The sequence below is a fragment of the Haliscomenobacter sp. genome (genome assembly GCF_033763495.1).
Taxonomy (GTDB): Bacteria; Bacteroidota; Bacteroidia; order Chitinophagales; family Saprospiraceae; genus Haliscomenobacter.
Genome location: NZ_JANRKL010000105.1, coordinates 1 through 57,671 on the forward strand (window position 1 = coordinate 1; position 57,671 = coordinate 57,671).

Consider the following 57,671-nt stretch of genomic DNA (forward strand, 5'->3'; position numbering starts at 1 on the left):
GCCAGGCGTAAGCCCAATTGAGGTATACTTGACATTTCAACCCACAAGGTTTATCCACACCCGGTATTGCTACCGAGCCGCGTGTGCTCTTACCACACGTTTTCACCTTTTCCGCCCCGAAGGGAGGTAGTTTTTTTTCTGTGACCCTATCTGTCCACTGTTCCGAGCCGAAACTCAAAGCAGCAGCCCATCCGTTAGATGGTGTGGCGCTCTACGTTGTCCGGACTTTCCTCACGCTCATTTGCACGAGCCCGCGATAGAGTGGTTTGCGGCAAGGAGCAAAGATAGGAAGTGGAAAGTGAAAAGTGAAAAGTTAATAATGAGAAGAGATGAAAGATGAAAGAGGCTACCGCAGCGTTTTTGACTATGACTTTTGTCTAAGTTCCTGCGGTAGCCTCTTTCATCTTTCATCTTTCATCTTTCATCTTTCATGATCACTTTTCACTTACAATGATCGTGCTATCCCCAATTCCAGTCCCCGCAACTCCGCCAAACCTCTCAACCGACCGATTGCCGAATAACCGGGATTTGTCTTTTTATCCAGGTCGTCCAGCATCTGGTGGCCGTGATCGGGGCGGAAGGGAATTTGATCGGGGCGGCTTTGCTGAAGTTCCACCAATGCTTTCATGACACTGTACATATCCACGTCGCCATCGAGGTGGTCTGCTTCGTAGAAGTTGCCTACTGCATCGCGGCGTGTGCTGCGCAGGTGCACAAAATGAATGGCGTGGCCCAGGCGTTGGACCATTCCAGCCAGGTCATTGTCGGCACGAACACCGTAAGAACCCGTACAAAAACATAGGCCGTTGCTTGCAGAAGGTACACCCTCCACAATGCGCCGGGCATCGGCCTCGGTGCTGACCACCCGTGGCAAACCCAGGATGGGATAGGGTGGGTCATCAGGGTGAATGGTCAGTTTAACCCCAGCTTCCTCCGCTGCGGGCACAATCTGACGCAGGAATTCCTGTAAATTTTCTGCCAGTGAGGCTGCATCGATATCCCGATAAGTATCCAGAACTTGTTGAAATTCTTCCAAAGTATACCCCTCTTCAGCCCCTGGAAGCCCGGCAATGATGTTGCGTTGCAGTAGGTTTCGCTCCGCTTCACTCATTTGTTGGTAATACAATCCCGCATGGGCAATCTCTTCATCAGTGTAGTCCCGGTCAGCATTTGGGCGTTTAAGCATACAGAGTTCAAAAGCAGCAAAGGCCTTTTTTTCAAAACGCAGAGCTTTGGAGCCGTCTGGCAATGTATAAGCCAGGTCGGTGCGAGTCCAATCCAATACAGGCATAAAATTGTAACAAACGGTACGAATGCCACAAGCCCCCAGATTGCGCAAGGATTGGGCGTAATTGAAGTAATATTGGCGATAATTGCCACTGCGCTTTTTGATGTCCTCGTGTACAGGTACACTTTCTACTACACTCCAGCGCAAGCCCGCAGCTTCGATCTGGGCTTTGCGTTTTTCAATTTCTTCAATGCTCCACACCGTACCGTTGGGCACATGGTGCAATGCAGTGACGATGCCAGTAGCACCGGCTTGCCGGATGTCGCTTAGCGAAACCGGGTCATTAGGGCCGAACCAACGCCATGTTTGTTCTAAAAATCTCATTTGTTGAGCTTGGATTTGAGTTGTTCGAAGGCTTTGTTTTCGTTAAACCGGGAGGAGGACACACAAGTTTCTTGTTCAAATTCCAGGATCTCAACCAGAATTTGTGGATCGTAACCTTCTGCCCGGCAACGACGCTCAAAAGCGCTACTTTCTCGGGCAGACAAGGTGCCAGCAGCATAGGCTTTTAGTTCTTCCATATCTACCTCCTCCATGTTTTTCAAATTACGTAGGTAATATATGGAAAGACGGAAAAAAAATAAGTCTCCCTGATAAAGCACAGGGATTTAGCGCTTGAAAGATAGATTCTTCACCAACGGCACCTCGACTTCGCTCGGCAACCGTTCGTTGGTGAAGAATCCATCTTCCAAGGGCTAGATACCCATACACACAAATAGCCCTAGACCACCCAGGATGGCCAGAGCAAAAAGCAGAAAACTTTCGGTAGTACGTTTGCGTTGAGAAATTGCGGTGTGTTTCATAGTAAAAAATATTTTGGTGTGTGAAAAAACAAGTCCATTCGCACAAGGTGTTTACGCTTGGCGTTCAGGCATGTCGCTCCTGACAATGCACAGCATCAAAGGCATAGAATGACCAGGCTGAAAGCGCAGTACTGGCGCCTCAGCAGTCGAAAAAAACAGTTAAATGTTTTTGGGAATCAAGCGGTTAAAACAACTCAAAGCATAATAAAAAAACAATTAAGCGGTTGAACATAAAACAGTTAAAAGGTTAAAAACAAAAAATCAAGCGGTTGAACACAATAACAAAGCAGGGCTTCCTGGAAGCCAATGCAAAAAACAAATCTAATTTTGAAGATGAACAAAAAGTGATTAGGAATAGGTTTGTGGAGATGTTACGGAGATGAAGCGGACGTCCCTGGCATGAGTACCCCTTGTTAGATGAGTTCCCATCCAAAGATTGTCCTTGTCCTTGATGATGTAGAAGAGCCTGCAAAGTCTGCCAAGTAGGGCTTGACATCACAAATGTACTATTTTTATAATATTATAAAAATATTTAATCACTTATTTTTTCATGCATTAACTTGGCCGTACGCTGAGAAGCACCTGCATCGCCCATAAGTAGTTGTAATTCAGTGTATCCATTTTTTAAAACCTGCCTTTCTTCGGGCTGCAAAATTTTTCTCAGCTCATTTTGAAGCGCTTTTGAATTAAAATCATTTTGTATAAGTTCTTTTACCAGCGGTTTGTCTACGATCAAATTTACGAGAGAAATGTACTTGACACTAATCAAACGTTTGGCGATTTGATAGGACAAATTATTGCCCCGGTAACACACCACTTCGGGCACCTGAAACAAGGCAGTTTCGAGGGTGGCCGTTCCGGAAGTTACCAAAGCAGCCTCAGCTTGCGAGAGCAAGTCATAGGTTTGTTTTTGGACCAGTTTGACATTCATGGGGCGTTGTTTTTCGGCCAAAATCTGTTCATAAAAGGCTGCAGGCATTGAGGGGGCTCCTGCAATTACAAACTGGTATTGTGGAAAAAGTGGTGCCATCTCTAACATAACGCTTAGCATTCTTGAGATCTCCTGCTTGCGACTCCCTGGTAACAGGGCTATAATGGGGTTTTCCGTTAATCCATTCTTGCTGCGGAAATCTGGCGCAGCAGTATAGTTTTTAACCACATCCAACAAGGGGTGGCCAACAAAATCGACCTCACAATTGTATTTGGCATAAAATTCTTTTTCAAAAGGCAGGATCACGTACATGCGATCCACATTGGCTTTGATTTGATGAACCCGACTGGTATGCCAGGCCCAAATTTGGGGTGAGATGTAATAGAGGACTTTTATCCCCTGCAGTTTGGCCCATTTTGCTATGCGTAAATTAAAACCAGGATAATCAATCAGAATTAAAGCATCCGGTTGGTAGTCCAAAATATCCTGCTCACAAAAACGCAGGTTGCGCACAATGGTACGCAGGTTTTTCAGTACTTCCACAAAACCCATGAAGGCCAGATCGCGATAATGTTTGCGCAAGTCACCACCTGCTTCCTGCATGAGGTCACCACCCCAAATGCGGAAGTCCGCAGCCGGGTCTTCAATTTTGAGGGCTTTCATGAGGTTGGAACCGTGTAGGTCGCCAGAGGCTTCGCCTGCGATGAGGTAGTATTTCATAGATTTAGTTGAGAAAGGTTGAGGGAGGTTGAGGGAAGTTGAGGAAGGTTGAGGCTACCGCAGTGATTTTGACAAGGACATTGTCTAAGACACTGTGGCAACCTCAACCTCCCTCAACCATCTCAACCTTCCTCAACCTATTCCATCATTGTTTTCCCAAAATAAACCAGCCACAATACCCCCAAGGCAATCGTGGCAATGATGATTCCCCGCATGGCCTTAACGGCACGGCGGCTGTTAAAAAAATGGAAAGGCAACAAATTGCAACAGATGGCCAGCAGGTAAAGCGTGCGCGGTGCGATTACCGACTCTCCATCAGTAGTGTATTCTGGCAACCATTCATCCAGTCTTTCGGAAATCATGAGCAGGACAGCATAACCTACAAATGGGATCAAAAGCCCAAGCAAAGTACCCACCCAGATTTGATTGCGATCAATATTCATAGCCTATTTTATTTGAACAAAGCCTCCAGAGGAGTCAATTCCGCCAGGGCTTCATAGTTGGTCAAATCATGTTTGGAAGGAACCACTGAAATGTAACCGTTTTCCAGCGCCCAAATGTCAGTGTCTTCCGCATCATCTTCATTAACAAAACGGCCGGTGAGCCAATAGTACTTCTGCCCCCGGGGGTCGGTGGCTTCAACAAACTCCTCCACCCATTTTGAATCAGCCTGGCGACAGGTCTTCACCCCTTTGATTTCATTGGATGGCAAATCGGGTAAATTGACGTTCCATAAAGTCCCTTTGCTCATCCCATGTTCGAGTACATATTCCATCAGCCCCTTGACGTAAGGTGTAGTGGCTGAAAAATCGGCTCGAGGCGAATAATTCAGGAATGAAAAACCAATAGAGGGTACCCCTTCCAAAGAGGCTTCCATGGCAGCTGACATGGTACCTGAATAAATAATGTTGATAGAGGCGTTGGAACCATGGTTGATGCCAGATACACAAAGGTGCAATTCACGGTCTTTCAGCAAAACGTTTTTGGCCAGCTTAACACAGTCAACGGGAGTTCCCGAACATTCGTAAGCCTCCACCCCCTCAAACAAATCAACTTTGTATAAGCGAAGGGGATGTTCCAGGGTGATGGCGTGCCCCTGGCCGGATTGAGGGGAATCGGGAGCTACTACAATTACATCGCCAATTTGTTTGGCAATGTCAATCAAGGTTTTGATGCCCCGTGCGGCAATTCCATCGTCATTTGTGACCAGGATTAAGGGTTTTTTCATATCGGGTTGTGGATTCATCTTGGATACGCTTATTTTCGCAGGGTCAAAAATAAACCCAATTATAAATAGTAATGGGTTTTGACAAAAAATAAACCAAATGGGTGCCAACTTGTTCCCAATGTTGTTTTAAAATAGGGTATTATGGTTTTTGGTAAAAAAGGCGTTTTGCTGGTCAATTTGGGGACGCCAAACTCCCCTACTCGTGGTGATGTGTATGTGTATTTGAAAGAGTTTTTGACCGACCCTCGGGTCATCGACATCCCCTGGTTGCCCAGGCAATTGTTGGTCAAAGGCATCATTGCCCCTTTCCGCTCCGGGTCTTCGGCCAAATTGTACCAGGAATTGTGGACACCCGATGGCTCTCCCATCAAAATCTACGGCGAAAGAGTAGCTGCAGGTGTACAGGAGCTTTTGGGGGATGAATATGTAGTGGAGCTGGGTATGCGGTATCAAAATCCTTCTATTGAGTCCGCTTTGAAAAAACTGCTGGCCAAGCAGGTTTCGGAAATCACCGTTCTGGCCTTGTTTCCACAGTACGCCTCGGCTACGACTGGCTCTGTACACGACGAGGTGATGCGCTTGTTGCGCAAGGAGCAGGCCATCCCCTCCCTACGCTTCATCAACAGCTATTACGACCATGCGCCAATGATCGAAATTTTTGCCGACAATGCCCGGCAATTTGATCTCGACAGCTACGATCATATCCTTTTCAGTTATCACGGTCTGCCCCAACGTCAATTGCGCAAAGCCGATGCCTGCAACCATTGCCTGAAAAGTGCGGATTGTTGCGAAAGTATTTCCATTAAAAATCAGTTCTGCTATTCTGCTCAGTGTTATGGCACGACAAAAGCCATTGCCAGCCTGTTGAATTTGCCGTCCGAAAGATACACCACCTGCTTCCAAAGCCGCCTGGGTAAGGACCCCTGGGCGCAACCTTATACCAGTGAGATCATTGAAAAGCTGGCCCACGGCGGAGCCAAACGCCTACTGGTGTTCAGCGCAGCTTTTGTGGCCGACTGCCTGGAAACCATCATTGAAATTGGTACAGAGTATCAGGAAGAGTTTGAAAAAATGGGAGGAGAAAAAGTGGATTTGGTGCCGAGCTTGAATGATGATCCACGCTGGATAAAAGTAGTGGCCGATATGGTGAGAGGTTGAGAAAGTTGAAGGGTTTAGGAGTTGAGGCTACCGCAGATACTTAGACACGATCTCTTCAAAGTCGCTGCGGCAGCCTCAACTTCTCAACTCCCAAACTTCTCAATTTTATTCCTATCTTACTCCCACACCTAAAAAACCACTACCGCCATGAGCCTGTTGATCGCCTCCATTACTCCTGTGATGATTTTTATGTACCTGGTTTACCGCAAGGACAAACTCAGGGAGCCTCGATCACTGCTCTTAAAGTGTTTTTTTGGTGGTTTTTTGGCTTTAGTTTTGACCCTGATTATCACCGGGCCAATTGCACCAATTGCCGAAAGCATTGGTAGTCCATTCTGGAAAGCTTTTTATGACGCTTTTTGCCTTGCTGCCATCCCTGAAGAATTTTCCAAATTGCTCATCTTGTATTGGGTGATCTGGCGCAACAAACATTTCGATCAATATTACGACGGTATCTTGTATGCCATTTTTGTTTCACTCGGCTTTGCCCTGGTGGAAAACATCCTATACGTGCTGGATGGAGGGATGGGAGTCGCCATTGCCCGGGCCATTCTTGCCGTACCAGGCCACGGTTTTTTTGCGGTATTGATGGGCTATTATTTCGCTTTGGCCAAATTCCATAGGGGGGGGCAGAAAAATCGCTTACTTTTGGCTAGCCTGGGAATGCCGATTCTTTTTCATGGCTTGTACGATTTTGCATTGATGTACTCCGAAGCTGAGGAGCTGGATGAATTCCTTATCCTGGGTATCCTCATCTTTTTTACCCTGGTAGTGATTCAATTGTGGCGGCTTGGGTTCAAAAAAATCAAAGCCCACTTGAAGCGGGACCATTTGATCGCGGACGAAATGGTTTGACTTTATATGCCATTTTGGGGAGGGATTCGGTACTCATGATGCCTTTTTTGCACAAACATCCAAGTTTATATACCAAAATGGAAACATCTTTGACCGTTCTCCTACAAAACCCCTCCATTCGCTAGACCGATCTTCACATTTACAAAATACACTTAATTTTTTTTTGCATACCATTCGAATAGGTGTATTATTGCACTGCGAATAATGCCATATCATCCCATGAAAACGAAGACGACCTTTTTTTCTTTTTTGCTTTTTTTGCTTTTTTTGACCACAACAGCAAGTACGGCTCCCAATTACCCACACACTGAAAACGCTATCGATTGCGCTTGCGAGATTTACGTTCCGAATGTCTTCAGTCCAAATGGAGACACCAAGAACGATATCTTCAAAGCCATTCCAGGAACTTCCTGTTCCCTTTCTCAATTTACCCTCAAGGTTTTTGATCGATTTGGAGCGCTGGTTTTTGAAACAGCCTCCTCCGATGAAGGCTGGGACGGTTCTTACAAAGGCCAAAAAGCCCCTCAGGCAACGTATGTATATGTGGTACAGTATGAGTTGGCGGATGACAGCAAGAAACTACCCAAGGTGGTCTCGGGTTCCCTTGCACTGATCCGGTAAGATATTGCTTATACTGTCAATCTTTCTCCCTATCTTTGCGGGAACAAGTAATATCGTATATGTACGAAGAAAAAAATCCACGCTACTACGCCCTTTCAAGACCCGAGATGCAGGATTATGTTCCCAAATCTTGCCAACGCATCCTCGAATTTGGCTGCTCAAATGGAGATTTTGGTGCGCAAATCAAATCCAGGTTAGGCTGCATTTACGAAGGAATCGAACCATTTGAGTCAAGCGCAGCTGTAGCGAAAACCAAACTCGACAATGTCATGCTTATGTCTGCTGAAGACTATCTTATTCAGCCCAACTTTGGTCAAACGAAGTATGACGGAATAGTTTTTAACGATGTTTTGGAGCATTTGGTCGACCCTTACACCCTATTAAATAAACTGAAGGATGCCTTAACTCCCGAAGGAGTCATCATCGCCTCCATTCCAAATATTTTAAACTTTCCTGCCATTCGAAAACTATTGTTTACCAAAGATTTTGCGTATCAGGAAAGTGGCATTTTTGATAAGACCCATCTTCGTTTTTTTACAAAGAAAAGCATCATTCGGATGTTCAATGAAGCAGGCTATTCGATCCAAACCATTGAAGGAATCAATAGAAACTCCAGAGGTTTGTTGTTTAGGTCTTTAAATCTGTTGACGTTCAAGTACATCGATGAATTTAAATATACCCAGTTTGCGGTAGTAGCAAAAAAATCATAGACATTTTACAACAGTGTATTTTGCTTGCAATTCAATGAGTGCAGATGAGTGAAATCAAGCCAATAGCCTTTTATTTACCTCAATATCATCCCATACCAGAAAACGATTACTGGTGGGGTAAGGGTTTCACAGAATGGACCAATGTAACCAGTGCCAAACAACAGTTCAAGGGGCATTATCAACCTCATCTTCCAGCAGATTTAGGTTTTTATGATTTGCGTTTGGCCGAATCCCGTCAAGCTCAGGCCGACATGGCCAGAGCCTATGGCATTTACGGGTTTTGCTATTACCATTATTGGTTTCATGGAAAACAATTATTGGAACGCCCCTTCCAAGAGGTTCTAAAATCTGGCCAACCTGATTTCCCTTTCTGTTTGTGCTGGCCTAATGAGAGCTGGGGGCGAAGTTGGGATGGCAACTATAAAGACCTTTTAATCGAACAAACCTATAGCATCGAGGATCACTTGGCCCATATCCGCTGGCTAGCTGAGGCTTTTTCTGATCCAAGATACATTCGAGTAGATGGGAAACCACTTTTTTTGGTGTACCGAGCTAGTTATATACCAAACCTACAAAGTACCTTAGATCTATGGAGAACTGAAGCGCTTCGACTTGGTTTAGGCGAACTATTTTTGGCAAGAGTAGAAAGTGGGCTTTCGGAGAAGGGTACCAATCCAGTTGAGTTGGGATTTGATGCAGCTGTAGAATTTCAACCCAACTGGCAAGCATTGAATGATCTGTACGGTCCCTGGATCATAAAAAAACTACGGTCAACGCTAAGCAGTACGTTCTCCAGGAATAAATGTTTCGATTATCAAGAAGTGGTAAATAAAATGATCAGTTTGCCCAATCCTGACTACCTGCGTTTTCCATGCGTAACTCCTATGTGGGACAACTCCGCAAGGAAGAAGAAAGGTGGCGCCATAATCTTGACTGATTCCACCCCTGAAAAATTTGGACAGTGGCTTAATCTTGTGCTTCAAAGATTGCAGGGATCAGCGCTGCCTGAAAAATTCCTCTTTATTAACGCTTGGAATGAATGGGCAGAAGGATGCCACCTCGAGCCTTGTCAAAAATGGGGAAAACAGTATCTTGAAACTTTATCAAATGAATTGAGTTTGATAAAGTCGTAAAGAATTGCCCTTGTTTTGAGTTTAAATGCCAATTATGAATCTCAAATATCGCATCAAAAACCTTACACAAAGGCTACGTCAGTATCTTGCAAAATGGTTTCCTACTTATATGAAAAACCAATATTTTGCTCATACTAAAGCTTCCCTAATCGCTAAGCCTAAAAAAATTAACCATTTAGAAAACGAACTTTCTTTTTTAGCAGATTTACTTCCACAAAATGCCATCGTTTTAGATGTAGGAGCAAATCGGGGTGATTATGTATTTGTATTTGAATACAGCCAAAAGTGTAAAGAGATTCACGCTTTTGAGCCAATCCCTGAACTCAATCGGCAATTGCATAGTTTATTTCCCAAAGCAAAAATCCATGCGCTTGCCATTTCCGACAAGGTGGGCAAAAGTGTCTTCAAAATTCCTTATATTCAAGAAAGGTATTTTGACACAAGGGGAACCTTGGAGGATTTTGAAGAAGAAGGGCAAACTGGGACACGCGATATTGAGGTAAATATCACAACTTTGGATGGCTTTTGTGAATCGATACCCAACATAGATTTCATTAAAATAGACATTGAGGGGCATGAATTTTCAGCAATAAAAGGAGCAACTGCGACTTTACAACAAAAACGACCAGTATGTATGATAGAAATAGAACAAAGACATCATGCAAATATTCAAATCCAGGAGATTATTGCTTCTGTAGAAAAATACGAGTATCATTGTTGTTTTTTTGATGGGAAAAATAAAAAATTTATGGCCTTTTCAGCTTTTGATGTTGCCATTCATCAAAACCCTTCCAATTTTAATGACAAAAGTGGTTATGTAAACAATTTCATATTTATTCCTGAAGAAAAACGTGCACATTATGAGGCTGTATTTCGAGGAATTGAAAAAACCTATGCCGATTAACGTGCGTTTAAACTCAAAATACTATGAGTAATTCCATACCCGCTGAAGAAAAGGCAATATCAATCAGCGTTTTAATTGTGACTTATGGCAACCGTTGGCATTTTCTAAAACAAGTGTTGGAAAGTGTTTGTAATGAGCCCATCATCAATGGAATTATTCTCGTCAATAATGCAGTAGATTATGACTTGTCCCAAAAGCTAAAAGAATCTAGGCTTTGTTCAAACCTGGCGATTGAAACCATCAATTTACCAACAAATCAAGGTTCAGCAGGAGGAATAAAAATAGGCCTAGAACTTGCTTTAACATTGAACATTGACTTTTTATACATACTGGATGACGACAACATCATCACACCAAGCACTGTTGGAAACCTGCTCAATGCATATTACAATTTAGAATCTAAACTTTTGCCACTTGCTTTGTTCTCTTATAGGGAAGGTTCTTCGCCCTTTTTTAGGGACATTGCCAGAGGAATAAATCCAAAATACCTATACAATAAAAAAAACAATTTTGCGGGTTTTAGTTTGCAACACCTTTTAAGCAATAAATACCGGAAATGGTTTTTAGACCCAAAATTGGGCTCCAGTTTAATCCCCATAGTTAAGATACCCATTGCACCCTGGAGTGGGTTGCTCTTCCCCATAACAACCATCCAAAAAATGGGGCTTCCAATGGAAGAATACTACTTGTATGCAGATGATACAGAATATACCTACCGAATTACGAAAACAGGTGGGAGCATTTGGATGGTGACAGATAGTATAGTAAAAGATTTAGAAATTTCCTGGGGGTTTCAGCAGAGGAAAAACAAATTCATTCACATCCCAATCCTTGAAAATACTGGGTTTCGTGTTTATTATACTATACGTAATCTTGTTCATTTCTCCAAACATAATTTAGTGAATAATCAGTTCTTGTTTTTGCTTAATGGGGTGCTTTTTACCTGCTACCTTTTTTCCGCCGCACTTTTCCTGAGAAAACTAGGTGCTTTTGTCATTTATTGGAAAGCAATTCAGGATGGTCTTAAAGGAAATCTAGGGCCAAGGTTTGATGTAAAATGATCAGATGGGCTTCTGCTGTTTCAAAAAAGCAGTCAATTCTTGAGTAACCCTAGGCAGCAGTTTTTTTTTGGTAAAGTGAGATAAGCCCTCTATTTGAGCGTTTAAGTGCAAATTCAAGGTATTGGTGTTGACTAAGTTTATCAAGTGCTCTATCAATTCTGTTTCATTTTTATATTTCCAGGTCAATGCACTAAGTTTAGAGTCAACATTTAAGCCAGCAGGAATTAACAGAGGCTTTCCATAACGAATTGCGTCGGATTGTGCTCCTGAAATTTTGGTAAGCCCATAGTATTCTCTGTAAATAGCAAAAGTAGTGTTTAACTTTACTGGAGCCACTATTAAATGCGCCGAGTGCATTGCTGATTCAAAATCATTTTCCGACACGCGCTTATTGAAATTTACGATGGCAGTGGTATCATTTGATAAAGTTTCAAATAACTCAATCATTTTTCGCCCATAACTGTCCCGGGGTTTTCCAAGTAGTGTAATCCGCACCTTACGATTAAAAGCGTTTGCAGCCTGCGCCAGAGCGCGATAAAGCAAATGATAGTCTCGTTTGCGCTTATTGATTTCACCAGGAATCACAATGTGAAATGGCAAGTCAGGAGCATGAACTGAAGGATTTGTTAAATCTATTTTGCATAACTCTGCGGGTAAACGAGGACCAATCCGCCGCGCCTCAACCCATTTTTGGGCATAAGATTCTACGTCCCTTGTTAAAAAAGAGAAATAGTTAATCTTTTTCAAAAACTTGAACTGATAGTACCAATCCAATTGAAAAACCTGTCTTCTAACAAGATAAGAAAACGCCTTCCAGATAAAGTAAGGAGAAAATTCAATGTAAATATGTGAAAACGGTGCAAAGGAAGCATGAACATTGTGAATACGGAGTATAGTTGGCACTTGAAGTGAAAGGTCTCGAAAAGCAGCATATTGGTCTGCAACCGTATTAAAAACAACCAGGTCAAAACCATTTAGTTCTGGCGTCACTTTTTGAAAATACTTCCTCAAACTGACATCAGTTGGCAGCACCACGGATTTTATTTGTTTGGTTACCTCGCTGGATAGGGATTGGTAAACGTTCAGACTAATATAAAAGGTTACTTCAATATTGCTCTCTGAAAAAAGTTCTCCCAAACTATTGAGTAACTCAGCATGATAACTGAATTCAATAATGGCAATGCGGATCATTTTTGGCTTACGGTAGTTGATTTTGCATAATAATCTAGCGAAAATACTGAATGATCTTGAAAAAATTAGGCTTGGTTGAAAATTATACACCGCGTGGGATATGGGCAGTGTATAAAACCAAGCTTGGTAATCCAGCATTTTGTGTTGATCTTTGCATCAAAAAAATGGGGGTAATTAGCCGACAAGCTACAAAATTGACTATTGCTAACCTCTTTGGGTTGTTGTTGGGCGTCTTCAATACCCTTTTTATTTACCCCCTTGATAAGCATATTTATGGATTGGCAATGTTTGTCTTGTCGGTAGGGTTACTTCTGGATACATTCGCCTCCTTAGGATTAAATTCGCTCACCTTGCGGTTTTTTCCAAGGTTCAAAGATCCAACTCAAGCCAACCGTGGTTATTTAGCCTTTGCAATTATTTATTATGGGGTTGGCTGGCTGTTGTTCTTTATTTTCTTCAAGCTTTTTTCAAGCTCATTTCTTCAAATGTTATTGGCCAATTATCCAGACAATTCCAAGGATTTGAGTTTGTTCTTCCAATTCATACCATGGATAGTCGCTTTAACAAGCATCCAATCTTTTTTCACCATTTACCTTAGCCAATTCCAGAGGGTGGTTATCCCAGGTATTGTGGTTAATGTTGTACCCAAACTCTGGATTCCCGCCACCTTCCTGTTAACGTATCATGGCCTGATAAATGAACAAGGAATGGTGTATTGCACGATTGCCCTGCTTGCACTATCCGCTTTGACTTTGGTTGTTTACACCAGTATGCTTGGACAACTATCTTTTACACCTCAATGGAAGTTCTATGATCGGCCCCAACTTAAAGAAATGTTGCATTTTTCAGCATTTTCCATACTGGGAACAGTGGGCACTCAAATGGCACTACGGATCGACCAAACCATGATCGGCACCTTGCTTAGCACTGACGCGTTAGGATTGTATGCACTTGCTCAAACCATCGCTGTGGCCGTGGAGATGCCTGCAAAATCTGTGATTAACATAACGGGCCCCATTATTGGAGATCTGTTTAAAAAAGATGATTTTCATCAAATCAATGAGTTATTTAAAAAAAGTGCGTTAAACATGACCGCTACAGGAATTTTTTTATTCCTTGGGTTGGTACTGGTCGTTGATGATTTATTCGCCTTGAGCCATCACAAAGATGTACTGGTTCCAGTTCAAAAATTGGCTAGTGTATTGGTGATTGCTAAACTGTTTGATATGTTTACTGGACCAAACGACTTTATCATTGGATTATCAAAATATTACAAATTTAACTTAATTCTTATTTTTTTGCTCAGTATTGCCAATGTTGTTTTTAGTGTAACATTTATTCATATTTATGGTATTTACGGGCCTCCTCTAGCACTGGTATTTTTCTTGTTTACATTCAATGCTATTAAAACCTACTTTATTTGGAAAAAATTTAAAATGCTTCCCTTTTCCCGCAATTCAATTACCCTGATTGTACTGGGAGCAATAGCAGTGGGAATTCATTTTATTGTTCCTTCATTTAGAAACAATTGGCTCAATTTATTCCTGGGTTTGGGCATTTTGAGCATTACTTACATACTTCCAATTCTCTATCTTAAATTAACACCAGATCTGATTGGACTGGTACTTAATATTGTAAAACATCGAAAATTATATTAGTGTATTCCAACGAATAAGTAAAACTTACTCGTTGGAATACAGCAATAGATTTAGTTTGGACAAGGTACTTTAGCACCCGCATTACTTACGGTCATTCTCCAACAACCACTATCAGGAGATTTCATAATGACTCCACTTGATACATTTTGAATGTAAATATCGCCATTACTTATTTTTTCATTATCGCTTGTGGTTTCAAAACCAGCTTAATGCGGTTTTTATCGTCGAAGTAACGTTGCGCTGCGGCTTGTATTGCATTGGCAATGAGGCCTTCGATCAGTTCCAGGTACTTCTCCGTTTTTAAGCCATCCAAAGCAATCCCTTCCTTGTAGCGTTGGTGCAGTTGGGACAGCCAAAAACTGTTCTCCTGCTCACTTTTCTGGCGGTTTTCGCGCTGGGTGGTTTTTATTTTTTGCAAAAGTAGCTCATCCGGACCGTTTTTACAAAAGTCGGTAATCGCGGCCATCGCCTTTTGCATCAACTCTTCATCCCGTTCAGGCTCGGTGTTAAAGCCCAGGGTGATGCGATACACCGGGCGAGGATGGTATTCCACATTGCCATTGAAACTAAGGCTGTAGATGCCACTTTCCTGTTCGCGCAATACTTCGCGCAGCTTGATTTGCAAGGCGCTGACCATGCTGCTGAAACGATATCGCTCCTGGGCAGTGTTTTCAAAAGCCCCATGCCAGGTGTATTCCACCAGGGTCTTGGGGGCCAGGCCGCCGTGTGAAACGCTATCAATGTGACCCGGTTTGAGGTCCAGGTGTAAATCTTTCCAGCTCTCCTTTCGACCGGCAGCGGGGAGATTACCAAGATAACGTTGAGCCAGGTTTTTGAGTTGCTCCAGCTCAAAATCACCGACAAATACCAACAATAAATCACTGAGGTCGCCAAAACGCTCCTGGTGTATTTTTTTGAGGTTTTGACCGGTCAATTTTGGCAAATCTTCCAGTCGGTTGAGCCCCCGGCGGGGCGTAGTACCGTATTTCACCCTTTGTTTGAGGTCAGCAAACTGGTAATAGGGCGTACTGAGTATGTTTTTCAGCACATTTTCCTGCCGCTTGCGAAAAGAGCTTACACTATTGCTGTCAAAGCGGGGATGTACGGCGTACAAATAAACCAGTGCCAGCATGTCTTCCAGCTCTTTACTGCGGCAAGAGCCGCTAAAACCTTCCTCCAATTCGGCCACGTAAGGTGCCAGACTTATACTTTTCCCCGTTAGTTTCTCCTGATAATGGACAAAGTCAAATTTGCCGATGCCTCCTTGCTGTAACGCCTCCGCAAAGTAGGCAGCATTGATGTAAAGGGAATCGGGCACCCAGGAATTGCCGCCCGGACTGGAGGAAATCATCAAAACCTGGTCCTTGCGGAAAGTAGTGGGTTTGGCTACAATCCGAATCCCATTGCCCAAACGAAACTCGGTGACCCCAAAATCTGGCAGCGTTTTTTCACTTTCAATGGCTTGTGGTGTTAAAACTTCATCCACCCAAGGCTGATCCGCAATGGTCGAGTTGTGGGTGGTATCCAGCATTTGAGGTGCACTGGTTTCGATGGAATCCAGGAGTTGCCAAACCCGGTCCAGGCTGGGTAATTTGGTCCGATTTTTTTCTGGTCCCGTTAACACCAAAACCCGGGCATTTTTATTGTCAGGTGCCGATTGAATCACTTTGGCTAGATCATCCAAGGCGATTTTTTCCATTAACTCCACGGTTATTTGGTAGCGTTGGCGAGGGCTCGGAAATGGAATGTCGTAGATGAATGCCTCGCTAAGTTGGTTGGCCCAAGCAGAAGAAGCGGTGGTTTCTTCGGCGTTGGCTTGTTGCAGCAGGGAATTGAGGAATTCCTGCTTTTGCCGGGCCAGTTCACCGGGCGCAAAGTTCTGCTGTTTCACTTTTTGCACTTCCTGCCACAACAGGGTGATTGCCGTACTGAGTTTGGCTTCGGAAGTGAAGGTGGAAAGGGAAAACATCGGATTTTGCCCCCAATCATTCCCGAACCCCAATCCTGCAAAGGTAAAAGGGGGATCGGCTTGTTGTTGCAAACGAATCAGGCGACGATTGAGCATGCTGTTGTAAAGGCTGCGGCTCAAAAACTCGCGCATTTCAGAATAGGTACGCGGTGCAACAGCCCCGGGCTTTTTCGCTTTTTGGCGGATGTACAAAAAAGCCTGACAAAAAGCGGCTTCAGGATCGGTGCAGACTTTTGCCCTCCGTTGGGCATTGATGGTATTGGAATAGGTGCGCGGTTTGGGGCCTTTCACATTTGGTATCCGCCCAAATCGGCGAATGATTTCTTTTTCCAGGGCAAGGATGTCGATATCTCCAACCGCCACAATGGCCATCAAATCGGGGCGGTACCATTTTTGGTAATACTGCTTCAGAGTGGCTACCGAGGCGTGTTTGATGATGGCCGTATCCCCAATCGGCAGCCTTTGCAGGCGTCGGGAGCCGCGGTACAACAGGGGCAAATACTGGTCCTCCAAACGTTGATTCGGTCCCTGCCGATTGCGCCATTCCGCCAACACTACGCCCCTTTCTTTTTCTACTTCTTTGGGGTCAAAACTGATGCCAGTGGCCCAATCTTCGAGTACCAATAAACCTTTGTGCAAGTGGGCACTGTCTTTCCGCACCTGTAACTGATAAACGGTCTCGCCAAAACTGGTATAGGCATTGAGATCGGCTCCAAAACGAACACCGGATGATTCCAGATAATTGACCAATTCATTTTTAGGAAAATGGCGGGTACCATTAAAAGCCATGTGCTCCACAAAATGGGCCAGGCCAAGTTGTTTGTTGGTTTCCTGCAAAGAGCCTGCTTTGATGGCGAGGCGTAGTTCTGCGTAACCTAGGGGCTTGTGGTTGGCTTTGAGGTAATATCGAAGGCCATTGGGCAGCTGGCCAGTGCGGACGCTGGGGTCATTGGGGAGGGAGGATGGCATTTGAGCGGCCAATTTAACCCAACTCAATGCGCAAATCATCGAGAACAAAAAGGTTTTGACGTGCTGGTAAGCTAAACACTTCCTCATATAAAGGCTCCAAAGGGTGAAATGATTACCGCCAAAAATAGCAAAGAATCTAAAAAGCAATAGGATGTGGTCCGTATTCCGGCCTTCTTGTCGTTTTGTACACAATAAGAATTGATAGAACTTAGAGTAAGCACCAAGCTGCAAAATGAACAAGCGGCTAAAATTAGGGACCTCACTCCCCCACATACATCTTCTGATACTGCTTCGGGCTTTGCCCTTTCATGGCTTTGAATTGGCTATTAAAATTGGAGACCGTATTGAACCCACTCTCATAACTCACCTGGGCAATCGACATTTTGCCCGCCAATAAAAGTTTGCAGGCGTGGCCAATGCGGATTTCCCGCACAAAGTCTGAAAAAGTTTTGTTGGTACGGGTTTTAAAGTAGCGGCAAAAGGCGGCTTCGCTCATGTTGGCCAGGGTGGCTACCTCAGATAAGCTGATTTTTTCCTTGTAGTGTTTGAGCACATATTCATGAACTTGCCTCATGCGCTCCGTTTCAGAAATTTTATGGGTATTTTCGTAATTGACGCTGGCAATAAACTGATAATCCGTACAAGTGGATAGTTTTTGTAAAATCGACAACAATTTAAGGATGCCCTCAAAACCATTTAAGGCGTTTAATTCCATTAAGTCTTCTACCAGGGTTGCTTTCAGGTCATAGCTATGGGTTAAGTCCAGGCCCCTTTCACTGGAAGCAAATAGGTTTTTGATGGCATACATTTCCGGTTTTTCGAAGAAATCTTTGCCCAGAAAATCTTCGGTAAAATACACCACAATGCCTTGTGTTTGCAGGCCTGAATCCCGCTCAAAATAAGCTCGGTCGCTTCGCCAGAGGTGTGGCATATTCGGAGCCAAAAAAACAGTATCCCCAGCTTCAAAGTGGCGAATGTCATCGCCGATCAACCGGGTGCCCGTTCCTTCTATGACCGTGAACAACTGATAATGGGGGTGAAAATGCCAATTGGGATCGAAATAAGGCTCTTTCAGGTTCCGTGTGATGTAGGACTGATTGAGGCTTTCGAGCGACTTCTTGAGCAATGGTTTCATGCCTTACTTCCTGAATATTAACAGAAATTCTATCCTGTTTACCTAAAAATATCAAAATACAGTCAAAAATAGTAAAAACACGCCTATTTTAAATTGTCCTTTACAACTAGCTTTGTACAAACGCAGATCGCATGCAAATCGGAATGAATCTTTTGCTCTGGGGTACCGACATCACCCCGGCGCTCTTCCCGGTACTTGATGAAATCAAATCCCTGGGTTTTGCTGGGGTGGAAGTCCCTATTTTTAATTTAAACCCTGATGACTGGCAGGTTTGGCGGCAAAAACTGGACGATCTGGGCTTGCAACGCCTCGCGGTGGCCATCAATGGTCCCGACGCCAACCCACTCAGTGCCGACGCATCCATGCGCGCCCACGTACTCGAAAACAACAAAAAAGCATTGGATTGTGCCGCAGTGATCGGCGCAAAACTACTCATGGGTCCGATTCACTCAGCTCTGGGGGTGTTCACGGGCCAACCCGCTACCGTAGAAGAATGGCAACGGGGCGTAGCACACATTCGCGCCCTGGCTGAATACGCAGCAACCAAGGGCATCACCTTGGGCATTGAATACCTGAATCGCTTTGAAACCTACCTTTTTACTTGCACCGATGATATGCTGCGCTTTGTAGACGAGGTTGATCACCCGAACTGCAAGATCATGTTCGACACCTTTCACGCCAACATCGAAGAAAAGGACATCCCCGCTGCCTTACAAAAATGTGGCGATCGGCTGGTTCACGTACAACTTTCCGAAAACGACCGGAGCACCATTGGCAAAGGCCATGTTGATTTTGCAAAAATCATAGCAGCCTTAAAATCGATAGATTATCAGGGCATGCTGAGCATTGAAGCCTTCAGCATGAAATTGGCAGCAGCGAATATCTGGCGCCCCATGTTTGAATCTGAATCCCAACTGATGCAAGACAGCATCAACTACCTTAAAAAATTACTCTAAATACGAATGGCTTTATGTTTACTAAACTTTGAAAGTTTAGTAAACGTAAAGCCAAATTCATATCCTATAACACCTGCACAGCATGAAAAAAATAAACATTGCCATCGTTGGCCTAGGCTTTGGGGCTGAATTCATCCCCATTTACCAGCGCCACCCGCACGCCAATATGTATGCGATTTGCCAGCGCAACGAAACCAATTTGCACAAAATTGGCGACGCATTCAACATCGAAAAACGCTACTCCGATTATGATGAATTGCTCAAAGACCCCAACATTGATGCAGTCCACATCAACTCCCCTATTCCCAACCACGCGGAGCAGACACTGAAAGCCCTGAAAGCAGGCAAACACGTGGCCTGTACTGTGCCCATGGCTACCTCCGTGGAGGAGTGCATGGAGATTGTCAAATTGAGCAAAGCAACAGGTAAAAAATACATGATGATGGAAACGGTGGTGTACAGCCGCGAGTTTTTATTCGTCAAGGAATTGTACGAAAAAGGTGAACTGGGCAAGGTGCAGTTCCTCAAAGCCTCCCACCAGCAAGACATGGATGGATGGCCCGATTATTGGCCTGGCCTACCGCCCATGCATTATGCTACCCACTGCGTGGGCCCGGTGGCGGGTTTGTTGAAATTGGAAGCGGAATATGTTTCCTGCTTTGGTTCGGGTACCATTCGGGAGGAATTGGCAAAAATCCACAACTCCCCTTTTGCCGTGGAATCCGCCCACATCAAGTTTAAGGACAGCGACTTGAGTGCCTACGTATACCGCTCTTTGTTCGATCTGGCCCGCCAGTACCGCGAAAGTTTTGAGGTGTATGGCACCAAAAAATCCTTTGAATGGCCACTCATTGAAGGAGAAGATGCAGTGATTCACACCGCCAAAAAAGAAGAACATGAAATCCCGGAGCGCATAAAAATACCCGATTTTGCCCATTTGTTGCCCGAAGACATCCAGCGTTTTACTACTCAAGGCGTGTACGATGTAGCCGAAAACACCCACCTGAGTTTTACCCAAGGCGCAGGCCACGGCGGCTCACACCCGCATCTGGCGCATGAGTTTTTGATGGCTTTGGTTGAAGACCGCGATCCGTTCCCCAATGCTTGGGAATCCGCCAACTGGACGTCCGTGGGAATTCTTGCCCATGAATCGGCGATGCAAGGAGGGAAGATTTTGGCTTTGCCTGATTTTAAAAATGCGGCTGAATAAGCACAAATTAGACACAACATGAAAAAGTTACTTATTCTTTCCCTACTCCTTTGTGCCTTCAGCGCCTCTGCCCAAAAAGCACGCCGCCTGGAAGTACTCTTCCTTGGCGACAATGGGCACCACCGCCCGATCGAACGGGTGCCGTCGATCATGGCAGCTTTGGGCGACAAAGGAGTCAATTTCACCTACACTGACCAATTGTCCGACCTGAACCTGGCCAACCTCAATAAGTACGATGCCTTGATGATTTACGCCAATTGGGACAGCATTTCTCCCGCAGTTGAAAAAGACTTATTGGCCTATGTGGCAGCAGGAAAAGGCATTTTACCCATCCATTGCGCCTCCTATTGTTTTCGCAACTCAAGTGAATACGTCAAAATGGTGGGCGGGCAGTTTTGGCGGCATCGGATGGACACCATTCAAACCACCACAGTGCAACCAGAGCACTTTATCATGCAGGGTTTAAAACCATTCAAAGCCTTTGACGAAACCTATTTGCACAGCAAGTTACAGCCCGACAACAATGTCCTGGCCGTACGTGAAATCAAAGCAGATCAATTTAAAGATAAACCCGATACCAAAACCGAGCCTTATACCTGGACCCGTAGCTACGGCAAAGGGCGCGTTTTTTACACCGCCTATGGTCACGATGAAAACACCTGGCAAAATGAAGGTTTTCACGCCCTGATCCTGCGTGGCATTCTTTGGGCAGTCGACGACGAAGCCAGAAAAGCTCACGCGGCTTTGAAGCCCGAAGCTTTTGTGTATCGGGAAGCCAAATTGCCCAACTACGAAAAGCGCCCCGGCATTCAGTACCGCCAGGATCCCCTGTCACCCGAAGAAAGTATGAAGCACATTCAAGTGCCCGTTGAGTTCAACCTGGAGCTTTTTGCCTCCGAACCCAATGTGATGCACCCCATCGCCATTTCCTGGGATGAACGCGGCCGGATGTATGTGTTGATTACCAAGGATTATCCCAATGAGCGGAAACCCGGTGGGGGCAGCGACTACATCCTCATTTGCGAAGACACGAATAAAGACGGCAAAGCCGATAAGTTCACCCGTTTTGCCGAAGGACTGAGTATCCCCACGGGTATGGTATTCAGCAATGGTGGCCTCGTCGTTTCCCAGGCACCCGATATGTTGTTTTTGAAAGATACCGATGGCGATGATAAGGCCGATGTGCGCCAGGTGCTCTTTACGGGTTTTGGCACCTTTGATACCCACGCGGGACCTTCCAATTTGCACTATGGCTTTGACAACTGGCTCTGGGGCAGTGTGGGTTATTCCGGCTTCAAGGGTCTGGTAGGCAGCAGCAGCGATACCATCCGCTTTAGCCAGGGTTTTTTCCGCTTCAAACCAGACGGTAGCAAGTTGGAATACGTGACCAGGACTTCGAATAACACCTGGGGACTTGGTTTTAATGAAACTGGTGATGTGTTTGGCTCAACGGCCAACAATGCCCACGGCTGGTACATGGCCATTCCAAACCAGTTTTATACTTCCACCAATGGGATCGACAATGGCAGTACGAGCATCGATACCCACAAGGACATGAAAACCATCACCCCCAAAGTACGCCAGGTGGATGTATTTGGAGGCTTTACCGCCGCCGCCGGACACAATGTGTACACTGCCAGGGCTTTCCCGAAAAAATACTGGAACAACATCGCCTTTGTTGCCGAACCCACTGGGCATGTTTTACACCAGAATGTATTGACCAAAAGTGGCACCAATTTCAGCGATACGGAGGGCTTTAACCTGATGGCCGGGGCTGATGAATGGTTTTCACCCGTTTTTGCCGAGGTTGGGCCCGATGGCGCCGTGTGGGTGGCCGACTGGTACAGTTTCATCATTCAGCACAATCCTCGGCCTGATGGCTTCGTAATGGGCTCGGGTAATGCTTATGAAACCGATTTGCGGGATTATACCCACGGGCGGATTTACCGGGTGAGTTACAAAGAAGCAGCTGCTTATCAAGCCTTAACACTGTCCAAAGATAAGCCTCAAGAACTACTGGCAGCCCTGAAAAACACCAACCTATTCTGGCGCAGCCATGCCCAACGGCTATTGGTGGAAAGAAACCAAAAGGACGTTGTACCCGGACTATTGGCCTTGATCCGCGACAAGTCGGTGGATGAAATTGGCATCAATGCCCCGGCCATTCATGCGCTTTGGACTTTGCAGGGATTAAACGCCCTCGAAGGCGAAGCCTTGAACGTTGTTTTTGAGGCATTAAAACACCCTTGCCCCGGAGTACGAAAAACTGCGGTGCAAATTTTACCCCGAACTAAAGAAAACATTGATGCACTGCTGAAGAACAAAACACTTGGAGACCAGGAACCCTTGGTCGTACTTCAGACTCTTTTGGCCATCAGCGAAATACCCCTGAATGGGCAAGTAGAATCGCTTATTTTACAAGCGATCGAAAGCTCAAAAGACCTGAATGACCGTTGGTTGCCTGACGCTTACGCGGGCATTCTGGCCAAAAATCCTGGAATGCTGAAAAAGGTATTCACAAAACTCCAGGAAAAAGCTGCAGCAAAGACCAATACCATGAACAATGCAGCGGGGCATCACGATCATACTGCAATGATGGGCAAAACGGAGCCCAAAACTCAACCTTCGGCCACACCGACCCAAGCCGATTTGGTCGTAAGCAACATCATCGTTGAACCAAGCAATCCCATGCCTCGGGAGCGGGTTACCATCTCCATTGAAGTACGCAATGAAGGTGGAGTGGCCGTCCCCAAAGGTGTTGTTGTGCCGCTCAATATCCGGTTTGCGGGAAAAAAACAGCTGATCGATATGGTCAGCCTGACTCACACCGAGGGCATAAAACCAGGGGAAACCGTAACCATCACCAAAGTGAGCAATGGTCCCTGGACCGGGAACATTGTAGTTGCTGGCGAGCAAGCCGGTGAGTATACCTTCACTGTAGCCGTAGATAAGGCAAATACAATTATAGAGGGCAATGAAACGAACAATGTTTTGGCCAAAAAAATCAACGTTGCTTTGTCCCAAAGTATGGAGCAATACGTATTGGTTAAAGCTATTCGGAGTAATACCCCAATGGCTTCAATTTCAGCGATTGTGGATCATTTGAAAAATGCCCAAAAACTCGATGCAGAAGGTTTTGCGGCTATTCTGAAGGGGATCAGTGAAGGTTGGGATTACCGGAAAAAAGTAAGCGTAAGCGCAAGCGCCGCCGACAAAACCTATTTAAACACCTTATTGTCGACGAGCACGGGAGCAAACAAAGACCGCTTAACCCGCCTGATGCAGGCCTGGGACATCCTGAAAAAGCAGGAAGAAAATGATCCCTCGGTGCAAACGGTGAGAATTAAAGCCATTCGGGAAATGTTGCAATTTGACCTCAAAACCTTTACGGTTAAAGCAGGTAAAACGGTCGAAATTGTATTCGAAAACCCCGATGCCATGCAGCACAACCTGGTCATTGGCAAGCCCAAATCGCTGGAAAAAATTGGCAAAGCAGCGGATAAAATGATTACCGATCCAGATGGAGCAACCAAAAATTATGTGCCCGATGTAGCCGATGTGTTGTTTTCGACGGCCCTGGTCAATCCAGATCAAACGGTTCGACTGCGCTTCACTGCACCAGCAAAAGCCGGGGATTACCCTTACGTGTGTACTTTCCCCGGGCATTGGCGGATCATGAATGGGGTGATGAAGGTGGAGTGATAATTGATTTAATTTGGCTATCAAGCAATTGATGAAATTTAGTCTTAAATAAATTTGTTGTTTTTGGGATTCTTCTGAGTCAAGAGTTCAGAGTACATGAGATTAGAGTTTAGAAGTGGCTGCCGCAGCGACTTAGGCATTGGCTAGGTTCAAGTCGCTGCGGTAGCCACTTCTAAACTCTAATTTCATGTATTCTTTACTCTTCATTCAAAAAAGATTTATGCCAGAACCAATAGGCAATACTTTAATTTCATGATGGAAACGCTCCTGCCCCTGACATAGGGTTGTCACTCTCCCCACTTAACTTTGCCCTACACCAACACCGCAGCCATGCCCGAAAAGGAAATAGAAACATTTTGCCCGTGCAGTCGCCAGGAGTGGCGGCAATGGTTACAAGAAAACCACCAGTCCAAACAGTCCATTTGGTTGATTTATTACAAAAAGAAAACGAACATTCCTTCCATCATCTGGAGTGAGGCCGTAGATGAAGCCCTTTGCTTTGGCTGGATCGACAGCACGGCCAAGCCCATTGACGAGGAAAAGTACATGCAATTCTTCACCCGCAGAAAACCCAAAAGTGTTTGGTCGAAAATCAATAAGGACAAGGTTAATCGCCTGATTGAGGAAGATTTGATGATGCCCTCAGGTTATGCCAGTATTGAGATTGCCCAAAAAAATGGTTCCTGGAGTATTTTGGATGAGGTGGAAGCATTGATCATACCGCCCGATTTGGAAAAGGCATTTGCAGCTCAGCCTGGCTCAAAGGAGGCGTTTTTGAGTTTGAGTAAATCTGCTCAAAAAGCCTGGTTGCATAGGTTGGTCATGGCCAAACAGGCTCCGACAAGGGAGAAAAGGATTGGGGAGCTTGTGGCAGGGGTGATAAAGGGAAAATCTTAGGTTTGACTTTTGCATCACATTTAATGTGCTTCAATTTCTCTCCTTTACAAAAACTTAAACTCAACATCCATTCCACACCCTCTCGATTTAACCCCAGAAGACCGGACAGACTGGCAAGCACAACTAAACAAACGTAAACTAAAACCGCTATTAGAGCAATTGAATCGCTGATCTCGATACTTTGTCCTTCCTGCGGTATGGCACCATTGGTTCGCCTGGCAATAAACAAGGCGATCCGTATACTGAAAACGACGAACGTTTGATTCCTTTTGGCGAAGTGCCTCCGGTGGTGTATTCTGAAGTGGTGGGGGAAGTGGATTATTTTAGAAAGTAAGGGAAGTAGAAAATACTTATTAAAACCAGAATTCCTTCAAACAACACCAAATGTTATTTGTTTAGCTATAGGGTTCAAAGCGTGTAATTAAAGTACTACCTGACAGAGCATTACTTTTTATAAAGCGAATATTCAACTAAATTACCCATCAAATGATTTGCCCAAACTGTGAGACGGAAGCTCTAGGTAATTATTGTGGCAATTGTGGCCATCAAATGTTTTTAGGGCTTTGTTCCCACTGCCAGAATAAAGTATTCGGTAATTTTTGTGCCAACTGTGGCACTTTATTCAATGAAGACCAAAAGTCCATCCAAAATACAAGGGTACTAATCCAGGTTCCCAAAGTCCGGGCATTTATCAATCAATGCCTTTTTGATTCGGGAAGGGGCCAGTCCGCAAAAAAATTCTTCGATTTAATGGATTTGTCTTTTGCCATGATCAAAGATTTCGAGTTAAAAGATTTAAAGGAAATTCTCCAATTACACCATCAGGAATTAACCATGGTAGCGGAAAGAGCTCCGGAAAAAACCCTGGACCTCCCCTTTGAAGAAGTTATTTTAAAACTAATTGGCACTTTAGCTAGTTGTGGGTATCCGCTTGACCTAGCACAAGGTGCCAATGATGGCCTGGCGGTTATTTCTGTTGTTCCATTTGAACTTTCAACATGGGGAGGCCACCTTCTGATTGGTATAGAAATAATAAAGAGAAAAAAAACTAGGGTGATTGTCAATGCCAGAATCAAAGGTAAGGCCTATGAAGCGGGTCAAAGCAAAGCATTAGCCCAAAAAGTACTTTCAAACATAGAATCAACTGATTTAGGCAATTTACTCGAAGAGCTTAAGCAATAACGCAATGCTTCAGCATCCTCCAACCAGCCGGCCGCTCTCTTTCCCTTCCAATTGCCTTTTTTCTCAAAAGATGATTGGCTCTAACTAGGGCATGCCTGCACTTGGTTTTGGCGTGCGAAAATAATTAGAACCAATCTAACCCATCTTTTTGTTTATTTTATTTTCCCACCCGTTCTTCATGCCCATCCGCGTGGATCGCAAACCTGCCGGTATCCCGCGAATGTACATGATCCGCACTTGGCCAGGGCCAACCGCCAAACTCCGTGCGTTGGTAATCACTCACGGCCTGGTGCAATTCTGCCTGGGTATTCATCACGAAGGGGCCATATTGGGCTACAGGTTCGTTGATGGGGCGACCTTGGAGCAGCAGGAATTCTGACTCAATACTTCCATTTTCAAGTAGAATCTCCGCATCTGAACGTACCTCAATGGCGTTTTTTAGCCCCACTTTTTGGCCATCCATTTGTAAGGTATCCCCTTTGAAAAAATAGAGCGATCGATTCAGCCCCGCACTGGCTGCTGGCAAAGTGTATTGGGCACCGGGCTCGAGTTTGAGGGTCCAGATGGCCACTTCATTGCCCGCATCAGCAGCCCAGGAATGAGGCGGAGGCGCAGGAGCTTGCACGTCTGCCAAGATGCCCGCCACAACCCGCAGCCAAGTCTTTTTGCCTTGCTCATCCATGTGCTCCACTTGGGGAATGGTATGCGACCAGAGCATGCCAAAATGAGGCTCTACCAATTTGTGTTTGGCTGGCAAGTTGAGCCAGATTTGGAAGAGTTCAAAGGGGTTGTCCTGGTCTTCTTTCAGCAGTGGGAACATCTCGGAATGCTGGACACCACGGCCTGCGGTCATCCACTGCACGTCACCATTGCCAAAACGAGCGGTAGCGCCTAGCGAATCAGAATGGTCTACAAAACCTTTGCGCACGATGGTCACCGTTTCAAAGCCTCGATGGGGGTGGGCTGGAAAGCCCGGCACAGTGCGGCCATGGTACATGCGCCAGCCGTCTTTGATGGTAAAATCATTGCCGAGGTTGCGGCCACTGAGGGAGGTGGCTGGCCCCATTTGGGCGTTGCCATGGGGGTAAAAATCTTCGTGGTGCACGCAGAAGAGGAAGGGATCGCGGGTTTCCCAGGGAAAGCCGAGGGGACGGATGCGGAGGATGTTGGACATGGTGTGCTGTGTTTTGGTGGTATTTTATACAAATTTGGGGGGATAAATGTTCTGTCCCAATTACTGCCTTTTCTGATTTCCGGAAAGCGCTTATCTTCACCCATCACAACAAAAAAAATCAACCATGCGTATAAGCTCATTAGTCCTGGCTTTTACTTTGCTCAGCGTTTATGAAGTAGTAGCCCAATCCCCCAGCATCCACCTCAACCAAATCGGCTTTTACCCCACCGCCCCCAAAATCGCCGTAATCGCCCCCAGCACTTCCAGCACCCGTTTTTTTGTACTCGATCAGGCTAAAGGAGATACGGTATTTCGAGGCCAACTCAGCGCCCCGCGCCCCAATCCCCTTTCCGGAAAGAGCAGTCAAATAGCTGATTTTTCAGGCCTACAAAAAACAGGTAAGTATCAATTTCATCTGGCCGATGGTACTCACTCCCCTACTTTTGTCATTGCAAAAACTGTCCATCAGGATATGGCAAAAAGCGTACTCAAAAGTTATTATTTCCAGCGCATGTCTACTGCTTTGCCTGCAGCTTATGCAGGTGCCTGGGCTCGTCCCTTTGGTCATCCCGATGATAAGGTTTTGGTGCACCCTTCGGCAGCATCGGCAGCCCGACCTGCCGAATTTGAGATCTCAGCCGCAGGTGGTTGGTACGATGCGGGTGACTACAACAAGTACGTGGTCAATTCGGGCATCACTACCTCCACTCTATTGTCCTTGTACGAAGATTTTCCGCAATACTGCCAAAAGCTCAACACCAATATCCCCGAAAGTCAAAACCAGCTCCCCGATTTGCTGGACGAAATCCTCTGGAACCTGCGCTGGATGCTAAAAATGCAAGATCCCAACGACGGTGGAGTTTACCACAAGTTGACCAACCCCAGTTTTGACCCTATGAAAATCATGCCCCACGAGGCCATCAAGCCTCGTTATGTAGTAAAAAAAACCACCACAGCAGCACTGAACCTGGCAGCTGTAGCGGCGCAGGCAGCGCGGATTTTGCGGCCTTTTAACAAACAACTACCTGGCTTAGCAGATTCTTGTTTGTTAGTCGCCCGCAAGGCCTGGGATTGGTCCATCCAAAATCCCAATGTGCTTTACCAGCAAAACGAACTCAATAAAAGTTTCGACCCGGATGTAGTTACAGGTGCCTACGACGACCGTTCCGCCACAGATGAATGGCTGTGGGCAGCTACTGAGCTCTATTTGAGTACTGGCGAAAAGCAATACCAGTCGAAAATTCAATTGGGAAATACATTAAACGTTCCGACCTGGAATCAGGTAGGCACTCTGGCCGCTTTTGCGCTGGCGCGTACCAAACAAGTGCTTCCTCCTGAGGCACAAGCGCTGCGTACTCAGGCCATTCAATCCCTCCAAACCCTCGCCGATGGGCTACTGTCTGGTTTGGATCAACGGCCTTATCACACTGTAATGGGCAAAAGTGCCAATGATTTTGTGTGGGGCAGTTCTGCGGTGGCCGCCAATCAGGCTTTGGTGTTGTTGCAAGTTTATCGTGTGAACAAAAAATCTGCTTACTTGCAAGGTGCCCTGCACAACCTGGATTATTTATTGGGCCGCAACGCCACAGGTTATTGTTTTGTCACGGGTTTTGGCCACAAATATCCCCGACACATTCACCATCGTTTATCGGAGGCAGATGGGGTGGAAGAACCCGTACCTGGCTTACTTTCCGGTGGCCCCAACCCTGGTAAGCAAGATAAATGCCCTGGTTATCCTTCCGATGCGCCGGACGAGTGTTTCATCGACGATGCTTGTTCCTACGCCTCCAATGAAATCGCCATCAACTGGAACGCGCCGATGGTGTACCTGGCGGTAGCCATCGAAGCATTGGCAAAACAAGGGGCATTTCAAAGCAAAAACTAGTAACATCCTGTTTTTAGCCACAAAGACACTAAGCGACACCTTATCCACTACTTCCATTGCACTTTGCGTCTTTGTGTCTTTGTGGCAAAAAACACTTACTTATTTGTAATTCACAGCAAGTTTCGTCGACTGATATAGCAAAAAATCGACTGCTAATGCATCAACGTGTATACAGTTTATTGTGGCTTTTAGGCACCATTCTCGTATTTTTAGCGGGTTGCAAAACCAGCGAATCTGCTGCGGTAAAAAATGAGCACTCGCTGCTGTGGAAAATAGAAGGCAAAAACCTAAAAAGACCTTCTTATGTGCTGGGTACCATCCATCTTTTGCCCCAAAAGGATTTTTTCCTCAGCGAGTCCATGAAGCTGGCTTTGGCCAACACCCAACAAGTCGTACTGGAGCTGGACATGGATGATCCGACAATGGGCATGAACATGCTTCAAAACGCCAGCATGAGTGAGGGCAACACCTTGAACAAATTGCTTTCCGAGGGAGACTACCAACAACTGGATGCAATTTTCAAAAAAAGCACTGGTGTTGGCATCGAGGCGTTCAACAAATGGCAGCCTATGCTGGTGGCTTCCGTGGTGATGCAACAAATGATGGATACTCAAATCGCTTCCTATGAGCTGACTCTGGTTCGCCTGGCTCAGGAAGCTCAAAAAGAAGTAAAAGGGCTAGAAAGCATCCAGGAGCAAACCGAGGCCATGGCCACCATTCCCTACACGCAGCAGGCTAAATACCTGAGTGAACTACTCAATGACGTGGACAAACAAAAGACCCTATTTGGCAAAATGGTGGAATTGTACAAGTCACAGAACATCAATGCCCTACTAGACTATATCGTTACCCAGTCGGGCGGAATTGATTTTAGTACAGTTCTGTTGAATGAACGCAACCAAAAGTGGGTCCCCAGAATTGCATTGCACGCGGCGGAAAAGCCGACTTTTTTTGCGGTAGGCGCCGGGCATTTGCCGGGTAAGGATGGGGTGCTGGCTTTGTTGCGTAAGGCAGGGTATCGGGTGACGGCGGTGTTGTGATTCTAAGGTGCCTCAAGGTGCCTCAGGTTTCTTAGGTGGTGAAATTTTCTGCTTCGCAGAGGGGATTTTTCTCACCACCTAAGAAACCTGAGGCACCTTGAGGCACCTTAGAAATTATGCTGGCACCGCGTGAGCGACATCCATCTTCTGGGTTCTCGCCTTCAACAATTCCACAATCTCCTCCTTCGACTTAAACGTCCCATTGAAGTTGACCACATGATCGGCCAGTCTGTCGTATTTCTTTTGCATCAACAGGATGAATACCCGCAGAAAATCCAGGTTCTCAAAAACCAATGCCTTGTTGTCGGCATACTCCTGATGGTTTTGCATCAGGTGGTTTGGATGCTCAGTCCAATGCAGGTGTGGATAAATGTGGTGGCTGATGTGGTAGCCATCATTCCAACATTTGTGGTTGTATTTGTGATTGATACAAGTTCCGCTGTTTTTGTAGGGATTCTCGGGGTCTTCTGCATCGACAAAAGAGTGCTGAGACCAATTGCCCAACATGGCAACAATGCGAAAAACGAACAAGGGGAAAATGAATGCAAAGAAAGTTGCCGTAAAGTTGACAAAGCACAAGGCAATTACCGTACTGTAAAATACAATTTCACCAGCCAGGATGCGGGTCATAAAAAACTTGCGCTTTTTGGCCCGGTGGTAGAGGTACAAATTGTACACCCCAAAGAGCAGAAAACGGCCAACGTATTTTCTAAAATCCCGCATGTCATCTCTTTGGTATTGGAGGGTAGAACTGCCATCCGTCTCCATGTTATTTTCTGCGTGGTGCATCCCGATGTGGTGTGCCCGGTAAGTTTCGGGGGTGTGTCCGAAGAATGGTGCCAAAAACCAGGGCAAATAATTGTTCAGAAACTCGTATTCTTTTTTGAACAAAGGCCGGTGAATGGCACAATGCAACATCAAGCCAAATGGGCCCTTGAAGTACAAATGATTGAGGTAAAAATGGGCTACAAAAACCAGCCCCCATACCCAACCCTGGGTCAAGTACAACAAAACGGTCAAAGGAACCAAAGTCAGAGATATCCTCAATGTAAGGTGCATAAGGGGCAAATCGCGCGGATCTTTAAGCAGACTTACCCAAAAGTGATCCAAAAAATTCGTTGGCTTTCGCGCACTGATCGGATCATGAATGGTAATTTGTGCAAAATCTCTCATTAAAATAGTAGTTTAAGTATTGAATAAAAGTGTAAAAACAAAAATTCAGGTCAAAAGAGTGGTTTACTCATCACCGCAACAATCGCGGAATAAGCCAATCGATCATCTAGGAATCATTCTCGGAAAGGGGCAAGATACGCATTATTGACCTTTTCACCCATTAAATTGCTTGAAGGCCAATTTAATAAGCAAAAATAAGCCAAATGGTAATTGCCTGATTGTAAACAACGGGTTTTAATCCTTAATGTTCAAAATCCTGGAGGGGTTAATGCATTGGTTTCACTTTGCTCCCGGTCCTTTTACAAAACGTCCCGCAGCTTTTCCCGTAGGCTCACCATTCGCCAGCACCTGAATGCCGTTGACAAAAACGTGTTTAACGCCCACTGCATATTGGTGGGGTGTATCAAAAGTCGCTTTGTCCGCAATGGTTTTGGGGTCGAATACCACTACATCGGCAAAATAACCAGGAGCCAGTTTTCCTCTTTTGGCTATTTTGAGGTTTTCACAGGGCAGGGCGCTCAAGCGACGAATGGCCTCTTCCAGGCTGATTACTTTTTCCTCCCGTACATATTTGCCCAGTACCCGGGCAAAGTTGCCATAAGCCCGAGGATGGGTGCTCGATTTCAGGAAATCTCCTTCCGAGGCCAGTGCCCCAGCATCTGAACCAAAGGAGACATATGGCAATTTGATTTGTTTTTTCACGTTGTCTTCCGACATGAGGAAGTACACAGTTCCTACCCGGCTGCCGTCCTGAACAACCAGGTCGCAGGCTGTTTCTTCGGGGCTTTTGCCCCGGATTTTACTGACTTCAGCCAGGGTTTTGCCCGTAAATTTTTTTAGAGAATCTGCACGAAAACCTACCAAAAGCAGTTTTTCAGCCGAACCTGCAGCATAGTACAAGTTCTCCCAATCCTGGGCATCGGTTTTCATTTCGGCAATGACGCGTTTGCGGGTAGCGGGGTCTTGCAGGCGTTTCACCCATTCAGCGTAACCACCTTCCTGGGCCCAGGTTGGCATGGCTGCATCCAGTCCAGTTGCACCAGCAGTATAGGTGTACATATCGGCGCTGATTTTTAGACCGGCCTTTTGGGCGCTATCGATTTTGGCGATCACTTTGTCCATTTTGGCCCAGTTGCTTTTACCCGCAGCCTTCAAATGGTAGATTTCGGCAGGAATGTTGGCATCACGGGCAATGCGCAGCACTTCATCCACTGCTTCCAACAATTTATTGCCTTCGCTGCGCATATGGGTGATGTACATGCCTCCGTACTGCGAAGCTACCCGACTCAAGGTTATCAACTCATCGGTAGATGCATAAGTTGCCGGGGCGTAAATCATGGAAGAACCAATGCCTAAGGCGCCTTCTTCCATGGCTTGCCGCGCCAACATTTGCATGTTCTTTAATTCTTCAGGACTGGGCTGGCGATCTTCATATCCAATTTCGTGGATGCGCAGGGTTGTTGCGCCTACAAACGAAGCCACATTGGGCGCTACCCCCTTTTTCTCCAAGGTTTGCAGGTATTCTCCCAGGGTTGTCCAACTGATGTCGTATTTGATATCCCCCTGCGAGCCTGCTTCATCCTTTTTCATTTGTTCATTCAGTGGTCCCATCGACCAACCTTCACCCATCACTTCCAGGGTAACCCCTTGCTTGATGTCGCTCAAACCCCGGCCATCCACCAACAAACTTTCGGTGCCCCAACTGAGCATATTTACAAAGCCCGGGCTGAGGGCCATGCCCGCCGCATCCACTTCGGTTTTACCTTTTCCAGTAAATTTTCCCATTGCTGCAATGGTATCACCACTAATGGCTAAATCACCCTGAATGGGGGCTCCTCCACTGCCATCGTAAAGGGTGGCATTGCGGATGACGAGATCGTATTGAGTAGTGGGTTGGCAGGAAAAGCTGAGGGCCAGCAGGCTAACGAAGCCCCAAAAACGCAAGTGTTGACTCATGAGTGAAGGTATTTCCCGCTAAGTTAGTGAATAAAAAGAAATATTCACTTCAAGTCCTTCACCATCCGATAATTCACAAACACCAAACCTTTCCACTCTTTGCGGTTTTCTTTTTCTACCACATAGCCTTGCTGGTCAAAAAAGGGTTTGGCGGTGATGCTAACATCGGAGTCTATTTTTTTCAAACCCAACTCCTGTGCTTTTTCCTCCAAAATACTCAAAAGAGCCGTGGCGATGCCTTCGTTTTGGTGTTTGTCGTGTACAAAAATGTGATCCAGGTATCCTTCCGGGGTGAGGGAAATAAAGCCCAACAATTCCGCATCTCCACTTTCGGCTACCCAAAAGTAAAGGCTGTCGATTTTGCTTTGCCAATACTCCTGGTCCAGGGCGGCTTCGGCCCAGGCTTGAATGTGTTCAGCAGAGTAATCTTTGGAATTGACATTGTTGACGGTGGCAAAAAACAGGCGGGTAATGCCAGTTAAATCAGCAGCTTGGGCTGGGCGAATGTGCATAGTTATTTAGTTGAGGAGTTGAGGAGTTGAGAGGTTGAGGCTACCGCAGAGGCTTAGACATTGATCTTGTCAAAATCGCTGCGGTAGCCTCAACTCCTCAACATCACCGGCTTTGGTAACTCAAAGCAGATTTAAATTTCCCTACACTTTCCCACTCTTTGATGTCATCGGCGCGAAAGCGGTAGAAATCGAAAAAGGATGGCACACAAGTGCTGGCAATTGGGCTTGGGTTATTGAACAGGATACAGATGCCGATTTTTTCTTTGCGGTCAAAAGCGAGCTCGCTCCGGTAACCATTCACGTAGCCACCATGATAGATGAGGGTGTCTGCTCCACAATCCAATACCCTCCAGCCCAAGGCGTAATAAGCATCGCGCATGGGCGCCCAGTGTGGGAATACCCGCCGCTCATTGCTGGTTGTAATGATTGGGGTAAACACATGATCCAAGGTAGCTTTGCTGACAATATCCGGGCGATTGCCCATCAAAACTTGCAACCATTTGCCCATATCGGAAATACTTGCATTGATGCCTCCGGCTGCTGCGGTGTTGTAGTATTTTTTGGTAATGTCCATCCGTCCGCCCAGGTTGTCATGGGGGAAGGATTTGTCCTTGGTCTTGATCATGTCCCGATAGGAGATGGAAGAAGAAACCATGCCTGCAGGTTTGAAAATTCGTTCTTGTACAAGCTCCTGGTATGTTTTTTGGGTCGTATTGTACATTACCTCCTCAATCAAACTGAACACAACGTTTTGGTAATTGTACAACTTACCGAGGGGCGCTGCGGGGCGCACCCGGTAAAGGCGGGCGGCAATATTGTCCAGGGTCCAATCACTTTCTACCAAATCAGAATAAGTGTGGTAAGGCATCCCGGTAGTATGGGAAAGCAGGTGGGTAATGGTCGCGTTTTCGGTATGGTCAGGCGTGGAGAGTTTAAATTCGGGGTAATGCTTTTTTACTCGATCGTTCCAGGCAAATTGCCCATCTTCAACCAGCATTCCGCTTAAAACGCCAGCAAAACCTTTGGACAATGAACCGATTCGGAATACCGTATTGACATCAACGGAGTCGCGCACCCGTGAATTTTTGACCCCAAATCCCCGCATGTACAAAATGGAGGTATCTTTCACGATCACCACGGCAGCACCGGGTGTACGTGAACCTTCCATGGCTTTTTTAAAAAACTGGTCAAAATTGTTGACGACCTCGCGCAAGTGAGGATTCTCCAGGTTTTCTGGCAAATATTTCAACTCACGTTTTTCGGCTAGTTCATTCTTTGGCCAAAAATAAGGTACTGCCAACATTGCCACCAACGCCAATAGCGTTTTACCACTCCATCGCATAATCTTTTAATTTTTTGGTGTTCATGGAATTAAAAAACAAAAAAGGGCAGTGAGGTTTTAGGGACCTAGTTATTTAATGCTTTTTTAACGGAATAGCCTGTCTTTTACTTTTCGCGCTCTTTATTTTCCTTTCCATAATGCCGAAAAAAGTAAAAAGTTACACTTAGCTTGTGATTTTTTTAAAAACTAAGTTAAACGTCTTGTACCTACGGATATTGTCATTTAGTCTGTTTTTTTTGCCAAATTACCGACTCAAAAGCTCATTCGTTTGGCTGTTCCAAGATTAGCAACTATTTTAAAGCGCACATTGATTACAACCAACTACATGAGTCGCAAATTCGCAACATCGTTTTTACTTGGTTTTATTGCCCTGTTTTGTTCTCCTTTACACGCTCAAGAAGCAGGAAAAACCCAAGCATTTACCATTTATGGCAACGTCATTGACTCCATTACACAAGAACCCATCAGTGGTGCTGCTGTATTTTTGAATGAAAGTCGGGCTGGAACCTACACCGATAAAAAAGGCTTTTATGGCATTCCTACTACCCCTGGAAATTTTACGCTCCGCATCAGTTATTTGGGTTATGCTGCCAAGGTAATCCCGATTCAGGTGGACAAAAACGTCATCATGGATGTTAAGTTGAGCAAGGACGCCAAGTTTTTGGAAGAAGTTACGGTTATCAGTAGTAAACCTGAAGAAAACGTACGTAGTGCAGAAACGGGAGTAGCCCAACTCAGCATTCGCAGCATTCGAAAGATTCCGGCTTTCATGGGAGAAATTGACGTAGTGCGCAGTTTGCAAATGTTGCCGGGTGTTAGTACAGTTGGGGAAGGTGCAACCGGATTAAATGTGCGTGGAGGCAGCATCGACCAAAACCTGGTACTTATGGATGATGCCCCGGTATTCAACAGCTCACACCTTTTTGGTTTTTTTTCCATATTTAACCCTGATGCGGTACGGGATGTAACCCTATCGCGGGGTGGTGTTTCCGCAGAGTACGGGGGGCGCACCTCCTCAGTTCTGGATGTCAAATTGAAAGATCCAGACCTGGAAAAAAGCAGTTTTTACGGTGGTGTTGGGTTGATATCCAATCGTTTGGGCTTAGAAATGCCTTTGATCAAAAACCGGCTGGCGGTCCTGATTTCTGGCCGGGGTTCTTTCAATGATTTTTTATTCAAACTTGGCCCGGAGAATATTCAGGGCACCGTGGCAAATTTTTATGACCTTACAGGGAAAATTTTGTTCAAACCAAGTGAAAAAACCCGCTTGTCTTATACTTCCTACAATAGTTTTGATGCCTTTAAGCTGCCTTCCGATTCTTTAAATACAGTAAACGTGAATGCCAGTTCGTCGCGCTACGAATACCGGACCTACAACCAAACCTTGCGCTTCAACTGGTTCATGAGTAAAAATGCCTCCCTTACCCTTACCGGGGTACAGAGCATATACAAAGCCAACACGGCCGTACCCGATTCCAGCATTGCCTTCGACCTGAGTTCTGGCATCCGTTTGCAGGCGCTCAAAGCGCGCTATGTACGTACAGGAGAAAAAAACAATCTCTCTTTTGGCCTGGAAAGCACCAATTATCAAATCGATCCCAATCGGCTTGTACCAGGGCCATATTCCAATATTTTGGCCATTGACATCCAACAAGAATTGGCGCGTGAATCCGCAGCCTACCTGGAAAATGAATGGAAACTCAGCACCCAGTTTTCAATCATTGCGGGCTTGCGGTATTCCTTTTTTCAACGGCTTGGAGCAGATACGGTGTACCGCTATGCACCCGAGTCGATCCGTATAGACGAGAATGTAGAGGAAACGCAGGTCTTTTCCAGTGGCAATGTATCCAAATCCTACGGCGGTATTGAACCCAGGCTTTCGATGCGCTACAGCCTAAATGACAATACCTCCATCAAGGCTAGTTACAATCGGATGCGCCAATATGTGCAGTTGATTTCCAACACCACTGCGGCTTTGCCTACGGCGCGTTGGGGCAGCAGCGACCTGAATATTTTGCCACAAATTGCGGATCAGGTCTCGCTAGGGTTTTTCAAAAACCTACAGGACAATCGTTGGGAAACCTCGGCAGAGTTGTACTACCGCAAATCCCAGAATTTCCCAGATTACCGGGACCTGGCGGATCTGATTTTCTCTAAAAACCTGGAACAGGAAATCATCCAGGGGGAGGGCAAGGCTTATGGGATGGAATTGATGGCGCGGAAAAACAATGGATTTTTGACGGGTTGGGTAACCTATACCTATGCCCGTACTCAGATTAAAGTAGATCCTCGCTACGAGTCCATCCACAATTACACTGGTGCTTGGTATCCGGCCAACTACGACAAGCCGCATACCCTGAATGTGATGATGAACTACCGGACGGCCATCAATGTCACTCTATCTGCCAATTTTACCTACAGTACGGGTCGCCCGGCGACCTACCCTTATGGTCGTTTTATTGCAGCAGGCAATACAGTGCCACTTTTTCCCAATCGGAATTTGCAACGTATCCCTGATTACCACCGCCTGGATTTGGCCTTGATCGTTGAACCTAATCCCAACCGCATCCGCAAGTGGAAAGGCACCTGGGTATTGTCGGTATACAACTTGTACGGTCGTAAAAATGCTTACTCGATTTATTTTGCCCTCAACCAGCGCCAACAAACCAATGCCAATAAATTGGCCATTTTTGGCTCTGCTTTTCCATCTCTTACTTACAATTTTAAATTTTAAACCAACTCATGAAATTGCAGAATTGCCTGTTGCTGTTGTTTTTGGGGCTAAGCCTGTTTTCCTGTATCCAAGCAGTTGATCTGGATGTACCTGATCGTGACGATGGAATGGTGGTAGCAGCCAGTTTGACTACAGTAAAAGGTTTACAAGAGGTGCGCCTCACCCGCCTGGCCAGGTATGATACCCGCGCACTCAACTATCCAGTAACCGCTGCGAAGGTATGGGTGCTGGATGATGCAGGTCAACGACAAGATTATGTTGAAGACGCTAAAAACCGGGGCTGGTATTTGCCCGCAAACCGCGAATTTGTTGGTGAAGTTGGTAAAACCTATGTATTGCACATTTTGACTTCGGATCAACGCAAGTATGAGTCCAATCCAGAAACAATCCGGCCAATTGCTCCAATCACCAAAGTATACCCAGAACCTATCCAACTGGAAGACGCTAAATTGGGTAATCCCATTATTGGTTATAACATCTTATTGGACACTGAAGACTCACCCAATAAAGGCGATTATTACCGCTGGAGTTGGGTACACTACGAACAATTGGTGTATTGCCGACAATTTGAAGGGGTTCCTTACGGTGGCGGGGCAGAGACCCTGGTTGGCCTTACTTGTTGTGAGCCTTGCTGGGACATCGTTCGTTGTTACCGCAACTGCGCCAATGTTTTATCGGATGCCTTGGTCAATGGAAAAAAAATAACCCGCCAGCCCATTACCAACGTCCCTTATTGCAATCGGGATTATTACATTGAGATCCAACAGCGGGTGATTTCCCGTGAAGCATACAACTATTGGCGTGCGGTGGATCAACTCTCCTCCAATAATGGTAGCCTTTTTGATGCGGCGCCAGCAGCCATTCGGGGCAATGTCAAATGCACGAGCAATCCTGAAGAAGAAGCCTTCGGTTTGTTTGAAGCCAGTGCCATTAGCGAAAATGGCTTCTTCATTGAACGAACCCAATCTACTGTACCTGCAATTACGAACTGTGCTCCTTATCCAGTGACTGCCAATCCACTGATCTGTGCACCTTGTATTGAAAGTGCTTTTCGAACCAAAATCAAACCAAAATTCTGGACGAAATAAACCGGATTAGTATGAAAAAAACAGTGAACACATTGCTCCTCACCCTGGTCTTGGTGAGTGGAGCCTTGGCCCAAACATCCAAATTGACCGCTGAAAAAATTGAAGCCCTCAAAAAAGAAGTGGCTGAAAAAGTGCAGAGCCGCGCCAAATTGGCTCAGGTCATGGTTGACAAAGTGTTTAGCTTTGCCGAGTTGGGTTTCCAGGAAGTGGAAACCTCGAAGTACCTCACAGGTATTTTGCGCGAAAACGGGTTTAGCATCGAATCCGGTATTTCCGGCGTACCCACTGCCTGGATGGCCAGATGGGGTAGCGGAAAACCCGTGATAGCCATTGGGAGCGATTTGGATTGTATCCCCAAAGCCTCACAGAAGCCTGGCGTTGCTTACCACGATCCCATCGTAGAAGGAGCCCCCGGACACGGCGAAGGGCACAATTCGGGGATTCCGCTCAACATCATCGCGGCCATTACCGTCAAGGAAATTATGGCGCGGGAAAAAATTCAGGGAACCCTGGTTCTTTGGCCCGGGGTTGCGGAAGAATTAGTGGGCACCAAAGCCTTTTTCACCCGGGATGGATACTTCGACAAGGTGGACGCCTGTATTTTCACCCACGTAAGCAACAACCTGGGTGTGTCCTATGGGCAGGCACCTGGTACTGGTTTGGTGTCGGTGGAATACGAATTTGAAGGCGAAGCCGCCCATGCTGCAATGGCCCCCTGGCGTGGTCGGAGCGCGTTGGATGCGGTAGAGCTGATGAGTATAGGTTGGCAGTACTCCCGTGAGCACCTGGACCCCCTGCAACGTTCACACCATGTCATCAAAAATGGTGGCGACCAACCCAATGTGGTGCCTTCCAAAGCGAGCATCTGGTTTTATTTCCGGCACATCACCTACCCGCAAATCATGGACTTGTACAAACGCGCCAACCGCATTGCCGAGGGCGCCGCGTTGATGACCGATACCAAGCTGACCTCGCGGGTACTGGGCTCGGCCTGGCCCCGCCACTTCAACCAAGTAATGGCTGAAGCGATGTACGAAAACATCAAAAAGGTAGGTTTACCCAGCTGGTCGGAGGCAGACCAAACCCTGGCCCGAGCCATTCAAAAAGAAGTAAAATCACCGCGCGACACCAATGGTTTGCCCAGCAAACTGGATACTTTGGGCCTGCCTGTACGCAATCCGGTCAGCGGAGGCTCGGATGACATTGGGGACATTTCCTGGAAGTTGCCTACCATTACGCTGGGGTACCCATCCAACATTCCGGGTTTGCCCGGGCACCATTGGGCCAACGCCGTGGCAATGGCTACCCCCATTGCACACAAAGGGGTAGTAGCTGGTGCCAAAGCGGAAGCGATGACCTTGCTGGATCTGTTGCTCAAACCAGAGTTGATCACCAAAGCCTGGGAATATTTCCGTACCGAACAAGGTATGAAACAGCAGTACATCCCTATGGTGAATCCAACGGACAAACCAGCCGTGCACCTGAATACTGAGATCATGGAGGAATTCCGTCCGAAGTTGGAGAAGTTCTATTATGATGAGAAGAAGTACGGGAGTTATCTGGAGCAGTTGGGGATTAAATATCCGGTGGTGAGGAAGTAATTAGTGTTCTTTGAGTTAAGAGTGAAGAATACATGATTTTCGAGTTTTGAAGTAGGCTACCGCAGCGACTTAGGCCATGGTTATGTCTAAGTTGCTGCGGTAGCTCACTTCAAAAATCGTAAGTCATGTATTCTGAACTCGTAACTCAAAAAACCTCAATTGATTGATAATCAACTCGCTTTAAATCTATTTCACCACAACTTACTCCCCACCGGTCCCCACCACGGCAACACCTCCACCGTAAACCTGCCAGCCCGTACCGCCGGGTCCTGCCAGATCAGGTGTTCCGCCTCCACTTGCGACGCTGCTGACAAAATAAGCATTTCGCGCATATCACCTTCTCCTTCCATCAGGCCGGCCATACATAGTTTTTTGGTGTCCCCCAGCCATTTGAGGTGATCCTGGTGGAATCGGCTCAGGGTTTCCGTTTCTTTTTGGCTCAAATTGCGGACGGGGCCCCTTCGCAACAAACAAAGGAAATATTTTTTCAATAGGTAAATGGTGTCGCCCATTTCCATTTGTATGAATTGAACCTGAGTGCTGGTTTTAGGTGCTGGAGCCGGAGCAGACGGGGCTGGAACTGGGGACCTGGGCATCAATTGAGCTAAAACTGAGGTATAAATGCCCAAAAGCAACAAGAGCAGTAACAGTCGTGATCGCATGAGTGTACATTTGAAAGCTACATAAGCTGGAACCTAATAAAACACGCTTCCAGTAGTTTTTTATGTCAGTTGGCTTTCATTCATTCATTAAACGTTGCTTTAACGATTCATATTTTAAAAGAACTCATCAGGGCCTACCCGGAATTAGACCGAATTTGAAGTTGAAAAGCCAAAAAAACCTGGGCAGTATCCAAATTTCCAGAACAATACATTACCTTTCTGCTCTAACTAAAAGCTATTTATGGAGCGGTTTATTGGACTGATTGGAATAGTTCTGATTCTGGGGATTGCGTTTTTGCTTTCCAACAACCGGAAAGCAATCAATTATCGTACAGTTGGCGTAGGGTTGTTGTTGCAGTTTGGCCTGGCCTTGTTTATCCTAAAAACCAGTGTAGGCAAAAGTACCTTTGCCTGGTTGGGAGCCAAAATTCAACGGCTTTTGGAAATGGCCGACAAAGGTGCCGATTTTGTCTTCGGCCCTCTGGTGAATAAAGGGTTGTTGGATGAAGTATTGGGACCAGCAAACAGTTTCATCTTTTTCTTCAAGGTTATTCCCACCATTATTTTTGTGGCCGTTTTGGTAAATATTTTATACCATATTGGCCTGATGCAACGCATTGTTTCGGTCATGGCAGTGGGAATGAAATGGTTGCTGGGCGTGAGTGGTGCGGAAGCAATATCCAACGTTGCCAGTACTTTTGTGGGTCAGGTAGAAGCACAGATCATGATCAAACCCTATCTCAAAAGTATGACCAATTCGGAACTTATGGCCTCCATGACCGGTAGTTTTGCCTGTATCGCTGGTGGGGTGATGGCCACCTACATTGCCCTGGGCGTTCCGGCGGAGTACTTGTTGGCGGCCAGTATCATGGCAGCACCTGGGGCTTTAGTGATTTCAAAAATCGTTTACCCTGAAACCGAAGAACCTGAAACACAAGGCACCGTAAAACTCAAAGTCGAAAAAGCCTACGTGAACCTCGTGGACGCCATTGCAGGAGGAGCTGGAGATGGCTTGCGGGTAGGTTTGAATGTGATCGCCATGTTGATCGGTTTCATTGCCTTGATCGCCTTGTTGGACCTGTTTTTGGGTAAAATTGGTTCCTTGGCAGGTATTGAACTGAGTTTTAACTTGATCATGGGTAAAATTTTCTTCGTTTTTGCCTGGGCCATGGGAGTTCCGGTCAAAGACCTGACCGCCGCGGGCTCGCTGATGGGCACCAAATTGGTGGTCAACGAATTTGTAGCCTACCTCGATTTGATCAAAATGAAACATTATCTGGAGCCAAAAACCATCGCCATAACCAGTTTTGCGCTGTGTGGTTTTGCCAATTTCAGCTCCATCGCCATTCAGGTGGGGGGCATTGGACAGTTGGCACCGGAGCGCCGGGCTGATCTGGCGAAACTTGGCTTCAAAGCACTCATTTGTGGTACTTTGGCTAGTTACATGTCAGCGACAATTGCTGGCTTGTTGTTTTAGGGGTACAATACCATTTCGGCACAAAGGCGCTAAGACACCAACCAAACCGGGCCTTAGCGCCTTTGTGATATATAAACATTAGATCAATGACTATTTACAAACCAAAACATTGCGGAATTGCCCTGCAATTTCTCTTTTTCCTTTTCGGACTAAGCGTTCAGGCTCAAAGTAATTTTTATGAACTGAGCAACCTGTCCCTCAACGACCTCTCTGGTTTTCGTTCTCCTGCGGCCTGTTGGCAAATTGTGGGGGAAACCAGCGGGAGTCCCGAAAATAAACTGCTGAGTTCCAAACCTGGCAATGGAGTTCTCTTCGATAATTTCAGCGACAAGTTTCGTTACAAACCCGAAGCAGACCTCTACAGCCAACTGGAGCACGGTGACATGTACCTCGAGCTAGAGTTCATGTTGCCCCAAGGCTCCAACTCCGGCATCTACCTGCAAAGCCGTTACGAAATCCAGCTTTACGACTCCTGGGGAGTTGCCCGGCCCAAATACCAGGACGCGGGTGCCATTTATCCCCGTTGGATTGAAGCAACTCAGACCAATTACGAAGGGCATGCTCCAAGGGTTAATGCCGCACTGGCCCCAGGGCTGTGGCAAAAATTACAAGTCCATTTTCAAGCTCCACAATTTGATGCCCAGGGGCGCAAGATCAAGCCAGCTGTTTTTAGTAAAATCATGCTGAACGGCATCACCATCCACGAAAACGTGATCTTGTTGGGCGTAACCCGCGGTGCCACTTCGACCGAGGAAGTAGCCAAAGCACCTTTCCGCATTCAGGGCGACCATGGCCCTGTTGCTTTCCGCAACATCAAGTACGCTTTGTTGAACGAATTTGAAGCACCCATCAAGGACTTGACTTACCAATATTACGAAGGCCAATTTGAAAACTTTGAGGCCCTCGCTACCGCTAAAGTAACCCGTGAAGGTAAGGCAGCGGCCATCGATTACACCCTGGCCGACAACGTCAATAAAATGGCGCTGGTTTTTAATGGCAAAATTGACATCAAAGAGGCTGGCAATTACCAGTGGATTCTCCAGCGTTATGGCACGGCCAAATTGAGTGTCGATGGCAAAGAGGTTTTGCCCAGTTCCTGGAAATGGGTCGGAGACCCCTCCATTGCCACCACTAACCTGAGCGTCGGAGAGCACAGTTTTCAGGTCAGTTATTTGAAAAATTTCAGTTGGTGGCCAACTGCTGCCGGATTGAGTTTGCAAAGAACCAATGGCAAACCCATCGCATTTCATACCCGCAACTCCTTACCAGACCCACCACCTGCACCACTGATTGAAGTAGAACCCAAACAGGAGCCAAGCCTGTTGCGTTGTTTTTTCCAACATGTCAAAAAGAAAAAAACCCAGGTCATCCTGGTCGGCGATCCCAAAGGCACCCACTATGCTTATGATCTTGATCAGGCAGCTTTGTTGCAAGTCTGGCGTGGCGATTTTGCCAATGCCACCGACATGTGGCACGAGCGCGGGGAACCCCAAACAGCTTCGGCAATGGGGGTAGGGCAAGTATTGCCCGGACGTTGTCCCCTGGCACTGGATGGTTTGACAGATACCTTGGATCAAAATGACCTGAAATACCGAGGGTATCAACTATCTACTGATCGATATCCCACTTTTAACTACCAATACAAGGGCATTAGCTTCAGTGAAAGTTTTAGACCTGCCAATAGCCCTGGATTGGAAAGAGTGACTGTAGTCAAAAATCCGACGGGAAAAAAATTCAGTTACCGCCTGGCCCAGGGCAATAGCATCAGCATTATTGGCAACGGCTTATACGCCATCGATGGACAACACTATTACCTGCGCGTAAATGACCCTGGCAATTGCAAAATTGTCAGCAACCAGGGCCTGCAAGAGTTGATTTTTGAGTCCAGTCAAGTTGAACTTAAAGTAGCTTCCACCCTGATTTTTTAAAAGTTTTAGCCAGTTAAAATCTATGACAATGCAATCCATCAAAATATTTTTATCCACGCTTTGTATACTCAGTGGTTTGAGCATTTTGGCTCAATCCGGCAAAGCTCTCACGGAAAAGGATTATTATTTCCTCAAAACCGTAGCCATTCCCGAAGACATCAAACTGGAGGTAGGTGGCCTGGCCCCTATGGCCGACGGTCGTTTGGCGGTTGCTACCCGACGGGGCCAAATCTGGGTCATTGAAAACCCCTACATGATCAATGGCACCCAGCCCCACTACGAGTTGTATGCCGAAGGCTTGCACGAGGTGTTGGGTCTGGCCTACAAAGACGGCTCTCTGTACTGCACCCAACGTGGAGAGTTGACCAAAATGACCGATACCGACGGCGACGGCCGCGCCGATGTGTTTGAACCCATCTATCGCTTCAACCTCAGTGGCAACTACCACGAGTACGCTTACGGCCCGGTATTCGACAGCAATGGCGACATGTACGTTACGCTCAATGTGGCCTGGGTGGGGTATGGCGATGGTTTGGGCAAATGGCACGGTTGGTTGCTCAAAATCAAACCTGATGGAAAAATGGAGCCGATTGCCACTGGTTTGCGCTCACCCGCCGGTTTTTGGGTCAATAGCAAAGATGAAGTTTTTTATGCAGAAAACCAGGGCGACTGGGTAGGCTCCGGCCGAGTAACCCATTTGGAAAAAGGCGACTTTGCGGGCAATGCCGGTGGTTTGAACTGGACCAAAGAACCCGAATCTCCCCTTCGCTTGACCAAAGCAGATCTGGCCAAAGTGGACGACGGACGACCTATGTACGAAGCCGCCAAAAGCATCAAAGAAATGAAATTGCCTTGCGTGTGGTTTCCACATACCCTCATGGGCATTTCGACCTCAGACATTATTGAAGACAATACGGGCGGAGCCTTTGGGCCTTTCAGTGGCCAATACTTTGTAGCCGATCAGGGTCATTCCAAGGTCATGCGCATGACCCTCGAGCGGGTGAACGGCAAATACCAGGGCGCTTGTTACCCTTTCCGCGAAGGGTGGGCTTCAGGCCTGCTGCGCTTGCGCTGGGGTACCGATGCTTCCATGTGGGGTGGCATGACCAGTAGGGGTTGGGCCAGTACGGGTAAGGCCGAATATGCATTGCAGCGCCTGGTCTGGTCGGGTAAAACACCGTTTGAGATGAAAAACATCAGTGCGCGGCCCGATGGTTTTGAAATTGAGTTCACCCTTCCAGTGGATAAAACCTTGGCCAAAACTGCTGCCAATTATGGTTTTACCTCCTTTAATTATAAGTACCAGCACCAATACGGCAGTCCCATCATCAATCAAGGCAATTGCCCTTTGCGCGGCCTGATCATTTCGGAAGATGGTTTAAAAGTAAGGGTGGTGTTGGACAGCCTCCGCGAGGGTTACATCCACGAAGTGAAATTGAAAAACTTCAAAGCGGCGGATGGCACTCCCCTGCTCCACGATTTTGCGTATTACACCATGAACAACATTCCAGTGGGTGAAAAAGCTAGCCTGAGTGCAGATCAAAAGGTCGTGGCCGTAGCAACGCCAGCTCCCATGAACCATGACCACATGGCCATGAAGACTCCGGAGTTGCCCGCGGCCAAAGCAAAAAAAGGGAAAAAAGAACACAAAACCAGCAGCCCGGCCGGAGCTCTGAGCAAAAACCTGAATGAGCAGCCCGCAAGTTGGGGACAGCCCGATCAGGTGCTTTCACTCGGCACCAAGCCTGGACTGAAATTTGACCTGGATCTCTTGACCGTAAAAGCAGGCAGCAAAGTCAAACTGGTGTTCAATAACAACGATGACATGCAGCACAATCTGGTGGTCACTACTCCCGGAATGGCAAATAAAGTGGGTGAAAAAGGGATGGCTTTGGGCCTCAAAGGGCCAGAATTACATTATGTGCCTAACCTGACCGAGGTGCTTGCCAATACCAAAATTTTGGAACCGGGCACCACGGAGACGATCTATTTTGTAGCACCCAGCAAGCCAGGCGATTACCAATTTGTGTGTACCTATCCTGGACATTATTTGGTGATGCAGGGCATTTTAAGGGTATTGCCTTAACATTTAGCTTACAGCAGTTAGCCAACCAATAGGCTGACTGCTGTAAATTGAAATAAATGTTACTAAAAAGTATCTTCTATAAAAAATTTAGGTTAAATATTTAAGCCTCTACCTACATCGACAAAATTGAATATTAGTAAAAAACCTTGATTTTCATGGGCTATCCATGGCGGCTTCCATTGTCGCCCATTTTACAAAAGCTTCAACTAAACTTAATTTCAATTTCCCATCTAAGTCACTCACAATCTGGACTTTTGTGTATTCAATTCACCGACTAAAAAGGCTATGCTGGCGGCAACCAACATAGCCCTAACATTCTAGATTGATTAATCTAATCAGTTAAACCTATGAAATTAAGTTTACCAAAGCAAGGCTTGCTCATGGCTTTGCGCAGTTTTTGTCTGCTATTTGGCTTAATGCTTACGCTACAAGTCAATGCCCAGCGCACACTCACCGGAACCCTGACCGACCAAAAATCAGGTGAAGCACTAATCGGCGCTTCCGTGTCTGTAAAAAACACCGTCAAAGGTACCGTAACCGACATTGAAGGAAAGTTCAGCCTGGTTCTTGCTGAAGATGAAAAAACACTGGTCATTTCCTACACTGGTTATGCCACTAAGGAGGTAGACGTTAGCTCAATCAGCAATTTGGAGTTGGCCCTGGAAGCCGATGTGATTGGTTTGTCCGAAATTACCGTAACCGGTTTGGGTCAAACCAAAGAGCGTCGCTTTTTGACTTCCTCCCAGCAATCTGTAAAAGGAGCTGAACTGATCAAAGCCCGTGAGCCCAACAACGTGGCAGGTCTGGTTGGTAAAGTTGCAGGTCTGACTGTAGGTTTGAACAGTGAAATGTTGCGCCGCCCAAACGTGGTATTGCGTGGTAGTGGCGATCTTTTGTATGTAGTTGATGGGGTTCCGATCAACTCTGATACCTGGAACATCAACACTGATGATATCGACAACTTTACAGTACTAAAGGGAGCAACTGCTTCTGCCATCTACGGTTTCCGTGGCCGCAACGGCGCAATCCTGATCACCACCAAACGTGGGTCTAAAAACCCTCGTGGTTTCTCAGTAGAATTCAACTCTACGACCCAATTGGAGAATGGTTTCAACTCTTTGCCTAAAACGCAAGATCTGTATGGCCCTGGCGACCACGGTATCTACGAGTTTGTAGACGGTAGAGGTGGTGGTAAAAACGACAACGACTACGACGTATGGGGACCTCCACTCGATGGCCGTTTGTTGCCACAATACGACAGCCCGATTGACCCAGTAACCGGCAAACGGATTCCTACTCCTTGGATTCCTCGTGGAAAGGACAACCTGACTCGCTTCCTGCGCCCAGGTTTGTTGTTCAACAACAGCGTAGCGGTTTCCAGCTCAACGGATCGTTCGGATTTGCGTTTCTCTTTGGGCCATACCAACCAAACTGGTATTGTTCCCAATACCAACATCAACATCACCAACTTCAACGCCAACATCGGTTACAACTTCACCAGCCGTCTACGTTTCGAAGCGAACATCAACTTTAACCGCCAATACACCGACAACATCAACGATACCAACTACGGTCCTAACTCCATCATTTACAACATCTCTACCTGGGCGGGTGCCGACTGGGACATTGATGATATGAAGCAAGTATGGCAGGAAGGCAAAGAAGGTATCCAGCAGATTTATGCCGAGTACCAGCGTTACAACAACCCTTGGTTGATGTCGAACTACTGGCTGCGTGGCCACAGAAACAACAATGCCTACGGTTATGTGTCTTTGTCTTACAAAATTACACCTGACCTGAAATTGATCGCCCGTAACGGTATCAACAGCTACGATATCATCCGTACTGAAAAGATGCCTTATTCGGCTGGTTCTTATGGTCGCGACGAGCGCAGAGGTGATTATCGTGAAGATCGTCGTTCTTTGTTTGAAAACAACACCGATGTTCTCTTGGACTTCAGCAAGAACATCAGCAACATCCGTATAAATGCCTTGGCAGGTGGTACCGTCCGTACTTTTGGGTACAATTCCAATTATGCATCTACCGATTACCTGATCACTCCTGGGGTATACTCCTTTTCCAACTCTGCAAACCCGGTACGGGCGTTCAGCTTCAATTCCAACATGTTGGTTATGTCTGGGTTTTACTCCACTGACGTTACCCTGAACAAATACCTGACCCTCAGCCATACTGGCCGGGTTGACCGCATTTCTACTTTGCCTGCTGAAAACCAAACTTTCTATTACCCATCTGTAGGTTTGAACTCTATCGTTACCGAATACGTTAAGCTCGGCCCTGTGTCGATGTTGAAATTGCGCGGTGCTTATGCCAACGTTAAAGATGGTTTGACTCAAGGTACCATTGGCCCAGCTAATGGTGGCACCACGGGTTCAAACCCATTGGGTTACGGAGATTCTTATGCTTCTGTATACAACGGGCCTAGCTATGCCAACGCAGAAGTATACGCTACCAGCTTGTCTTACAACAACGTTCCTGCCGCTTATTACACCAATCAATTGGGCAACAAAAACCTGAAGCGTAACTCTCGCACCGAATTGGAATTGGGTATTGACTTCGCTTTGTTCAGAAACAAAATCAATGTCGAAGCTACTTACTTCAACATCAAGGAAGGTCCACGTACTTTTGCTCGTCCAATCTCCGAAGCTACCGGTTACACCGCTCAGTTGGTTAACGGTATCGTTACCCGCCGCAAAGGGGTAGAGATCATGGTTAGTGCCGATCCATTCAAAAACAGCAACGGTTTGAAGTGGATGCCGATGATCAACTTCTCTACTTTGCGTGAGCGTTATGAAGAGTTTTACACTGAAAACGGTGAAAACGTGACCCGGCTGGATCAATTCTCCCAGCAGGTAGGTCGTCGTGTAGATGAATTCTGGTCTAACGGTTACCTCTTCACTCAGGATGGCCAAATCATCAACGATGCCGGTGGTCGCCCAATCCGTTTGAGCACCGTGAACTCCAGCGCCCAAAAATTCCTGGGTTATCTTGATCCAAACTTCGTATGGAGTTTCATCAACCGCTTCTCTTACAAAAATTGGACCTTGCAGGTTCAGTTTGACGGTCGTCAGGGTGGGGTAATTGCCAACTACCTGCAGCGCCAGTTGTTCCGGGGTGGTCGTCACATCGAAACCACTCAAGGTGCCATGGGTATTGCTCGTTTGGAAGATACCAAAGGTAACAAGACCTGGTTGGGCGAAGGTGTTCAGGTAGCTAGTGGTACCATTAAAACGGATATCAATGGTAACATCACCAACTACAACGAGTTGACTTTCAAACCCAACGACACCAAAACTTTCTTACAAGATTACATCAGCCGTTACTATCAGGAAAACGAGCTCAACCTGATGAGCCGATCTTTCGCCAACCTGCGTGAAGTAACCCTGACCTACAACGTTCCGCTGAAATCCAAGAGCTTCTTCAACCAGATGACGGTCTCTTTGGTAGCTCGTAACTTGCTGTACTTCGCTGAGAAGAATGACCTCGACTTGAACCGTTACATCGGTCGTCAGGGCTCTTCCGACTTCGATACACCTACAACCAAGCGTTACGGGGTAAACCTCAACTTTACGTTCTAAATTCCAGATTCGATCCCGTAGAGACGCGATGCATCGCGTCTCTACACCCGAATCATCCAAAAAATAAAAGCAATGAAATTCAATAAAATTTTCGCGATAGCAGCGCTTGCAATCACTATGGTGTTCAGCAGCTGCAATTTTGAAGACCTGGACGTCGATCCAAACCGCGCCACTGGTTCACCTGCCAACTTGATCCTGAATGGCGTATTGAACAACCTGTGGGAAAACGCCTGGACCTTGGAACAGCGCTACAACCAATACTGGTGCATCAACTACAACTATTACGGAACCAATGAATATTGGTCTGGCCCTGCTTCTACGGATTACACCCGTTTGAAGAACGTGATCAAAATGGAAGAAGAAGCCCTGAAAGCAGGTGCTGCGGCAGTTAACCCATACTCTGCACTGGGTAAATTTTTCCGTGCTTACCATTTCGTAAACATGACCCAAAAGCTGGGTGACCTGCCTTTGAGCAAAGCCCTGCAAGGTTTGGACATCCAGGCGCCTAAGTACAATACACAGAAAGAAATTTATGTACAAGTATTGAACTGGTTGGACGAAGCAAACAACGATTTGGCTTCTTTGATCGCCAAAGGTGGCCAAAAAGCCGATGGCGACTGGTTCTACGGTGGAGATTTGACTAAGTGGCAAAAGTTGGTCAATAGCTTCAAATTGCGCGTATTGATTAGTTTGAGCAAAAAAGAGGCTGACGCTGATTTAAAAGTAAAGGCTCGTTTTGCTGAAGTTTTGGGCAATCCTACGAAGTTTCCAATTTTTACCGGAAATTCTGACAACCTGGTATTCATTCCAAGTGGGTCTATTCCCAACTTCTATTACCGCAAGAACCCGAATAACTATGGTTTTGACGCTTTGCGTGAAAACACTTCCAAATTGTACATTGACCTGTTGAAAGAATTCCAGGATCCTCGTTTGTTCCTCGTCGCTGAGCCCGCTGAAGCCAAAGTGAAGGCTGGAGTAAGCCCTACTTCATTCGACGCATTTGAAGGTGCCAGCACCGGCGAGAACCTGGACGACATGGCGACTAAGGCTCAAAAAGGTGAATATTCACTGATCAGCCGCAAGCGTTACTATGTTACTTACACTGGCGAGCCAGTCACTCAGGTAGGTTATCAGGAAATGTGTTTCAACATTGCGGAAGGTTTAAACCGCGGTTGGGCTACTGGCGTTGCGGAAGATTGGTACAAAAAAGGCATCCAAGCATCTATGGATTTTTACGGTTTGAAAGCTGGTGCCAACAATGTCGACTTCCAAAAGTCAGGTGCGAAATTGGGTGAATTCAACACCTACACAATTAACGTTGATTTCGCTGCCTATTTGGCTCAGCCAAAGGTAAAGTATGCAGGCAACAACGCTGAAGGTTTGGCTCAAATCCTGAAGCAGAACTACTTGGCCATGGCCCAAAGCTCTGGTTTGCAAGCTTATTACAACTGGCGCCGTACGGGTATCCCCGCTTTCTTGACTGGTGTAGGGATTGGCAACCAGGGTAAAATTCCACTTCGTTATAAGTACCCTAACGCAGAATACAACACCAACAAGGCCAACGTAGAAGCAGCAGTTGCTCGTCAGAGTTTCACCAATGACGACCTCTTTGGCAAAATGTGGATCATCCAATAAGCCTATAAAAAATCCCTAAGACCTTATCATACCATTGAATATACCAACGCCGTAGGCCTTTTGCCTGCGGCGTTTTTTGTTTATTTAACCTGTCCGAATAAACTCCAAATGAGCGGGCTTTTGTCGGTAATAATCCAGATACCGCCCCGATTCAATACGCACCAGTTGATCCGTAGGAAAATTATAGTGGTATAGCCAGGCATCAACCGTTTGTCCATGGTCTTCCAATACCGCGGTCACCAGTTTGCGCACATACTCTCCTGCTTCTGGAAACTGGGGATCAATGCCTTCGTATTCATCCAAATAAGGCATTAAGAAATCAGGGTCTTCCAATAAAAAAACCTGCCCATAAACCTTATTTGAGTGCCCGGGAATCCATTGTGCACCAGGGTAACGCCCCAGGTCGTACAACTCGCCCGATATGTACGCTGATCCCAACCAAGTGCTGTTGCGTTTCAACAAACCAGCCATTCTGGACTCCACCCCGATCATCAAGGTTCCATAGACAAAAAGCTGCGCTTCCATTGATTTTTTAATTGAATCTGCAAAATAAAGAAAAAAAGATAAGAGGCTGGGAACCAATCTACCTTAAATCCTGCTTTAGCTGTAACCTTTGGTCAAAATGATTTGTTAATTCTGCGTAAAGCAAGAATTAAGTTTTGGCATAAATCCATTTGTCACACAATGATTTACTAAATTACCCAATAAAACAACAAACCATGAGTTGGCGTAAATTTGATGGTCAACGAATCGAACTTCCCATCAAGGATGCCGTTGAAAAAACGATCATCCGGGAAAAAGAATTGGGCCACAAACTTAAAGTGTGCATCGGTTCCGATTCTCAAGTACGCGGCGGTTCAGTAGAGTATGCAACGGTAATTGTTTTCCTGCGGGAAAAAAAAGGCGGTTTCATGTTCATTCAAAACAGCCGCGAAAACCGCAAAATGAGCTTACGCGAGCGGATGATTTTTGAAGTTTCCAAATCGATTGAAGTGGCTTACGCGCTCTGCGACTTGCTGGACAAGTACGATGTAGCGCTGGAAGTACACGCGGACATCAACACCGATCCGCTTTTCGAATCCAATACTGCCTTGAAAGAGGCAATGGGCTACATTCTGTCGATGGGCTTTGTGTTCAAAGCCAAACCGGACGCTTTCGCAAGTTCGAGTTGCGCGGATAAAGTAGCGTGAAAGTTGAGGAGTTGAGAGGTTGAGGAGTTTAGGCTACAGCAGTGACTTAGACACTGGATTCCCCTAAACTCCTCAACTCCTCAACTCCTCAACTTCTCAACTTTTTTCCCTCCCCATTGTAACCTTTTCCTCCACAATCCGTATAGAGCTATTGAAAACGTTTTTGATCAAAAACCAGTAGCTCACTAATGACCCAAATACTGATTGTAGACGACGAGGCCAGCATCCGCCGGGCTTTACGCGAGATCCTTGAATTTGAAAAATTCAAGGTCAGCGAAGCAGTCGATGGGCTGGACTGCCTGGCCAAGCTCAAAGAGCAAAACTACGACGCCATCCTCATGGACATCAAAATGCCCAACCTGGACGGTATGGAAACCCTCGAAAGGGTGCAAGAACTGATGCCCGATACACCAGTGATCATGATCTCTGGTCACGCCACAATCGACACCGCCGTAGAAGCAGTCAAACGGGGCGCTTTCGACTTCATCAGCAAACCACCCGATCTCAACCGCTTGCTCATCACCCTGCGCAATGCCCTCGATAAGTCCAACCTGGTCACCGAAACCAAAACCTTGCGCCGCAAAGTAGCGGGCCGCCAGGTGCAAGACATCATTGGCAACTCCGAACGCATTCAATTCATCAAAGATACCATCCAAAGAGTAGCGCCTACCGAGGCTCGTGTTTTGGTTACCGGACCCAATGGTACGGGCAAGGAACTCGTGGCACGTTGGATGCACGAACTTAGCCACCGTGCCTCTGGCCCCATCGTGGAGGTCAACTGCGCTGCCATCCCCTCAGAACTCATCGAAAGTGAGCTATTCGGCCACGAGAAAGGCTCTTTTACCTCAGCGCACAAACAAAAGTTGGGCAAATTTGAACAAGCCAACAACGGCACCCTGTTTTTGGATGAAATTGGCGACATGAGCCTGTCTGCCCAGGCTAAGGTGCTGCGCGCCCTGCAAGAAAACCGCGTTACCCGGGTGGGAGGGGAAAAAGAAATTCCGGTCAATGTTCGCGTAGTAGCCGCTACCAACAAGGACCTGCGCAAGGAGATCGCCCTGGGCAATTTCCGCGAAGACCTTTACCACCGCCTGGCTGTAATCGTCATTGATGTACCCTCGCTCAATGACCGCCGCGAAGACATTCCACTCCTGGTCGAGCATTTCCTCAACCTCGTTTGTACAGAGTATGGCAGCCCTATCAAAACCATCAGCGAGGAAGCGATCACCCAATTACAAGCCCTGAATTGGACCGGGAACATCCGGGAATTGCGGAATGTGGTGGAACGCTTGGTGATTTTGGGAGGGCAGGAAATCAGTGCGGAAGATGTGGGAAGGTATGTGGCACCGTTGAGTGCGCCGGTTTTAACTTAGGAATTAAAGAACGTAGTTATTAACTTTTTTTCATGAAATCCAAAGCTGTCTCTGGCCAGGCAATTCAAACATTGAATTGATCTTCAATTAATTGTGTGTATTACTTTTGAGCTCATCAACCACCACACTTAGGTATGAGTTTATTTCATTTTTTTTGCTTTTTATTATTCCCCGGCAGTGTAATCGCTCAAACCTGTTGCTCGGGTGGGGTACCCGTGTCTGCTAATATTGGGTTTCCCAGCGGAGAAAAAAAACAACTCCAATTCGGGATTGGATACGATTATAACCAAATCACCCGGCTCTACAATGCGCGCAATATTTTAGACAACAACAACCGCAAACGCAGTACGCAGTCTTATTTAATCAGAGCGAGTTACCAGTGGCAACGCCGCTTTGCAACTGAATTATTTGTGCCTTTCGTCCGCCAATCACGCAACATTCAAACCTTAAGCAATACCAATGATCGAGAAATCAGTTTAGGGTTAGGCGACCCAGCTATATTGATGTCCTATGATTGGTTGAATACGGAAAAAGTAAACTGGACGAGCAGCTTGGGCCTCAGGCTACCTCTTGGCAGTTTTTCAGAAACCAATGACCGGGGCCTTCTTTTGATCAACGACATGCAACCTGGCTCCGGGGCTTTTGATTTTATTTTTCGGAATGCATTAAATCTGCCTTTTGCCAAACAGCCGGGCCTTCTCTTTTTTTTCAACTCTATTTATACCTGGAGAGGTGAAAATCGGAGGTATTTGGGTAGTCAGAATTATCGTTTTGGGCAAGACCTACAGGCAATCGCAGGATTTAGCCGAAATATTTTTGCTTTGAAGCAGATCTGGCCTCTAGCGTTGGGGTTGCGCTACCGCTATACCACTGCCGATCAACAGAACCAAAATGAGTTGCCCAACACTGGTGGGGAATGGCTTTATGCGCGGCTTAACCTTGGTTTGGCCTTCAACCCCGCTACGCAATTACAACTCGGTTTGGAAATTCCATTCTATACCCATTTACAAGGGGTTCAACTTTCATCGCATTATCAGTTCAACTTAACTTATTTAGGTGAAATCAAATTTAAAAAAGATGAGTTTTAAGCAGTACTCAGCCATTAAAGGTTTACTTTTTTGCATGGTCTTGAGCCTGATTCAGGCTTGTAGCCCCAAATCTGAGCCCATTATGCCCAACCCAGGCGCTAGTAATGGTACCCCTGAATGGTTGGTCCCCAAAAATCAAGTACTTGATGGTGGCCCAGGAATCGATGGAATCCCGTCCATCGATGAGCCCATTTTTGGCACCCAGTCTTTTGAAAGCCTTGGATTCATGGGGGCTGGTGATTTTGTGCTGATGATCAAACAACAAAATGAAATCAGGGCTTACCCAGTCCCCATTCTAGACTGGCACGAAATTGTGAACGATGACCTGGATACCTTGAGTGTAGCCATCAATTATTGCCCATTGACGGGTACAGGTATTGGCTGGAATAGGAAAGTGGAAGGGGTAAAAACCACCTTTGGCGTATCAGGTTTGCTCTACAACTCTAACTTGATGCCTTATGATCGTAGTACGGAAAGCATTTGGTCTCAGATCAAGCTGCAATGCGTAAATGGGCGCTTAATTGGGAAGACTCCCAAAACCATTACATTGATAGAAACCACTGCTTCTACCTGGCAAAAAATGTATCCAAATTTTAAAATACTAACTGGGGGTAAAGGCCGAACCAGACCATATGGAACCTATCCCTACGGTGATTTTAAAGTAAATCAGGAAAGATTGATTTTTCCAGCGGACAATTCAAGTGACAATCGTTTCCCGAAAAAAGAACGCCTGCTTGGAATCATTCACCAAGGTGATGTGAAGGTTGTTCCTTTCAAAATTTTTCCACTAAAAGGGATAGGTTTGGCAGTGCGAACTGTTGGTGGAGAACCTACCATTGTGATCGGGAGCAATGAGTTCAATTTTATGTGTGCATACTTTCCAAAGGGCAATAAGTTTGAACCCGTCCAAGATCGATTACCCATCGTGATGAAAGATGCCAACAATAATTTTTATGACATCTTTGGTCAGGTAGTGGAAGGACCGAATAAAGATGCGCTGTTAAAAAAACCCGATTTTATGATGGGTTATTGGTTTGCGTGGGCTGCGTTTTACCCAGATTTGGATCTTTAATGCTTACAACTTATTCCAAGTCATCTCCCCTCCCAACAAAAAGAAAATCGCCGCAGCCACCACTGGTGCCAGGGCCGACATAGCCATAAACCAAAAATACTTCCTTGACACTTTGGAGCGTTCCAGTAGCTCCGCAATACCAGTAAACAGCAAAATGAACAAACAAATGCTGCCAAAAATCAAACTGAGGTACATGGCCACATAATCGTTGAGCAGCCAAAGCCCCAGGTAAAAAATCACTTCGATGAGCAATACTTCAATGGCACGGATTTGTCGCATCTTTTTCTTGGGTTTTACACTTGTTTTTCAAACCAAACACCAAACTTCCCGCTTAGTTTCTCCCCCGGTTCCAGTTTCGCCAAACCCATGCCATTGTTAAAAGCATCGGGGGCGCAGGTCATTGGTTCCAGGGCAATACAATGGCGCAAAGGGGGAATAAATACTTGCAGGAAATTGTACTTGCCAACACCCGTTTCCTGCCAATAATGCAAAGTCCCTTTTTCCCCCATTACCGTGGTTTCGGCACGTCCCTCTTTCCCTGGTAATTCAAAACAGTTGTCCAATACCGTGACGCCAAGTGGCTGGAGTGTGCTAAAATCATCGTATTCATAAGTTTTTCCGGTAGGCAACATCCTTTCATCGTTGCCCACCAGCCGGCATTCCGGCATCTGCAAGCGGTAAGTATCCGCTTTGGGGCCAAGCGCGAAATAAGGATGCCAGCCCAAACCGGCCGGAATAGCCTGTTCGTCGTGGTTGCGCAAGGTGAGTTGTAGTTCAA

General features: G+C 46.2%; 45 protein-coding genes and 1 other RNA gene (1 of these 46 running past the window's edge). 28 read left to right on the forward strand and 18 right to left on the reverse strand.

All coding sequences use genetic code 11. From position 1 onward, the window contains the following. The 6 genes from rnpB to surE form a co-directional block, all read right to left on the reverse strand. Positions 1-273, reverse strand: an RNA gene (rnpB, locus tag SFV55_RS11245) — RNase P RNA component class A; the annotation flags it as partial. A gap of 172 nt (positions 274-445) precedes the next feature. Continuing rightward, a complete protein-coding gene (gene uxuA / locus SFV55_RS11250; RefSeq protein ID WP_320029597.1) occupies positions 446-1,612 on the reverse strand; it encodes a mannonate dehydratase in 1,167 nt (388 codons plus the stop codon). Then, positions 1,609-1,824: a hypothetical protein gene (locus SFV55_RS11255; RefSeq protein ID WP_320029598.1), complete on the reverse strand. Its 216-nt coding sequence runs from the start codon at positions 1,822-1,824 to the stop codon at positions 1,609-1,611. Before SFV55_RS11255 ends, uxuA begins: the two co-directional genes overlap by 4 nt. A gap of 799 nt (positions 1,825-2,623) precedes the next feature. Further along, on the reverse strand, positions 2,624-3,742 hold the full coding sequence (lpxB, locus tag SFV55_RS11260) for a lipid-A-disaccharide synthase (protein ID WP_320029599.1): 1,119 nt from the start codon (positions 3,740-3,742) through the stop codon (positions 2,624-2,626). A 137-nt stretch (positions 3,743-3,879) separates the two neighbouring features. Next, on the reverse strand, positions 3,880-4,185 hold the full coding sequence (locus SFV55_RS11265) for a hypothetical protein (RefSeq protein WP_320029600.1): 306 nt from the start codon (positions 4,183-4,185) through the stop codon (positions 3,880-3,882). Positions 4,186-4,193: 8 nt separating this feature from the next. Then, positions 4,194-4,970 carry a 5'/3'-nucleotidase SurE gene (gene surE, locus SFV55_RS11270; RefSeq protein WP_320029601.1) on the reverse strand — a complete coding sequence of 259 codons (777 nt, stop codon included), beginning with the start codon at positions 4,968-4,970 and terminating at the stop codon, positions 4,194-4,196. A gap of 141 nt (positions 4,971-5,111) precedes the next feature. On the opposite strand from surE, the gene hemH reads away from it, so the two are divergent. The 7 genes from hemH (at position 5,112) to SFV55_RS11305 (ending at position 11,412) form a co-directional block, all read left to right on the forward strand. Further along, complete coding sequence (gene hemH / locus SFV55_RS11275) at positions 5,112-6,128, forward strand: ferrochelatase (RefSeq protein WP_320029602.1); 1,017 nt, start codon at positions 5,112-5,114, stop codon at positions 6,126-6,128. 147 nt (positions 6,129-6,275) lie between these two features. Continuing rightward, complete coding sequence (locus SFV55_RS11280) at positions 6,276-6,983, forward strand: PrsW family glutamic-type intramembrane protease (RefSeq protein ID WP_320029603.1); 708 nt, start codon at positions 6,276-6,278, stop codon at positions 6,981-6,983. 219 nt (positions 6,984-7,202) lie between these two features. Next, on the forward strand, positions 7,203-7,604 hold the full coding sequence (locus SFV55_RS11285) for a gliding motility-associated C-terminal domain-containing protein (RefSeq protein ID WP_320029604.1): 402 nt from the start codon (positions 7,203-7,205) through the stop codon (positions 7,602-7,604). Between the two features lie 59 nt (positions 7,605-7,663). Beyond that, the gene (locus SFV55_RS11290; RefSeq protein WP_320029605.1) at positions 7,664-8,314 is read left to right on the forward strand and encodes a class I SAM-dependent methyltransferase; all 651 of its coding nucleotides are present in this window, start codon (positions 7,664-7,666) and stop codon (positions 8,312-8,314) included. Positions 8,315-8,358: 44 nt separating this feature from the next. Next, entirely contained in the window at positions 8,359-9,447 is a 1,089-nt protein-coding gene (locus SFV55_RS11295) for a glycoside hydrolase family 99-like domain-containing protein (RefSeq protein WP_320029606.1), read from the forward strand. Positions 9,448-9,556: 109 nt separating this feature from the next. Continuing rightward, complete coding sequence (locus SFV55_RS11300) at positions 9,557-10,351, forward strand: FkbM family methyltransferase (RefSeq protein ID WP_320029607.1); 795 nt, start codon at positions 9,557-9,559, stop codon at positions 10,349-10,351. A gap of 23 nt (positions 10,352-10,374) precedes the next feature. Then, positions 10,375-11,412 carry a glycosyltransferase gene (locus tag SFV55_RS11305; RefSeq protein ID WP_320029608.1) on the forward strand — a complete coding sequence of 346 codons (1,038 nt, stop codon included), beginning with the start codon at positions 10,375-10,377 and terminating at the stop codon, positions 11,410-11,412. Here the strand turns inward: SFV55_RS11305 and SFV55_RS11310 are convergent, their stop codons facing one another. Next, positions 11,413-12,603, reverse strand: a complete 1,191-nt coding sequence (locus tag SFV55_RS11310) for a hypothetical protein (RefSeq protein WP_320029609.1) — start codon at positions 12,601-12,603, stop codon at positions 11,413-11,415. A 56-nt stretch (positions 12,604-12,659) separates the two neighbouring features. On the opposite strand from SFV55_RS11310, the gene SFV55_RS11315 reads away from it, so the two are divergent. Beyond that, a complete protein-coding gene (locus tag SFV55_RS11315; protein ID WP_320029610.1) occupies positions 12,660-14,261 on the forward strand; it encodes a lipopolysaccharide biosynthesis protein in 1,602 nt (533 codons plus the stop codon). A gap of 169 nt (positions 14,262-14,430) precedes the next feature. Here SFV55_RS11315 and SFV55_RS11320 read toward each other — a convergent pair whose 3' ends face one another. Together SFV55_RS11320 and SFV55_RS11325 are read right to left on the reverse strand one after the other, a co-directional pair. After that, positions 14,431-17,199 carry an insulinase family protein gene (locus SFV55_RS11320; RefSeq protein WP_320029611.1) on the reverse strand — a complete coding sequence of 923 codons (2,769 nt, stop codon included), beginning with the start codon at positions 17,197-17,199 and terminating at the stop codon, positions 14,431-14,433. A 259-nt stretch (positions 17,200-17,458) separates the two neighbouring features. Further along, complete coding sequence (locus SFV55_RS11325) at positions 17,459-18,334, reverse strand: AraC family transcriptional regulator (protein WP_320029612.1); 876 nt, start codon at positions 18,332-18,334, stop codon at positions 17,459-17,461. 131 nt (positions 18,335-18,465) lie between these two features. Here SFV55_RS11325 and SFV55_RS11330 point away from each other — a divergent pair, with 131 nt between their 5' ends. The 6 genes from SFV55_RS11330 to SFV55_RS11355 all read left to right on the forward strand — a co-directional run bounded on the left by SFV55_RS11330 (position 18,466) and on the right by SFV55_RS11355 (position 26,281). Further along, positions 18,466-19,290 carry a sugar phosphate isomerase/epimerase gene (locus SFV55_RS11330; protein ID WP_320029613.1) on the forward strand — a complete coding sequence of 275 codons (825 nt, stop codon included), beginning with the start codon at positions 18,466-18,468 and terminating at the stop codon, positions 19,288-19,290. 82 nt (positions 19,291-19,372) lie between these two features. Continuing rightward, complete coding sequence (locus tag SFV55_RS11335) at positions 19,373-20,500, forward strand: Gfo/Idh/MocA family oxidoreductase (protein WP_320029614.1); 1,128 nt, start codon at positions 19,373-19,375, stop codon at positions 20,498-20,500. Positions 20,501-20,518: 18 nt separating this feature from the next. Continuing rightward, on the forward strand, positions 20,519-24,202 hold the full coding sequence (locus tag SFV55_RS11340) for a PVC-type heme-binding CxxCH protein (protein WP_320029615.1): 3,684 nt from the start codon (positions 20,519-20,521) through the stop codon (positions 24,200-24,202). 330 nt (positions 24,203-24,532) lie between these two features. After that, positions 24,533-25,099 carry a YdeI/OmpD-associated family protein gene (locus SFV55_RS11345; protein WP_320029616.1) on the forward strand — a complete coding sequence of 189 codons (567 nt, stop codon included), beginning with the start codon at positions 24,533-24,535 and terminating at the stop codon, positions 25,097-25,099. Between the two features lie 181 nt (positions 25,100-25,280). Next, positions 25,281-25,433, forward strand: a complete 153-nt coding sequence (locus SFV55_RS11350; protein WP_320029617.1) for a hypothetical protein — start codon at positions 25,281-25,283, stop codon at positions 25,431-25,433. Positions 25,434-25,585: 152 nt separating this feature from the next. Further along, a complete protein-coding gene (locus tag SFV55_RS11355; protein ID WP_320029618.1) occupies positions 25,586-26,281 on the forward strand; it encodes a zinc ribbon domain-containing protein in 696 nt (231 codons plus the stop codon). 157 nt (positions 26,282-26,438) lie between these two features. Here the strand turns inward: SFV55_RS11355 and SFV55_RS11360 are convergent, their stop codons facing one another. Then, entirely contained in the window at positions 26,439-27,455 is a 1,017-nt protein-coding gene (locus tag SFV55_RS11360; protein ID WP_320029619.1) for a pirin family protein, read from the reverse strand. Positions 27,456-27,579: 124 nt separating this feature from the next. Here SFV55_RS11360 and SFV55_RS11365 point away from each other — a divergent pair, with 124 nt between their 5' ends. Both SFV55_RS11365 and SFV55_RS11370 read left to right on the forward strand, forming a co-directional pair. Beyond that, positions 27,580-29,340, forward strand: a complete 1,761-nt coding sequence (locus SFV55_RS11365) for a glycoside hydrolase family 9 protein (RefSeq protein WP_320029620.1) — start codon at positions 27,580-27,582, stop codon at positions 29,338-29,340. 155 nt (positions 29,341-29,495) lie between these two features. Next, entirely contained in the window at positions 29,496-30,380 is an 885-nt protein-coding gene (locus SFV55_RS11370) for a TraB/GumN family protein (RefSeq protein WP_320029621.1), read from the forward strand. 114 nt (positions 30,381-30,494) lie between these two features. Here the strand turns inward: SFV55_RS11370 and SFV55_RS11375 are convergent, their stop codons facing one another. From SFV55_RS11375 to SFV55_RS11390, 4 genes are all read right to left on the reverse strand, one after another. Further along, the gene (locus tag SFV55_RS11375; protein ID WP_320029622.1) at positions 30,495-31,553 is read right to left on the reverse strand and encodes a fatty acid desaturase; all 1,059 of its coding nucleotides are present in this window, start codon (positions 31,551-31,553) and stop codon (positions 30,495-30,497) included. Positions 31,554-31,832: 279 nt separating this feature from the next. Beyond that, entirely contained in the window at positions 31,833-33,509 is a 1,677-nt protein-coding gene (locus SFV55_RS11380) for a D-aminoacylase (protein ID WP_320029623.1), read from the reverse strand. 44 nt (positions 33,510-33,553) lie between these two features. Then, positions 33,554-34,021, reverse strand: coding sequence for a GNAT family N-acetyltransferase (locus SFV55_RS11385; protein WP_320029624.1), 468 nt, complete (start codon positions 34,019-34,021; stop codon positions 33,554-33,556). 103 nt (positions 34,022-34,124) lie between these two features. After that, on the reverse strand, positions 34,125-35,363 hold the full coding sequence (locus SFV55_RS11390) for a serine hydrolase domain-containing protein (protein ID WP_320029625.1): 1,239 nt from the start codon (positions 35,361-35,363) through the stop codon (positions 34,125-34,127). Between the two features lie 325 nt (positions 35,364-35,688). Between SFV55_RS11390 and SFV55_RS11395 the strand changes: the two genes are divergently transcribed. From SFV55_RS11395 to SFV55_RS11405, 3 genes are read left to right on the forward strand one after another with little or no spacing between them, the layout of a single operon-like run. Beyond that, positions 35,689-38,097, forward strand: coding sequence for a TonB-dependent receptor (locus tag SFV55_RS11395; RefSeq protein WP_320029626.1), 2,409 nt, complete (start codon positions 35,689-35,691; stop codon positions 38,095-38,097). Positions 38,098-38,105: 8 nt separating this feature from the next. After that, a complete protein-coding gene (locus SFV55_RS11400) occupies positions 38,106-39,185 on the forward strand; it encodes a DUF4249 domain-containing protein (RefSeq protein ID WP_320029627.1) in 1,080 nt (359 codons plus the stop codon). Between the two features lie 11 nt (positions 39,186-39,196). After that, the gene (locus SFV55_RS11405) at positions 39,197-40,786 is read left to right on the forward strand and encodes an amidohydrolase (RefSeq protein ID WP_320029628.1); all 1,590 of its coding nucleotides are present in this window, start codon (positions 39,197-39,199) and stop codon (positions 40,784-40,786) included. Positions 40,787-40,977: 191 nt separating this feature from the next. On the opposite strand, the gene SFV55_RS11410 is transcribed toward SFV55_RS11405, so the two are convergent. After that, positions 40,978-41,448, reverse strand: a complete 471-nt coding sequence (locus SFV55_RS11410) for a hypothetical protein (protein WP_320029629.1) — start codon at positions 41,446-41,448, stop codon at positions 40,978-40,980. Between the two features lie 241 nt (positions 41,449-41,689). Between SFV55_RS11410 and SFV55_RS11415 the strand changes: the two genes are divergently transcribed. From SFV55_RS11415 to SFV55_RS11435, 5 genes are all read left to right on the forward strand, one after another. Further along, on the forward strand, positions 41,690-42,925 hold the full coding sequence (locus SFV55_RS11415) for a NupC/NupG family nucleoside CNT transporter (RefSeq protein WP_320029630.1): 1,236 nt from the start codon (positions 41,690-41,692) through the stop codon (positions 42,923-42,925). Positions 42,926-43,011: 86 nt separating this feature from the next. Then, positions 43,012-44,853: a DUF1080 domain-containing protein gene (locus SFV55_RS11420; RefSeq protein ID WP_320029631.1), complete on the forward strand. Its 1,842-nt coding sequence runs from the start codon at positions 43,012-43,014 to the stop codon at positions 44,851-44,853. Positions 44,854-44,881: 28 nt separating this feature from the next. Beyond that, positions 44,882-46,939 carry a plastocyanin/azurin family copper-binding protein gene (locus SFV55_RS11425; RefSeq protein WP_320029632.1) on the forward strand — a complete coding sequence of 686 codons (2,058 nt, stop codon included), beginning with the start codon at positions 44,882-44,884 and terminating at the stop codon, positions 46,937-46,939. Positions 46,940-47,286: 347 nt separating this feature from the next. Continuing rightward, positions 47,287-50,535: a SusC/RagA family TonB-linked outer membrane protein gene (locus tag SFV55_RS11430; RefSeq protein WP_320029633.1), complete on the forward strand. Its 3,249-nt coding sequence runs from the start codon at positions 47,287-47,289 to the stop codon at positions 50,533-50,535. A 72-nt stretch (positions 50,536-50,607) separates the two neighbouring features. Continuing rightward, positions 50,608-52,170 carry a SusD/RagB family nutrient-binding outer membrane lipoprotein gene (locus tag SFV55_RS11435; protein WP_320029634.1) on the forward strand — a complete coding sequence of 521 codons (1,563 nt, stop codon included), beginning with the start codon at positions 50,608-50,610 and terminating at the stop codon, positions 52,168-52,170. A gap of 84 nt (positions 52,171-52,254) precedes the next feature. Here SFV55_RS11435 and SFV55_RS11440 read toward each other — a convergent pair whose 3' ends face one another. Next, positions 52,255-52,695, reverse strand: a complete 441-nt coding sequence (locus tag SFV55_RS11440) for a gamma-glutamylcyclotransferase family protein (RefSeq protein WP_320029635.1) — start codon at positions 52,693-52,695, stop codon at positions 52,255-52,257. A gap of 194 nt (positions 52,696-52,889) precedes the next feature. On the opposite strand from SFV55_RS11440, the gene SFV55_RS11445 reads away from it, so the two are divergent. The 4 genes from SFV55_RS11445 (at position 52,890) to SFV55_RS11460 (ending at position 56,893) form a co-directional block, all read left to right on the forward strand. Further along, positions 52,890-53,360 (forward strand): ribonuclease H-like YkuK family protein, encoded by a 471-nt coding sequence (locus SFV55_RS11445; RefSeq protein WP_320029636.1) that lies wholly within the window; start codon positions 52,890-52,892, stop codon positions 53,358-53,360. Positions 53,361-53,548: 188 nt separating this feature from the next. Further along, positions 53,549-54,733, forward strand: a complete 1,185-nt coding sequence (locus SFV55_RS11450; protein ID WP_320029637.1) for a sigma-54 dependent transcriptional regulator — start codon at positions 53,549-53,551, stop codon at positions 54,731-54,733. Positions 54,734-54,867: 134 nt separating this feature from the next. After that, positions 54,868-55,821: a transporter gene (locus SFV55_RS11455; RefSeq protein WP_320029638.1), complete on the forward strand. Its 954-nt coding sequence runs from the start codon at positions 54,868-54,870 to the stop codon at positions 55,819-55,821. Continuing rightward, positions 55,811-56,893 (forward strand): DUF3179 domain-containing protein, encoded by a 1,083-nt coding sequence (locus SFV55_RS11460; protein ID WP_320029639.1) that lies wholly within the window; start codon positions 55,811-55,813, stop codon positions 56,891-56,893. Before SFV55_RS11455 ends, SFV55_RS11460 begins: the two co-directional genes overlap by 11 nt. A 3-nt stretch (positions 56,894-56,896) precedes the next feature. On the opposite strand, the gene SFV55_RS11465 is transcribed toward SFV55_RS11460, so the two are convergent. Both SFV55_RS11465 and SFV55_RS11470 read right to left on the reverse strand, forming a co-directional pair. Continuing rightward, complete coding sequence (locus tag SFV55_RS11465; RefSeq protein ID WP_320029640.1) at positions 56,897-57,172, reverse strand: hypothetical protein; 276 nt, start codon at positions 57,170-57,172, stop codon at positions 56,897-56,899. Positions 57,173-57,186: 14 nt separating this feature from the next. Beyond that, positions 57,187-57,671: the 3' portion of a hypothetical protein gene (locus SFV55_RS11470; RefSeq protein WP_320029641.1), read on the reverse strand. 457 nt of this gene lie beyond the right edge of the window; 485 of the gene's 942 nt are visible here — the last part of the coding sequence; its start codon lies beyond the right edge, outside the window — the gene reads right to left on this strand; the stop codon is at positions 57,187-57,189.

Bases quoted from the DNA above. Each gene is read 5' to 3' on its own strand.
- uxuA (WP_320029597.1), bottom strand. From the start codon at position 1,612: ATGAGATTTTTAGAACAAACATGGCGTTGGTTCGGCCCTAATGACCCG.
- SFV55_RS11255 (WP_320029598.1), bottom strand. From the start codon at position 1,824: ATGGAGGAGGTAGATATGGAAGAACTAAAAGCCTATGCTGCTGGCACC.
- lpxB (WP_320029599.1), bottom strand. From the start codon at position 3,742: ATGAAATACTACCTCATCGCAGGCGAAGCCTCTGGCGACCTACACGGT.
- SFV55_RS11265 (WP_320029600.1), bottom strand. From the start codon at position 4,185: ATGAATATTGATCGCAATCAAATCTGGGTGGGTACTTTGCTTGGGCTT.
- surE (WP_320029601.1), bottom strand. From the start codon at position 4,970: ATGAAAAAACCCTTAATCCTGGTCACAAATGACGATGGAATTGCCGCA.
- hemH (WP_320029602.1), top strand. From the start codon at position 5,112: ATGGTTTTTGGTAAAAAAGGCGTTTTGCTGGTCAATTTGGGGACGCCA.
- SFV55_RS11280 (WP_320029603.1), top strand. From the start codon at position 6,276: ATGAGCCTGTTGATCGCCTCCATTACTCCTGTGATGATTTTTATGTAC.
- SFV55_RS11285 (WP_320029604.1), top strand. From the start codon at position 7,203: ATGAAAACGAAGACGACCTTTTTTTCTTTTTTGCTTTTTTTGCTTTTT.
- SFV55_RS11290 (WP_320029605.1), top strand. From the start codon at position 7,664: ATGTACGAAGAAAAAAATCCACGCTACTACGCCCTTTCAAGACCCGAG.
- SFV55_RS11295 (WP_320029606.1), top strand. From the start codon at position 8,359: ATGAGTGAAATCAAGCCAATAGCCTTTTATTTACCTCAATATCATCCC.
- SFV55_RS11300 (WP_320029607.1), top strand. From the start codon at position 9,557: ATGAAAAACCAATATTTTGCTCATACTAAAGCTTCCCTAATCGCTAAG.
- SFV55_RS11305 (WP_320029608.1), top strand. From the start codon at position 10,375: ATGAGTAATTCCATACCCGCTGAAGAAAAGGCAATATCAATCAGCGTT.
- SFV55_RS11310 (WP_320029609.1), bottom strand. From the start codon at position 12,603: ATGATCCGCATTGCCATTATTGAATTCAGTTATCATGCTGAGTTACTC.
- SFV55_RS11320 (WP_320029611.1), bottom strand. From the start codon at position 17,199: ATGCCATCCTCCCTCCCCAATGACCCCAGCGTCCGCACTGGCCAGCTG.
- SFV55_RS11325 (WP_320029612.1), bottom strand. From the start codon at position 18,334: ATGAAACCATTGCTCAAGAAGTCGCTCGAAAGCCTCAATCAGTCCTAC.
- SFV55_RS11330 (WP_320029613.1), top strand. From the start codon at position 18,466: ATGCAAATCGGAATGAATCTTTTGCTCTGGGGTACCGACATCACCCCG.
- SFV55_RS11335 (WP_320029614.1), top strand. From the start codon at position 19,373: ATGAAAAAAATAAACATTGCCATCGTTGGCCTAGGCTTTGGGGCTGAA.
- SFV55_RS11340 (WP_320029615.1), top strand. From the start codon at position 20,519: ATGAAAAAGTTACTTATTCTTTCCCTACTCCTTTGTGCCTTCAGCGCC.
- SFV55_RS11345 (WP_320029616.1), top strand. From the start codon at position 24,533: ATGCCCGAAAAGGAAATAGAAACATTTTGCCCGTGCAGTCGCCAGGAG.
- SFV55_RS11355 (WP_320029618.1), top strand. From the start codon at position 25,586: ATGATTTGCCCAAACTGTGAGACGGAAGCTCTAGGTAATTATTGTGGC.
- SFV55_RS11360 (WP_320029619.1), bottom strand. From the start codon at position 27,455: ATGTCCAACATCCTCCGCATCCGTCCCCTCGGCTTTCCCTGGGAAACC.
- SFV55_RS11365 (WP_320029620.1), top strand. From the start codon at position 27,580: ATGCGTATAAGCTCATTAGTCCTGGCTTTTACTTTGCTCAGCGTTTAT.
- SFV55_RS11370 (WP_320029621.1), top strand. From the start codon at position 29,496: ATGCATCAACGTGTATACAGTTTATTGTGGCTTTTAGGCACCATTCTC.
- SFV55_RS11375 (WP_320029622.1), bottom strand. From the start codon at position 31,553: ATGAGAGATTTTGCACAAATTACCATTCATGATCCGATCAGTGCGCGA.
- SFV55_RS11380 (WP_320029623.1), bottom strand. From the start codon at position 33,509: ATGAGTCAACACTTGCGTTTTTGGGGCTTCGTTAGCCTGCTGGCCCTC.
- SFV55_RS11385 (WP_320029624.1), bottom strand. From the start codon at position 34,021: ATGCACATTCGCCCAGCCCAAGCTGCTGATTTAACTGGCATTACCCGC.
- SFV55_RS11390 (WP_320029625.1), bottom strand. From the start codon at position 35,363: ATGCGATGGAGTGGTAAAACGCTATTGGCGTTGGTGGCAATGTTGGCA.
- SFV55_RS11395 (WP_320029626.1), top strand. From the start codon at position 35,689: ATGAGTCGCAAATTCGCAACATCGTTTTTACTTGGTTTTATTGCCCTG.
- SFV55_RS11400 (WP_320029627.1), top strand. From the start codon at position 38,106: ATGAAATTGCAGAATTGCCTGTTGCTGTTGTTTTTGGGGCTAAGCCTG.
- SFV55_RS11405 (WP_320029628.1), top strand. From the start codon at position 39,197: ATGAAAAAAACAGTGAACACATTGCTCCTCACCCTGGTCTTGGTGAGT.
- SFV55_RS11410 (WP_320029629.1), bottom strand. From the start codon at position 41,448: ATGCGATCACGACTGTTACTGCTCTTGTTGCTTTTGGGCATTTATACC.
- SFV55_RS11415 (WP_320029630.1), top strand. From the start codon at position 41,690: ATGGAGCGGTTTATTGGACTGATTGGAATAGTTCTGATTCTGGGGATT.
- SFV55_RS11420 (WP_320029631.1), top strand. From the start codon at position 43,012: ATGACTATTTACAAACCAAAACATTGCGGAATTGCCCTGCAATTTCTC.
- SFV55_RS11425 (WP_320029632.1), top strand. From the start codon at position 44,882: ATGCAATCCATCAAAATATTTTTATCCACGCTTTGTATACTCAGTGGT.
- SFV55_RS11430 (WP_320029633.1), top strand. From the start codon at position 47,287: ATGAAATTAAGTTTACCAAAGCAAGGCTTGCTCATGGCTTTGCGCAGT.
- SFV55_RS11435 (WP_320029634.1), top strand. From the start codon at position 50,608: ATGAAATTCAATAAAATTTTCGCGATAGCAGCGCTTGCAATCACTATG.
- SFV55_RS11440 (WP_320029635.1), bottom strand. From the start codon at position 52,695: ATGGAAGCGCAGCTTTTTGTCTATGGAACCTTGATGATCGGGGTGGAG.
- SFV55_RS11445 (WP_320029636.1), top strand. From the start codon at position 52,890: ATGAGTTGGCGTAAATTTGATGGTCAACGAATCGAACTTCCCATCAAG.
- SFV55_RS11450 (WP_320029637.1), top strand. From the start codon at position 53,549: ATGACCCAAATACTGATTGTAGACGACGAGGCCAGCATCCGCCGGGCT.
- SFV55_RS11455 (WP_320029638.1), top strand. From the start codon at position 54,868: ATGAGTTTATTTCATTTTTTTTGCTTTTTATTATTCCCCGGCAGTGTA.
- SFV55_RS11460 (WP_320029639.1), top strand. From the start codon at position 55,811: ATGAGTTTTAAGCAGTACTCAGCCATTAAAGGTTTACTTTTTTGCATG.
- SFV55_RS11465 (WP_320029640.1), bottom strand. From the start codon at position 57,172: ATGCGACAAATCCGTGCCATTGAAGTATTGCTCATCGAAGTGATTTTT.